The organism is Actinoplanes sp. NPDC089786, from assembly GCF_040684855.1.
In the GTDB taxonomy this organism is placed as follows: domain Bacteria; phylum Actinomycetota; class Actinomycetes; order Mycobacteriales; family Micromonosporaceae; genus Actinoplanes.
Window position 1 is genome coordinate 2,209,394 of record NZ_JBFBGU010000001.1, and the last position, 54,702, is coordinate 2,264,095.

The following is a 54,702-nucleotide window of genomic DNA, read 5'->3' on the forward strand; positions in this document are numbered from 1 at the left end:
TCGTAAGGCTTGAGTGCCGGTTGGGGGAAGTCGTTGAGATTGAAGGTGACGATGACCTCGGCGTTGGCTCGTACAGCGGCGGCGAGGACGTGCCGGTCCTTGGGATGGTTCGTCATGCCTTCGATCAGCGACTCATAGCCCGTGACAAGAGCGTCGGGGAATGATCGGCGCATCTGCCCGAGCCGCCGATCAACTCGGTCCGGTGAGATGCCGCGGTCGGTGAGATTGCGGCCCAGCTCGATGAAGACGTCGGCTGACCACAAAGGCCGGTACGCCGACGCTTCCGCGAGTCGAAGCAGCGTGTCGCACAGATAGGCGGGGTAGAGCACGCATGTGTCGAGGAACGGGGGAAAGGCCACCATCGCTGCCTGTCACCTGGCGAGGCGGGAGTCGATGGTGGCTTCGTACAAGCCGTCGTCCTCGGCGTCGGACGCCATCTGGTCGAGGGCGCTGCGGCGCTCGGCTCGGGTGCGCTCGGTGTAGTCGAGGATGTCCCGCAGCAGGACGCGGCGGTGCCGGCCGCGCATGGTGTGTGGAATTTCGCCGTCGGTGAGCAGCCGGACCAACGTGGGCCGCGAGATGTTGAGCAGGTCGGCGGCCTCCTGGGTGGTCAGCATCGTGTTGTGGGGGGCGATGGAAATGGCCATTCCCTGGGAGAGTGCGCTGACGACGTCACGCAACACGTCGTACAGCTCGGCCGGGATGTCGATCTGCGCTCCGTCCGGGCCCACCAGCCTTGCTCGCGCGGGAGCCTTGACATCAACCAGGCCTCGCGCGAAACGAACGAGGTCAGCGGGGTCCTCGGGTGGCAGGACCGTTCGTTCGCGCAGCTTGCTCGACATGAACCGAGCATACCGCTATTCGAAAAATCCGAAAGCGGGTCGGATCTGATGCTCGAAACGAACGGGGTGGTCAACCCGCTTGGGCTCGTTTCGCTTCGATGAGGGTTCGGGTGGAGTGGGCGGTGAAGGCGCCTTCGGCCTGGATGTGGGTGTGCAGGCGGCGCAAGGGGTCGAGGTAGCGGTCGACGGTGAAGTCGGGGACCCACCAGACGCACTTGCGCAGGATGTAGACGACGGCGCCGATGTCGTGGAAGTGCATGCGGAGGCGGGCGGTTCGGAGAGAGATGATCTCCAGGCCGGCGGCCTGCGCGGCGGCCGTCTCGGCGGACGGGGATCGGCGGTCGCCGTCGCGGGGGAGGGGGCCCAGGAACCACTCGCTCAGCTCGATCGCCGATTGCGGGCCGACGTGCTGGGCCAGGTAGGTGCCGGAGCCGGTCAGCACGCGGGCGATCTCGGGCCAGTCCGGGCGGACCGGGTGGCGGCTGGTCACCAGGTCGAAGGATGCGTCGGGGAACGGCAGGGGCTCGCCGGGGGAAGCCGGCACCACCTCGGCGCCGCGGGGGGTCAGGAGGTGGCGGGCGCGGGCGATGTTCGGGGGCCAGCCCTCGGTGACGGTCATGCGCGGCGGGAACACCGGGGCCTCGGCCACCACTTCGCCGCCGCCGGTGTCGATGTCCAGGGCCGATGTCGCCTCGGCCAGGCGGGCCGCCAGCAGGTGGGAGTAGCGCCACGGCGGGCGTTCCTCGGTGGCGCGGCCGGTCAGCCAGTCGAAGTTCCAGCCCGAGACGTCGGCCGCGGCGGCCTCGGCGATCAGGGTTTCGAAGGTCATATCAGGGTCAGCGCCTCGGTCAGGTTGTGCTCGGCGATGGACGCCATGAAGTCGCGGTCGGGGAACGGGCCGTCCAGCAGGCGCAGCGGGCCCGCCGTCAGGGACAGGCGCTGGGTCAGCAGGTAGAGGGCCAGCCGGGCCTCGTCCAGGCCCTCGGCGGCGACCAGGGCGTAGTCGTCGTGCAGGCGGATCTCGAGGAAGACGTGTTCCCACTCGACGTCGAAGTACATCAGGTCCTCGATGTCGATCAGCGCCGGTCGGCCGGCCGCGTCGACCATGACATGGTCCAGGCCCAGTTCGCCGTGTACGACGGAGAACTCGGCCCGGGGACGCACGGCGCCGTGCAGCTCGTGCAGGCGCGCGGCGAGGCGTGGCTCCGCGTCGGCGATGCGCTGGTCACGGGCCGCGGCCTCGGACAGGCAGCGCAGGGCGAAGCCGAGAGCCGCCGCCTCGCAGGTGGCGGCCCGGGAGCGGCCGCCCGCGTCGACCAGCGCGATCTTGCCGAAGGCGGGCGCCCGGTGGCGGCGCATGCGGGCCAGGTCGCCGGCCAGGCGGGCGATGATCGGCTCGGCGGTGGCCCGGTCGCGCTCCAGGAGCTCCTGCAGGTTGTCGCCGGGGAAGTCCTCCACGATCGCCAGGTGATCGTCCTCGACCAGGTGCAGCGCGGGGACCCGCAGCCCGAGCGCGGCCAGCCGGGCGTGGGCGGCCAGGAACAGGCGCAGGCCGGTGGCGGGGGAGAACGGGTCGAGGTCGTCGTTGTCGTGGGCCGTGGCCGGCCAGTAGTTCTCGGCGTCGGTCCAGACGTAGGCGATGGCCGTGGTCGCGTCGTCCAGCCTCAGGCGGTAGACGCCCTTGTGGCTGCCGCCGGCCAGGCGGTCGAGGCCGGTGAGCCGGCGGCCGGGGCCGAAGGCGGCGCGCACCGGCCCGGTCAGATCGGGCGTGGGGATCACGAGGCCGGACCCTACGTGGACCGGGCCGCCGCGAGGTAGCGATTTGTCGCCAGCGACTGCGCGACGCGGGTCAGCGGACCACCCGCCCGGGCCAGCCGCGTGGCGGGCCGGCTGAACGCCCGTATCTCGAACCGGGTGCGGGTGACCAGGAACAACTCTTCGCCGGACTCGGGATGCCCGGGCAGCGTGCCGTACGCGAAGCCCCGCCGGCCGGGCTCGTCGACCACGTACACGACACGGCACGGAATCGTCAGGAACGCGAGACGCATGACCACCGTGAGGCCAGGCGTAGGAGGCGGCGCCGAAATGGTTAAAAAAGCGCGGCGATGGATGGACCAGCTCATCAGGGCGCCGGCCACGCGCTCGAAGTCGGAGATCGGCACGGACCGGGTCAGGTGATGGAACCCCGCGGGCAGGTCGGCGTCACGGGTGGCGCCGACCTGTGGGTAGGTGAAGTGACCCATGCCCCGACGTTAAGCCCGGAACGGGCGCAACGGCCGCAACCCACCGCCTGGGTCGCCGAGTGGGAACGGGGCCGTGGTGTGCCCGTACCGGAAAAAAGGCCGGACCCGAAAGACTCGGGCCCGGCCACAACAAAACCCTTAGCGGAGAACGACCAATCCATCGACGACAATGCCGGGGCGAGTCCCGCTGCTGACGATGCGGACCGTGTGGCGGCCGCTCGCGCCCCAGTTCTTGGCCCAGATCGCCACCCGGTTGACCGTCTGGCGGCTGCTCAGGTCGAGCGTGCCGGTGTTGACGCCGTCCACGTAGATGGTGGCGCGGCCGCTCGCCGGTGTTCTGGTCACGGCCAGTGCGGCCGAGCGGCCGGTGAACGTCCACGCGATGCTGGAACCCCTGGTCGTGCTCTGGGAGGCGGTGCCGCTCAGGTACAGCGGGTTACGCACCGTGGCCCAGCGGCCGGAGTGGGCGGCCGTCGCGTCGTTGACCATCGACGGGGTGCGGACGATCTTGCCGACCGTGGTGTTGCCGGGACGGTCGACCGCCTTGATCGCCCAGGCGCGGGCGGCGTTCGGGACCGCGACCGTGTCGAAGGTGCGCCGGCCGACCCCGAAGAACACCGGCCGCGGGCTGGTCAGGGCCAGCGTCCGCAGGCCGCTCGGGTCGCCGACGCCCCAGCCCAGGCGCACCGGAACCGAGCCGTTCAGGCTGCCGGGCCGCAGGATCAGTGATGGACCGGACACGAACGTCGGCGGCGTCGCGTCGACCACCACCGTGCGGGTCAGGCGGGTCGTGCGGCCGGACAGGTGGATCGCCAGGACGGTCACCGTGTGCCGGCCGGGGCGCATCCGCAGCAGCGCGATGCGGCCGGCGCTCGAGGCCGAGGTGACGTGCCGGCCGTCCACGTACACGTCGAACCGGCTCATCATCATCGTGGGCGTGGCCAGGCCCCAGTACACCCGGATCGCGCCGCGCGCGTAGTAGACCGAGCCGCCGGCGACCGCCCCGTACACCGCGCGCATCCGCAGCCCGGCCGGCGCCGCGCCGGCCACCCGGCGGATCGCGGGCAACTGCCGGTAGAGCGACCCGCCGGGACAGGTCGTCTCGTTGGTGTCGCGGTGGCCGGAGATCCGGTTGAGTACCACCTTCGTGCCGCGCGGGAAGAGGTCGCTGCCGCTGGAGATCAGCGCCGACCGGCCGATCGGCGGCACCCGGTACATTCCCAGCTTGTACGCGGCGACCTGGGCGACCACGTTGCGGACCGTGGCCGGGGCGCCGACGCCGTCGTAGTTGCCGATCACGGCGATGGCGCTGCTGTACGAGTTGAAGCCGAGCGTGTGCGCGCCCAGCACCGGCCGCGTCACGCCGCCCCTGCGGCCCTCGAAGAGCGTCCCGCACTTGTCGACCAGGAAGTTGTAGCCGATGTCGTTCCAGTGGTTGCTCTTCACGTGGTACGCCTCGATGCCGCGGACGATCCGGGCCGAGTCGGCGCAGCGGTAGTTGTTGGCCGTCGCGGTGTGGTGCACGAAGAACGCCCGCACCGACGGCGTGTACTCGGGCGCGTTCTTCACGATCGACTCGTCGGCGCCCCAGCCGGCCCGGCTCACGTAGCGCGGGATCGGTCGCGGCGGGAGGGCGGCTTTTCGCGCGACGTCGGTCTCGATGTGGCGGGTGTCCGGGTTGATCAGGTCGAGGCGCAGACCCCGCGGGAGTACGCCGTCCGTGGTGTGCGCCTCGACGGCGTCGGAGGTGTCCACCCACACCGGGTCGGTGCGGCCGCGGCCGAAGCTGTCGGCGCTGCCCGGCTCGGCGGGGGAGCGGCCGTCGCTCTCCAGCGGCTGCCAGGCCGACCACCGGCCGGTCGCCGCCGAGCGGGTGCGGACGGTGATGGTCGTGGCCAGGGCGGCCGCCGGGTCGTCCCAGGTGGCGCCGACCAGGGCGAACGGGCGGGTCTCCGGCGCGGCGGCGGCCCGGTTGGCCACGCCGATCGGCAGGGTCTGGAGCACCGGCGCTTCCGCGGCCAGCGCCGGGTTTGGAACGGACAAAACGGTCATCAGTACGACGGCAGCGGTCACTTTCGGAACGAGAGTCACACCTGTCCCCTCCGCAAGATAGGTACCAAGTTCCCCGAACAGGATGAAACGTCCGGGCGGCGGGCGGGGTGGCTTTCGGCAAAGGGGCCTACGGCTGCACGATCAGCACTACCTTCCCCCGCCCGTGCCGGGACTCGACCGCGGCGTGGGCGGCGGCCACCTCGGACAGCGGATAGGCCCGGACCGGCATGAGCAGGGCGCCGTCGGCGGCCAGCCGGGCGACCTCGGCGAGGCGGGCCGGGTCGCGCGGCGCCCGCACCACCCGGCCGCCGGCCGAGTCGTCGACGATGGTGCCGATCCGGTCGACGCCGAGCTTGATCGAGGCGGTGACCGCCTCCGGGCCGGCCGCGTCCAGTGCCACGGTCGGCACGAGACCGGTCGCGACCACGTTCTCGACCAGACCGGCGCCGTACGCGACCGGCACGGCGCCCAGCTGCCGTAGGTAGTCGTGGTTCGCCGGGCTCGCCGTGCCGATGACCTTCGCACCCAGGCGCCGGGCCAGCTGCACCGCGACCGTGCCCACACTGCCGGCCGCCGCGTGCACCAGCAGCACATCGTCCGGCCGGAGGTCGAGTTCCCGCAGCGCCCCCGTGGCGGTCTGTCCCGCCGCGACGATCGCCGCCGCGGCTGGGAAGGACAGGCCCGGTGGCTTGCGCACGACGTTCGCGGCCGGGGCGATCAGGGCGGACGCCTGCCCGGCCAGCATGGTCGAGCCGAGCACCTCGTCGCCCACCTCGAAGCCGGCGCCCGGACCGACCCGGTCGACCACGCCGGCGTACTCCTGGCCGATCCCCGACGGGAAGGTCACGTCGAGCCACGGCATCCCGCCCGCGCGCACGGCCACGTCGAACGGCTGGACGCCGGCCGCCCGCACCCGTACGCGCACCTCGCCCGGGCCGGGTTCCGGATCGGGCCGCTCGACGACGTGGAGGACATCGGGCGGCCCGAAGCGGTCGAACACGGCGGCTCTCATGCCGCGAGCGTGCAACTTGAAGTTCGGTTGAGGTCAACCTAGGGTTCTGGCGTGACCCCGATCCTGGCCGCCTTCGCCCAGTGGGTCACCCCTGATCTGCCGCTGTACGGCAACGACCACGACCGCGGCGACTTCGCTCCCTGAGCGACACGGTCCCTCCGTGTCCCCCTGAACCCCAGATCCGGGAGCGATCACCCATGCCCGATACCGGGATCCGTGCCGTCCTGCGTGCCCCGCAGGTGGCCCTCGTCCTCTCCGCCAGCCAGATCGGCCGGTTGCCACTGGGCTCGGCGCCGCTGGCCCTGCTCATCTTCGCCCGGCAGGCGCAGAGCCTCGCGCTGGCCGGGATCACCGTCGCCGTCTTCACCGCCGGGATGGCCGTGGGCGCTCCGGTGCTCGCCCGCACGGTCGACCGCTGGCGGCAGACGCCCGTCCTCTGGGGATCCGCGGTGCTGTCCGGCCTCGGCTACCTGCTGGTCGCGTCCGGCGGCCGGAACCTGGTGCTCACCCTGGCCGGCGCGGCCGTCGCCGGTCTCGGCACGCCGCCGCTCGAAGCCTGCCTGCGCGCGCTGTGGCCGGTGCTGGTGCGGCCGGCCGCGGTGCCGGCGGCGTACACCCTGGACATCGCCGTCCAGGAGATCATCTTCGTGGTCGGCCCGCTGATCACCGTGGCGGCGGTCGCCGTGGCCGGCCCCGCGGCCGGGCTGATCACCGCGGCCGTGCTCCAGCTGGCCGGCGTGGCCGTGTTCACGCTGGCCCCCGCCGTACGCGGCTGGCACGGCCAACCGGCCCACCGCCACTGGGCCGGCCCGCTGCGCGTCCACCGCTTCGCGATCATGGTGGCCGGCGTGGTCTGCGCCGGCGCCGCCGTCGGCAGCCTGCCCGTGACGCTGACCGGCTACGCCGAGGCGGCCGGCGACCGTTCCCTGACCGGTTGGCTGCTCGCGGCCCAGGCGGCCGGCGCGCTGACCGGCGGCCTGCTCTACACCCGAGCCACCCCCGGCGACGCCCGCCGCTTGCCGTTGCTGGCCACGGCGCTGGCCGTCGGCTACCTCCCGCTGCTGACGGTCCCCGGCGTAGGCGTGATGGCCGTCCTGGTCACGATCAGCGGCCTGGCCCTGCCACCCCTGCTGACCGCGGTCTTCCTCACCGCCGACCGCCTGGCTCCCCCCGGCACCGCCGTCGAGGCGTTCGCCTGGATCATGACCGCGTTCACCGTCGGCAGCGCACTCGGCGCCGCCCTGACCGGCACCCTGGTCGAGACCCAACTCTGGTACGGCTTCGCCTTCGCCCCCATGGCCGGCCTGCTCGGCGCCGCGTTCATGACCCGGGTGGCCCGATGACCATCCCACCAGTCCCTGAACCCCGCCCAGGTCGTAGGCGACAGCATCGACGACGCCCAAGCGACCCAAAGGGCCCGCGGAGCAGGTGCCAGACACCGTTGCCATTGGGAGGATCCGGCGGAAACGCCAGCCCCCGCAACCGCCGGCACCGACCCAGGGGCTCGATGTGCGGCGGGGTGGCAGGTAGGACGGATCTTCAAACCCGCCGCCCGGCACGGCGTGAACGGATCGGCCACGGGCCAGACGCGCGGCAGGCGGCCGACGTCTGCCACCAACTCGGCCTGGGCACCGAACCCAAAGACACCGAAGGCGTCCGAGCCAAGCTGAAACGACTGGTCAAACGCAGTGTCCTGTCCGAACCCGAGGCCGGCCTGTTCACCCTGGCCGGCGCCGGCCGAACCGACCAAACAGCCCGCGACCAGCAGCCCTAACTCCTCACCAAACACGAAACACACCTAAAGCGCGCCTATCGCCCTCTCACGTTGTGCCATTCACTGGCGCGGGCGGGACGGATACGGGAAACTGCCCCGATGCCTGCTGAGTACACCCAAAGTGACCAGTTCCGTGGTGCCCGCATCCACCTATGCGACCTCTCCGGCCTCGAGATTCGCGATTGCGACGTCACCGGCCTGAAGATCGTGGACTGCTATGGGGGCAACGTCTCCCTCGGTGGCGGCTTCGAGCGTGTCGTTGTCAACGACGTCGACGTGACCGCCTACGTCGAGGCCGAGCTCGACCGGCTGCATCCCAACCGGGTGCTGGCCCGTGAGGCCACGTCCGCCGCCGAATACCGGGCCGCTTGGGATGCCATCGAGAAGCAATGGGAGGAGACGCTCGACCGCGCCAGGCGCCTACCCGAGGCGAAGCTGCACGAGCAGGTCGACGGCGAGTGGTCGTTCGTCGAGACGCAGCGGCATCTGCTGATGGCCAGCGATGCCTGGATCGGCAACGCCGTGCTCGAGGAGGACGCGCCGTACCACCCGTTGGGCCTTCCTGGCGGCGGGATGCCGGCCGAAGCAGCGGCGAAGCTCGGGCTCACCCTCGATGCCACCCCGACGCTCGACGAGGTACTCGCGCCGCGGCTGGCCCGCATGGCCACGATGCGCCGGCTCGTCGACGAGCTCACCGAGGCCGAGCTCGATCGGGTGTGTGGTCGCAAGCCGGCGGACCCATATCCGGACCGGGAGTACGTCGTGCGCCGCTGCCTCACGGTGGTGTGCAAGGAAGAGGCCGAGCATCACCGGTATGCGGTCCGCGACCTCACCGTGCTCGAGGCCGATGCCCGAACCGGGTGAAGGCGCGTCCCGGCAATGGCCGGCGATCTCGCGATCCTGCGCTTGACCAGCCCATCTTGCTGTCGGAGCCCCTCATCGCACCACACTGCCCAGCCAGGGCGCGGTGCCGACCGGCGAGGTAGTCACGACCGGCTACGGAAAGACCAGCAATGCGGGCTTCCCCCACGAACGACGCGAGGTCTTCCTCGCTGTCACGCCGCGGTGGACCTGCGAAGGCATCTACCAGGTCGTGAAGCCGATCACGCCCGGAACGAACTGCACCCGCAAATCCGGCCAGACGGCCGGAGCATGCGGCACTGGGTGATGTCGTCATCGGAATCGTCTCCTGAAATATCTCTGGCCAGTGCGGCAACCCGACCTATCCCACCGTGAATCAGCACCGAACCTGGATAAGCGGCAACGTGGGGAGGTAGCCGGCGGTTCATCCACCTGCCTTCAGCCGGAACGCGAGGCGGCGAGGTGCCTGCACGCGGTAGCTGTCCGTCACCAGTTCGGCAACCTCGACCCAGTCCGTCTCGTCGTCCAGCACCATTCCCACGACATTCACACCCCAGTCGGCCCGGAAGAACGGAGGGCCGGCATGCGCCAGCGCGGCCAACTCCCCGGGCGGCGCCCGGAAGGTCATCAGGATGGCCGGATCGTCCATATCGATGTACGCCGACCGCCTCCCGTCGGTGGTGTAGACGTGCAGGAACGTCCGCCGGCGAATCCGCCACCGCAGGCCGATCCACGCCGGCTCCTCGTACGCCTCGGGCAGCTCCCCGCAGATCACCCGGAGCCGGCCCACAACGGCGGGTGGAACGTCCACGATGTCGCTCATCTGTACCTCCCGCGCCCATCCTGCCCGCCGGTTAGGACATCAGCACATCAGAGCAAAAGGGCCGAGGGCATCTACAGCCGGACCGTGAATTTGGTTGGTCAGATGGCGGCCGTCAGCTCGATCAACGACGGCATGTTCAACCAGGGCCGTGATAGTGGTGGGCGGCTGACGCGTATGGCGGCGATGTAGACCCTCGATTGCTGGGGGTCGGGGGGCGTTCGTGGTGGCGAGCGTCGCGTCGGCCGATCCCGGCGAGGGTGCGTTCCACGAGCCGGCGGCGGGAATCTTCGACGGCATCGGCCCGCGCGACGCCATCCGCGAAGCCGGACAGGCCGCTACGACGCCTTCGTGCTTCGGCGCGGGTGGTTGGACAATGCGTTGGCGTTGGCGTTGGCGTTGGCGTTGGCGTTGGCGTTGGCGTTGGCGTTGGCGTTCGGGTTCGGGTTCGGGTTCGGTCAGTGGAGTTGGCCGTCGTCTCGGAGCTGGTCGAAGATCAGTTTGTCCACAGGGGAGACTCGGTTGCGGTCGGCGTAGGTCAGCCAAGCCAGCTCGGCGATCTCGGCGGCCGGGGTGAGGGTGCCGGAGTAGGTGGCGGTGTAACAGGTCATGCGGACCCGGATGCCCTGGGGGTGGGCGTGGGCCTGGGCCTCGAAGATGCCGGCGGGGGCGGCCGTGGAAGGGTCGATGGCTACGGTCAGTTCCTCGCGGATCTCGCGCACCAGGGTGTCCAGATCGGACTCGCCGGGCTCGCGTTTGCCGCCGGGGAGGTAGAAGGCGTCCCGGTGGTGGCTGCGGGTGCTGAGGATTGCGCCGTCGCGCAGGTGGATCCAGGCGATTTTGTCGATGTCGGGCATGTCGGCCGTTCCTGTCGGTGAGCAGAGCCGGACAGGTTATCGCGTTGCCGCCGGCCGGATTGCTGCGACGGTCAAGGGCTGCCAACAAACGCGGTGCGCAAACGAGGCGGTTGGGGAAGGCCGCGGATCCGGTGGTCGTCGAGGTCGCGGCAAGGAGGGGGTCGCGTCGCCCGGCCGGATGAACACAGGGGTAGGGGCTCCGTGGAGAAACAACGCGGGCGAGAGGTGATCTTGTCGGGGGAAGGGCGGCGCGGCTTAGAGTCGGTGGTCATGGGTGTGGGGGTGGAAGTTGTCGAGGAAGCGGGCGACGAAGTTGTCGCTGCGCTGGCTCGGCTTATGCCTCAATTGTCGCCCCTGGTGGATCTGATCGGTGTGGAAGCTGTGGGGGTGCTGGTCGCCTGGCCCGGTAGCCGGGTGCTGGTGGGGCGGCTTGACGGGGAGATTGTCGGGACTCTCACGCTTGTGGTGTTTCCTACGCCTACGGGGGTACGGGCACGGGTTGAGGATGTTGTGGTGGATGTTGGGTGCCGCGGGCGGGGAGTCGGGTCGGCCCTGCTGCTCGAGGCGGTTCGGTTGGCCAGCATTGATGGGGCCTACACGATTGATCTCTCGTCCCGGCCGTCGCGGGTGGCCGCCAATCGGCTGTGTGAAGAGTTCGGGTTCGAACTGGGGGACGATCGGGCCTATCGGCTGAATCTGCCTCGGCGGGGGCGGCGGCGCTCGGGAGAGTGACGGACCGGTCACGCCCGGCGGTCGCGGCACGGCCTGGACGGGCCGGTCAGGCCGCGGAGCGGGAACGGTGCCGTGCTCGTGCGTACCCGGAAAAAGGGTGACCGATACCGTTAGCCCGTGTCTCCGATCCCGTGGTGGGCGCTGCCCCTCGTTGCCGTCGTGTTCGCGCTGGCGGGCGCCGGTGTGGCGCTGCTCGTACAGGCCCGCACCGACTATGCCCGCAGCCGGTACCGCCGGACGAAGCGGTGGTACACCGAACGCAAGTCCGCGTACGTCGACCTGATGGCCGTGTTCGAGCGGGTCGTGTACCGGCTCCGCACCGAGGACAAGACCCCGGACGCGATGGCCTACCTGGGCGAGGTCGGTCCACCGCTCGCGCAGGTGCGGCTGCTGGCCTCGGGGCCGGTACGCAGCGCCGCGCTCGCCGTGCACCTTCAGCTGGAACAGCTGCACGCGACCAACGGGCCGGCGCCGCCGGGGGTGGAACCGCAGAAACACGTCCGAGAGCTGCTCGCCCAGGTGCCGCTGGTCATGCAGGAGTTGGAGGCGGCGATCCGCGAGGAGCTGGAGATCCGGACCGAACCCCCGCAGCGGAACGTGGTCCGGCAGGATCGGAGCTGACACCGACCCTGAGGAGGGCGACATGTCGGAGATGGACAGCACCACCGCCGCGCTCGTACGCAGCGGGGTGGTCGCGGTGCTGCGGGCGGCGTCCGCGGACGGCTTCGCGGCGGTGGCCGACGTGCTCGTCGGCAACGGGATCACCGCGATCGAGGTGACGCTCACCTCGCGCGGGGCGCTGGACGCGCTGGCGGTGCTGCGGCGCGAGCTGCCGCCGTCCGCGGTGATCGGGGCCGGCACCGTGCTCACCCCGGACCAGGCCAAGGCGTCGGTCGACGCGGGCGCGGCGTTCCTGGTGTCGCCGGTCGTCGACCCGGCCATGCAGCAGGACTTCGGCGTGCCGTTCTACCCGGGCGGGCTCACCCCGAGCGAGATCCACCGCGCCGCGCAGGCCGGCGCCGGGCTGGTCAAGTTGTTCCCGGCGTCGGCGGTCGGCCCGGGCTACCTCAAGGATCTGCACGGCCCGCTGCCCGGCACCCGGATCATGCCGACCGGCGGCATCGGCCTCGACGACATCACCGCCTGGCTGAGCAGCGGCGCCTCCGCCGTGGGTCTGGGCGGGCCGCTGCTCGGTGACGCGTTCACCGGCGGCGACCTGGGTCAGCTCGCGGTGCGGGCGCGGCGCGCGGCCGAGGCGGTCGCGGTGGCCAGGTTCGCCGAATGAGCGGGCTCTTCACCTTCGGTGAGACCATGGGCCTGGTCGCCGCGGACGGGATCGGTCTTCTCGAGTACGCCCGGAGCTTCTCGTTCGCCATCGGCGGCGCCGAGAGCAACGTGGCCATCGGGGTGGCCCGGCTCGGCGGCCGGGCCACGTGGCTGGGGCGGGTCGGCCGGGACGCCACCGGCGACCTGATCGCGAACCGGCTGCGGCACGAGGGCGTGACCACTCACGCCATCCGGGACGACGCGTTCACCGGCCTGATGGTGCGCTACCGGCGGACCGGCGCGCTGACCCACGTCGACTACCACCGCGCCGGGAGCGCCGGGTCGCGGCTGTCACCGGCCGACCTGCCCGCGTCCTTCAGCGACATCGACATTCTGCACGTCACGGGCATCACGCCGGCCTTGAGCGCGGGCGCCCGCGCCGCCGTGTTCCAGGCCGTCGAGCAGGCCCGCGCCGACGGGGTGACCGTGTCGGTCGACGTCAACTACCGGGCCAAGCTGTGGTCGCGGTTCGACGCCGCGCCGGTGCTGCGTGATCTGGTGACGCGGGCCGACATCGCGTTCGCCGGCCCCGACGAGGCGGCGCTGTTCGTGGGCGACGGCGATCCGGTGGCCGGGCTGGCCGGGCTCGGTCCGGCCGAGGTGGTGGTCAAGGACGGCGCCCGCGGCTGCGCCGCCTTGATCGAGGGCCGGCGGTACGAGGTGCCGGCGCTCGCCGCGACGGTGGTCGACCCGGTCGGCGCCGGTGACGCGTTCGTGGCCGGCTACCTCGCCGACCGGATGGCCGGGGCGGCCGCCGGGCCACGCCTGCGGACGGCGATCGCGGTCGGCGCGTTCGCGGTCACCACCCCGGGCGATTGCGAGGGGCTGCCCTACCGGGACGACCTGGTGGCGGCGACCGACAACGTCACGCGGTGACCCCGCCCAGCCGCCTTCAGCCGCCCAGCCCGCCGCCGGCCCGGAGGTTCTGGCCGGTGATCCAGCGGCCGTCCGGCCCGGCCAGGAAGGCCACGACATCGGCGATGTCCTCGGGCTGCCCGACCCGGCCGAGCGGCGTGTGCGCTTCGATCATCGCCACCTGCTCGGGCGAGTTGGTGGTGCGGAGCAGGTCGGTCTCGGTGGCGCCCGGCGAGACCGCGTTGACGGTGATGCCGCGCGGGCCCAGCTCTCCCATGAGCGCCCGCCCGAACTGCTCGATCGCGCCCTTGGTGCCCATGTAGAGGGCGGCGCCGGGCGCGGGCATCCGGGTGTTCATCGTGGACAGTGTGATGATGCGGCCGCCGTCCCGCATGTGCCGCGCGGCGTGCTGCATGGAGAAGTAGACCGACCGGGCGTTGACCGCCATCACCCGGTCGTACTCCGCCGGGGTGACCTCGGCGACCGGCGCCGGCGAGAACCGCGCGGCCGCGTTGCACACCAGGATGTCGAGGTCGTCGACCCCGGCGAACAGCGTGTCCACGGCGTCGTCGGCGGCCAGATCGACCCGGACGGCCCGTGCGCCGGGCACCGCCTTCACCACCTCGGCCGCGTCGTCGGCCCGCGAGTGATAGCTGAACACGACGGTCGCGCCGTCCCGCCCCAGCCGTTCGACAATCGCCCGCCCGATCCCCCGCGAGCCGCCCGTCACCACCGCCGTCTTCCCGGTCAGATCCCCCATCGCCCAAACCTATCGCCCACCTTCGATATCCCGCTGCCCCTGTCCGATCAGCCCCGCAGAGTGACCGGATCGTTCCGGGAGGGGGCTCGAACGTGACTTCCGCTGGGGTAGGCGGGTGACCAGACTGTGCAGCATGACGAGTGCGTTGCTGGTGATTGACGTGCAGGAGAGCTTTCGACAGCGGAAGAACTGGGCGGAGGTGTCGAATCCGGGGGTGGCCGTGGAGGTGGGGCGGCTGGTGGATGCGGCCCGGGAGAAAGGGGACGTGGTGATCTGGGTGTTGCACTCCGAGCCGGGGAGCGACACGCCGTTCGATCCGGAGTCGGGGCATGTGCGGCTGGTCGACGGGCTGGCGCCCCGGGACGGTGAGCCGGTTCTGACCAAGACGTCGCGGAACGCGTTCACGACCACGAATCTGCAGCAGCGGCTCACCGAGCTCGGGGTTCGGAAGGTGGTCGTCTGCGGGATCCAGACCGAGCAGTGCTGTGAGACCACGGCGCGGCTGGCGGCCGATCTCGGGTACGAGGTGGACTTCGTGACCGAGGCCACGGCCACGTTCCCGATCCGGTGGGACGACCGGGTGCTCGGCACGGACGACATCATCGAGCGGACCGAGTTCGCGCTCGCGGGGCGGTTCGCCACCATCCGGACGGTGAAGGAGCTGACCGAGGCGTGACCCGGGTCGTCTTCCTGTTGACGCCCGGTCTGCATCTGCTGGATCTGGCCGGGCCGGCGCAGGTGTTCGGGGCGGCGGCCGATGTGGGACATGAGTACGAGTTGCGGTACGTCGCGGGGCGGGCTGACGTACGTACCCATCAGGGTTTGACGGTCGTGGCCGAGACCGAACCGCCCAGAGTGACCACCGGCGATCTCCTCGTCGTGCCGGGCTGGCGGTCACCGCTGCGGTCGGGGGAGTTCCCGGACCGCTACCAGCAGTCCTTGCGGCTGGAGCGGGCCGAGCATCTGATCGGCCACGGATCCACCGTGGAAGCTGCCGCGAGGGCCGTCGGATTTGGCGACGCGCGCATGTTGCGGAGGCTTCGCAACCGTTAGGACACCTGGCGTCCACCTGCTCGGAAGCTGCTCTCAACGTTGTTCCGGCTTCATACCGTGAGCTGGGAGGACATGAGGTGGCTATGCGCGGATCGATCGGGCCCTATGAGCTCAAAACCATGATCGGCCGGGGTGGCATGGGCGAGGTGTGGGAGGCCGTCGACGCCCGCAACAACCGCCGGGTCGCCCTCAAGATCCTCACCGACGAGGCGTTACGGCAGGACGAGTTGCGGGCGCGCTTCCTGCTGGAGATGGAGGTGGCGTCGGAGATCGAGAACCCGTACGTGGTGCCCGTCTACGACTTCGGCATCGGGCCTCCGCCGTACATCGCGATGCCCCTGATCCGGGGTGGGAATCTGGCCACCGAAATCGCGGCCGGGCGGATGACCCCGGAACGGGCCGTGGCGATCACCCAGCAGGTGGCGTTCGCGCTGTCCGCCGCGCATCGCATCAACCTGCGGCACCGAGACGTGAAGCCGTCGAACATCCTGCTCCACGACGGTGTGGACGACGGCGTCGACCACGTCTACCTGACCGACTGGGGCATCGCGCAGCGGGTCGACACCAGCGACCCGGCGATCACCCGCGTCGGGCAGATGGTCGGCACCCCGCCGTACATCGCACCGGAGCGCCTGCTGGGCACCCAGGCCGACCACCGCGCCGACATCTACTCGCTCGCGGTGGTGCTCTACCAGGCGCTGTCCGGGCGGCTGCCGTTCGGTGCGGAGGGGCAGCCGTTCCCGCTCAAGGCGCACCTGTTCGACCCGCCGGCGCCGCTGCCGCCGACGGTGCCGCGGGCGCTGCGGGACGTGGTGATGAAAGGGCTGGCCAAGGAGCCGGACGACCGGCAGCAGGACGCGGCGAGTTTCGGGCGGGCGGCGTACGCGGCGTTGAACGCCGAGCCCAAGACACCGGCGCGGGCCAGGAAGCCCATCATGGGAGATCAAGATGAACCTGCTCCGTTTCCTTCTCGACGCCGCGACCCTGGTCCCGCCGGACCTGCGGTTGCTCGAACGATGAAGCCGCTCCGGGCGGTCGTCGGCACGATCGGCGCCGCCCTGCTGCTGGTCGTCGCGTTCGTGGTCGTGCGCAACGTGGTGACCGGCGGCGACGACGCCGGGTGCGCCGGCGACCCGCGCGCGGTGCGTGGCATCGTCGGCTCGGAGAAGGAGGCGTACCTGCGGGACGCCCGGGTCGCCGAGATCTTCCGGTGCGCCGGGTACGACCTGCGGATCGACGCGCGGGGCTCGCGCGAGATGATCAGCAGCCTCCGGCCGGGCAACGACTACGACTTCGCGCTGCCGTCGAGCACGCCCACCGCCCGCACGATCATGACCACGCTGAAGATCGACAAGTCGTACCGGCCGTTCTCGTCGGTGATGGTGGTGGCCACGTTCACGGAGACCGTGGACGTGTTGCGGGCCAACGGGATCGCGCGGAGCGTCAACGGCACGGACACGGTCAGCGTGGCCAAGCTCGTCGAGCTCGGGCGCAAGGGCACCCGCTGGCGCGACCTGAAGGGCAACACCGGCTCGCCGAACGGCAACGTCGTGCTGATGCGCACCACCGACCCGGCCGACTCGAACTCGGCGATCATGTTCGTGTCGATCGTGTCGTCGGTGCTCAACGGGGACAAGCCGGTCGCCGACGACGGCGCGCTGGCCAAGGTCATGCCCGAGCTGTGCCGGCTGATCTCGTACCAGGGCCAGAAGCCCAGCACCAGCGAGGTGCTCTTCGACGAGTACCTCACCGACGGGCCCAACCGGACGCCGATGGCCCTGATCTACGAGTCCCAGTACTACGACGAGGCCTCGTCGTCGCAGGTCCCGGAGGACGGCCGGCACGTGCTGCTGTTCCCGAACCCCACCGTCTACGCCTGGCACACCCTGGTGCCGATCACCGAACCGGGCGACGCCGTCGGCCGGATGCTGCGGGACGACAAGGAACTCCAGGACATCGCGGTCCGCTACGGCTTCCGCCCGGAGGGGCGCTCGCTGCCGGACCGCCCGGCCCCGCCGGTCGTCGTCGAGCCGCCCGAATACCCCCTCCTCGAGAAGATGATCGACCGGCTCGGCCCCTTCGACCAGCAGAACGGGAAGTGCGCGCAATGATCCGTCGCGTCCTGGCCGGGGTGGCCACGGCCGCCCTCCTCACCGCCTGCACCTCGGCCCCGCCGGAGAAGAAGCCGCCCGCTCCGCCCGCGGAAAAAGTCACCCTGCGCGTGCTGGCCGGCAGCGAACTGGCCGATCTGAAGCCGATCCTCGACGCGGCCGCGAAGGCCACCGGCGTGATCGTGAAGATGGACTTCACCGGCAGCCTGGAGGGCGCCGAGACGGTCGCCACCGGCCGGGCCGACGGCAAGTACGACGCCGTCTGGTTCTCGGCCAACCGCTACCTCGAGACCATTCCCGAGGCGAAGAAGCGGCTCGGCGCCGCCACCCGGATCATGGGCTCACCGGTGGTGCTCGGTCTGCGCGCCTCCACGGCCGAGCGGCTGGGCTGGACCGGTAAGCCAGTGACCTGGAAGGATATCGCCGCGGCGGCCGAGGCCGGCCGGTTCACGTTCGCGATGACCGATCCGGCCGACTCCAACACCGGCTTCTCCGCCCTGGTCGCGGTGGCCGCGGCGCTGGACGGCAGCGGCCGGGCGCTGGACGCGGCCGCCATCAACAAGGTCGCCGCCCCGCTCACCGGCTTCTTCAAGGCCCAGAAGATGACGGCCGGCTCGTCCGGCTGGCTCACCGATGCGTACGTCAAGCGGATGTCCGGCCCCGAGCCGATCGACGGCCTGATCAACTACGAGGCGTCGCTGATCGCGCTCAACAACACGAACCGGCTGAACGAGCCGCTCACCCTGATCTACCCGTCCGACGGCGTGGTCAGCGCCGACTATCCGCTCACCGTGCTCGCCGGCGCGCCGGCCGGGATCCGCGACGCCCACCAGCGGCTGACCGACTATCTGCGGACCGAGCAGGTGCAGAAGCAGATCGGTACGGAGACCGCGCGCCGCCCCGCGGTGGCCGGTGTGCCCCGCCCGGCCGGCCTGCCCGAGTCGCCGGTCGAGCTGAACTTCCCGGAGACCCGGGCGTCGATCGACGCGCTGCTGAGCGCCTACCTCGACAAGCTGCGGCGGCCGTCCCGCACGGTCTACGTGCTCGACCTCTCCGGCTCGATGGGCAAGAACGGGCGGATCACCCAGCTCAAGGCGGCCCTGACCGGCCTGACCGGTGTCAACCGGACGCTCACCGGGTCGTACTGCCGGTTCCGCAGCCGGGAGGAGGTGGTCATCCTGCCGTTCAGCGACAAGCCGGGCCGGCCACAGACGTACACCATCGACGCGCGGAACCCGCAGCCGTCCCGCGATCGGCTGCGCGGTGAGATCGAGAAGCTTCAGGTACGCGGCAACACCGCCGTGTACGACTCGGTGATCGCCGCGTACGGAGCGCTGGGCGCGGCCGCCGACCAGGACCGCTTCACCAGCATCGTGGTGATGACCGACGGCGAGAGCAACCGGGGTCGTGATCTGGCCGCGTTCAAGAGGTTCATCGCCCCGAACGACGGCGCGGCGGCGGTGTTCCCGATCCTCTTCGGCGAGGCGCAGGAGGCGCAGATGCGCGAGCTCGGCACGCTGACCGGCGGCGAGACCTGGGACGCCCGCGGCGGCGACCTGACCAAGGCGTTCTGCCAGATCCGCGGCTACCAGTAGAGCGCGTCAGAGTTCGGGGTGGCCGAACAGCGCCGGCAGGCCGCCGGTGTGCATGAAGACGACGCGGCCGGTGCGGGTCAGGCCGTCGCCCCGGCCCATGGCGATCAGGCCGGCCAGGGCCCGGCCGGTGTAGGTCGGGTCGAGGAAGAGACCCTCGGTGCGGGCGGCCAGCTTGATCGCGTCGCGGACCGGTTCGGTGAACGCGGCGTACCCCCGGCCGATCTGACGCTGGTCGATGGTGAGCGAGGACGGCGGCACCGGGAGCAGGGCGCCGACCGTGGCGTGCGGGTCGGCCACGGCGCCGACGTCGACCCCGTACACCCGCTCGGGGCCGAGCTCGCGCACCAGGCCGGCCATCGTCCCGCCCGAGCCCACCGCGACCACCACCCGGTCGAACTCGGGAACCTGCCCGACCAGTTCCTTGGCACAGTCCACATAGGCCTGGACCGACGCCGCCGACGTGCCGCCGAACGGGATCAGGTGGGCGCCGTCGTGCCGGGCCGCCTCGGCCTGGGCCACCTGGGTGGGCGACTCGTCGCCGGCCCAGACCACCTCGGCGCCGGCCAGCGAGTCGAGGATCAGGTTGCCGGCCAGGGAAGCCGGCGGGTGCCCGGCGAGCACGAGGACGCAGCGCAGCCCGAGCCGCGCGGCGGCGGCCGCGGTCGACCGGCAGTGGTTGCTCTGCGGCGCGCCGGTGGTGATCAGCGTGTGGGCCCCGGCGGCGAACGCCTCGGCGCAGGTGTATTCCAGCTTGCGGACCTTGTTGCCACCGCCGCCCAGACCGACCAGATCGTCACGTTTCACCCACAGTTCGCGCAGGCCCAGCGCGGCGGCCAGCCGAGGGGCGCGTTCCACCGGTGTCGGCCAGGCGCCCAGGGCCAAGGGGGTGACCATGATCGAAGATTACCGGTTAGGCCCGCCGCCACGCGAGCCTCTGGACGAGCAGCGTCAGCACGCCCGCGGCCACGATCGCGGTGATGTTGATGAGCAGTTGCAGGGCCGAACCGGCCGCCTCGTCGGTGACGCCGTAGGCCAGGGCGACCGCCGCGTTGGCCGCGGCCGGGACCGTGGTCACCGAGATCAGCACCCCGACCAGGGTGCCCGCCTTGGCCGAGGTCAGCGAGAGCATGCCGGCCACCCCGGCCAGGAACCCGACCACCCAGCTCAGCGCGTCCGGCTGCCAGATGAAGCTGGTCAGCGGCCGCTCGTCGAGCAGCATCGCCTTGCTGACCAGGCCGGCCGCGTTGAGCAACCAGGTGGTCAGGACGGTCACCACGACACCCACCGCGAAGCCGGCGACCAGCGAGGTCACCGCGCGGCGGACCAGCCCCGGCCGTCGCCGCACCAGGCCGACGCAGAGCGCGGCCACCGGCCCGAACTCGGGGCCCACCACCATCGCCCCGACGATCAGGATCGGCTGGTCCAGCAGCACGCCGATGCCCGCGATCACGGTGGCCACGACCATGAAGGCCAGGTACGCGGCGGACAGTCGCGTCTCCTCGCCGGTGGTGTGCTCGATCTCGTCCCACACCACGGCGTCCACCCCGAAGCCGGGCGCCCGCCGCTCGGCCCGGTCGGCCGACGCGGACATCACCGCGTCGACGCGCTCCATCATGATCGAGCCGTCCTTCTCCAGGCCCAGCTCCCGGAGCTCGTCGAGCACCTCGCTGGCGCCCTCGCGGGCCACGTCGCAGGTGATCAGGTCGCCGGCCGGATCGCGGGCCACGCCGGGGAAGGCGACCACATGGGTGACCGCGGCGCTCGCGATCAGCACCCGCTCGACCCGTTCGGTCCGATCGGTCGGCGTGATGATCCGCAGGTGCAACATCGCGCTATTCCATCACGGTGGGGCGGGTATGAAGATCGCGTGCCGTTTCTCGCGCTGTTCGCCGCCGTCCTCCTGCTCGGCATCGCCGACTCGATGGTCAACTCGTACCTCGTCCTGTTCGGCGCCGACGTGGTGGGCCTGACGCCGTTCCAGATCGGCGTGTGGTCGTCGGTGTTCGCCGTCAGCGGGATCACCATCGGCTGGTGGCTGGGCCGGCTGTTCGACCGCCGGCCCGCGCGGGCGTACGCGATCGTCGTGATCCTCCTGGGTTCGGCCGGATATCTCGTGCTGCCCCGGGTCGCCGGCTTCCTGGTGCTGCTCCTGATGGCGGCCACGGTGCTCGGGGCGATGGGCGCGGCCTTCCCGCAGTTGTTCACGCTGGCCCGCGCCGTGCTCGGGGAGGGCGCCGCCGGGCAGCGCTCGGCCCCGCTGCTGCGCTCGGCCTGGTCCCTGGCCTGGGCGGTCGGGCCGTTGCTGGGCGCGCTCGTGCTGTCCAAGGGCGGCTACTCGTGGCTGATGTGGACCGCGGCCGGGTTGTTCCTCGCGTCCGCGCTGACCGTCCTCGTGGTGCCGCGGCCCGGGCCGGTCGTGGAGGTGAGCTCGTCCCCGGGCCAGACCCCGGTCCTGCTCACCGCGGGCGTCGTCCTGTTCTTCACCGCGGTCTTCGGCGGCGGTCTGGCCCTGCCGCTGTTCGTCACCCGCGCCCTGCACGAGCCGCCGGCGTCGGTCGGCGTGCTGTTCAGCGTCTGCGCCGCGGTCGAGGTCGCGGCCACCCTGGCGCTGGCCGCCCTGCCCGCCCGGGTGAACCAGCGGGCCCTGATGCTCGGCGGCTTCGCCTCCCTGGTCGGCTACAACGCCCTGACCGTGGTGTCGTCCGGCCTGGTCATGCTGGTGATCGGCCAGGCCTTACGCGGCGTGGCGATCGCGGTCGTGGCCGGGGCCGGCATCCGGTACTTCCAGGACCTGCTCGCCCCGGCGACCGGCCGGGCCACCACCCTGTTCGCCAACGCGGCCACGGCCGGGATCCTGGTCTCGGGCATCCTCACCGGGCTGGCGGTCGAGCAGGTCGGCTATCGCACGACGTTCCTGCTCGCCGGCGTGGCGGCCGCGGTGGGCGGGGCCGCCTTCGCCCTCGGGTCCCGGCGCCGCACGCTCTAGGTGTCGGCGTGGATCGGGCCGTCGGTGGCGGTCAGGCGGTGGCCCGATCCGCTCCAGCGCACCGCGACGATCTCGGCGGCCACGCTGACCGCGGTCTCCTCGGGGGTGCGGGCGCCCAGGTCGAGGCCGATCGGGGAGGAGAGGCGGGCCAGCTCGGGCGGCTCGACGCCGGCCTCGCGGAGGCGTTTGAGGCGGTCGTCGTGCGTACGCCGGGAACCCATCGCCCCCACGTAGCCGAGCGGCAGACGCAAGGCGACCTCGAGCACGGGTACGTCGAACTTCGGGTCGTGGGTGAGCACGCAGACCACCGTGCGCTCGTCGATGTGCCCGGCCTCGGCCTCGCCCGCCAGGTAGCGGTGGGGCCAGTCGACCACGACCTCGTCGGCGGTGGGGAAGCGGCGCTTGGTGGCGAACACCGGCCGGGCGTCGCAGACGGTCACCCGGTAGCCGAGGAACGAGCCGATCCCGGCCACCGCGGCGGCGTGGTCGGTCGCCCCGAAGACCAGCATCCGGGCCGGCGGGGCGAACGCGCTGACCAGCAGCGTGGTGCCGGCGCCGCGGCGCTGACCGTCGGGGCCGTAGTGGAGCAGGCCGGTCCGGCCGGCGGCCAGCAACCCGCGGCCGTCGTCGGTGGCGGCGTCGTCGAGGCGGTCGGGGCCGAACGTGCCGGTCCGCTCGTCGGGGGTGATCAGCAGGTGCTTGGCGATCGGGCCGGCCACCCCGGTGACCAGCGCGACCGGGCGGTCGGCGGCGACCGCGGCGGCCAGCTCGGGCAGCTCGGGGAAGGTGTGCCGGTCGACCTTCTCGACCAGCAGCTCGATGATGCCGCCGCAGGTCAGGCCGACCTCGAACGCGTCGTCGTCGGAGATGCCGAAACGGACGGTCCGCGCCTCGCCGCTCTCGGCGACCTCGCGGCACAGCTCGTACACCGCGCCCTCGACGCAGCCGCCGGAGACACTGCCCGACACCGTGCCGTCCGGACCGACCAGCATCGCGGCGCCGGGCTGGCGTGGCGCGCTCTTCCAGGTCGCGGTGACGGTGGCGAGACCGACCGCCTCGCCCGCGTGCCACCAGCGCAGCAGATCGTCCAGGACATCACGCATGGCCCACACCCTGAGGAACGTCGAGGTCGAAGTCGTCGGCGACATCGGAGACGTCGACCACCCGCACGTCGCGGGAACGGAGATAGTCACGGGCGCCGCGGTCGCCCACGGCGGCGGCGGAGGCGCCGGCCCAATGGTCGCGGCCGAGCAGCACGGGGTGGCCGCGCCGATCGCCGTAACCGCCCATGACCAGGGCGTCCGGCGCCGCGAAGGCGGCCAGGCGGTCGACCGCCGCGCGCGTGACGCCGGGCATGTCGACCAGCGTCACCACGGCGGCGCCGGCCTCGGGCACGGCGGCCAGCCCGGCCTGGAGCGACGAGCCCATGCCCGTCTCCCAGCGCGGGTTGTCGACATAGGTCAGCTCCGGAGCGACATTCCGGACGTCGGGGGCGGAGGCGCCGATCACGACGATCACGCGGGAGAGACCCGACAGCGCCACGGCGGCGTGGCGGACCAGCAGCTTGCCGTCGTACGCCACCAGCGCTTTGGGCATGCCGTAGCGCCGGCCGGCTCCGGCCGCCAGGACGACCCCGGCGATCTCCACACGATCGAGCCTATCCCCGATCGGTCAGCGGAACACCAACCCGCGGACCGCGGCCAGCGGCAGGGCGCTGCGCGGCCGGAACGGGACCCGCCACAGCCCGCCGTGCGCCGCGGCGTAGGCCTCGTCGGCCGGATGCGGTTTGCGCAGGCCGTGCACGAGCAGGATCGCCATCAGCTTGCTGGCCGTGGCCGGCTCGAAGATCTCCACGTCGAAGATGTGCGCGCCGGCGTAGGCCGCGGCGAGCAGCCGGTTGCTGGTCACCGATCGGGTCCGGGTGGACGGCGCCACCCCGAACGACACCGGCGTGCCCTCCGACCGGGCCAGCGCCGAGCGCCACCGCAGGATGCGCTTGGCCAGCGCGTAGTTCGGGCCCTGGATCGGGAGGAGGCCGTCGCAGATCGGCGGGGAGCCGGCCGGATAGTTGGGGCTCAGGCCGCGGCCGGCCAGGAGGACGTTGCCGATCCGGGCGCGCGCCGACCGCCGCTGCCACCGGGCCCGGCTCTCGGCCATCGCGTCGGCCGGCACCGCGAAGGAGTCGGTCGGGGTGGCCAGGCCGGCCAGGGTGATGTCGTCGCGCCGCTGCCGCAGGTGTTCGCCCAGGGCGTCGACGGCCACGGCCAGTCGTGGGTACACCGCGCCGGGGGGAGATCCACGCCGATGACCGTGCCGCCCCAGCCCAGCCAGGCCGGCAGCGGACCCATCTCGGCGCCCGCGCCCAGCACGACCAGGGTCCGGCCGGCGAGGTCGAGCCAGTCCGGGTTGGCGACCACCTCACGCACGGCGGCGGCGCAGGACGGCTCGATGATCCCGGCGGACACCCAGGCGTCGAGCCGCCGGTCCAGCGCCTCGCCCCGCAGCAGCTGACCGCGGTAGGGGAGGGTCACCTCGCGCTCGGGGGTGCCGCTGCCGGTGATCGTCTCGGGCGTCAGCTCTGGGCCGGCCAGGTCGGGCGTCTCGATCCGGCGGTGGACCGACGCCAGCCCGGCCGCGGCCACCTCGGGCGAGGCCAGCGCGGTCAGCCTGATGAAGTGCTTGACGTACCCCTTGCGCCAATCGGTCTCGCGCTCGGCGGCCGCGGCGGCGGCCGGGTCGGCCGCACGCAGGGCATCGGCGACCACCGCCCGGCCGAAAGCCAGACTGCTGCGCCTGCCGTCGGCGTCGACCGGGTAATCGATGGGCATGCGCTCAGTATCGCCTCCTACCCAGGTCTGAGCCCGGCTCCTCCCGGCGGTCGCGAGTCGGGCCGCTGGGCGGGCGATTCCAGCGACGTTCGTCGACAGAGTCAGGGCATGGAAATCAAGACCTGGCACCGCCCCCTGATGGTCCTGGTGGCGGCCATGGCGCTGCTCACCGTCGGCACGGCGGTCGCGATCCTCGTCGACGACCGGGTGCTGCTCGGCGCGCCGGCCTGGATGAAGCCGTTCAAGTTCTCCGTCTCGATCCTGCTCTACTCGCTCACCCTGGCCTGGGTGCTCTCGCTGCTGCCGCGGCGCAGCCGGGTCGTCGAGTGGTCGGCGTTCGTCATCGTGCTGGCGCTGGTCGCCGAGATGGTGGTCATCGCCGGTCAGACCGTCCGGGGTACGACGAGCCACTACAACGAGTCGACACCGCTCAACGCGACACTCTGGGACATCATGAGCATCGCGATCATGGTGCTGTTCCTGGCCCACATCGTGATCTCGATCGCGGTGCTGCGGGCCCGCATCCCGAACCGGGTGGCCCGCACCGGGGTCGCGCTCGGCCTCGGCATCTCGGTGATCGGCCTGCTCGCGGCCACCCCGATGGTGGCCGCCCGGGACGTCGGGGCGCACACCGTCGGCGCTCTCGACGGCGGACCGGGCCTGCCCGTGGTCGGCTGGAGCACGGTCGCTGGCGACCTGCGGATCGGCCACTTCATCGGGCTGCACGGCCTGCAGGCGCTGCCGCTGCTGGCCTGGGCCCTGACCCGCTTCGCGGCGCGGATGTCCGACCGCACCAAGGTCCGGCTGCTGCTCGTGGCCGGCGCCGGCTACGCCGGGGTCACCGTCCTGACGACCTGGCAGGCGCTGCGTGGCCAGTCGCTGATCCACCCGGACGCGCTGACCCTGGCCGCGTTCGGCATCCTGGCCGGTGTGGTGCTCGGCGGCGCTGGACTGATCGTCCGCAACGACCGTCGGGAAGAGTTGGAGTTGGCGGCATGACCGAGCGAAGCGAGCGACAAGATCGCGTTCTTGTTCCTTCTCGGTTGGGCGGCACAGCATGACGGGGTTTCTGTTCTCGATCACGTTTCTGGTGGCGGCGCCGTTCTGGGCCCTGATGATCCTGCTGCCGCACTGGTCCTGGACCAGGCGCATCGCCGGCTCGCCGTGGATCGTGCTGCCGCCGCTGCTGATCTACGGCGCGCTGGTGGCCGGCGCGTTCACCGAGGTGCTCCCGGCGGTCGCTCAGCCCACCCTCGGCGGGGTACGCGATCTGCTCGGCACCGCGGACGGCGCGGCGGCGGGGTGGGCGCACTTCATCGCCTTCGACCTGTTCGTCGGGCGGTGGGCGTACCTGGATTCTCGCGAGCGTGAGATCCCCGCCCTGCTGATGGCCCCGATTTTGCTCCTGACCATCCTGCTCGGCCCGCTCGGCCTGCTGGTGTACCTGCTGGTCCGCACCCGGTTCGCCGTCAAGACAGCACCCGTAGGCTGACCGGCGTGAGCTGGATGAGCAGGTTGTTCGACGCGCGGGACACCCTCGTGCGCCTGATCCTGCTCGACCTCAGCGGGCTCAGCTACCTGATCTTCGGCGGTGGTCACGGCGGCACGCCGGTCGCGGGCACCACCCAGTGGGTGCTGGCCGGGGCGGCGTTCGCCGGAACCCTGCTGCTGCACCGGCGCCCGCTGGTCAGCCTGGTGGTGCAGGCGGCCCTGCTGGCCGCGGCGTTCGCCCTGGTCGACGACGCGACGATCAACATCGTCGGGGCGAGCTGGATGCTCTTCGAGGTCACCATGTGGGCCGGCCGGCTGCGTACGGTCGGCTGGTGTGTCGCGCTGGTCGCCGCGGTCCACGTCAGCGACACCATCACCGACCCGATCGGCCAGCTGCGGTCCAACCTCTTCGGCCTGACCGCGGTGATCGGCCTGCCGCTGCTGGCCGGCATGGTCGTGCGGACCACCCGCGAGCTGGGCCGGCAGGCCGCCGAACGGGTGGTCGAGGAGCAGCGCCGGCACGAGTCGGAGAGCCGGGCCGCGCGGGCCGACGAGCGCAACGCCATCGCCCGCGAGCTGCACGACGTGGTGGCCCATCACGTGGCGTCGATGGTGCTGCGCGTCGGCGTGGCCCGGCACGTGCTGCCCGGCCTCGACCCCAAGGCGGCCGAGGTCTTCGACGACGTGCACCGCAGCGGGACCACGGCCCTGGCCGATCTGCGCCGGCTGGTCGGGGTGTTGCGCGACCCCGATGGCGTACGCGGGGACGCCGCGCTGACCGCCATCGACCCGTCCGCCCTGCCCGCCGCGCTCGACGGCGCCGTGGAGACCGCGCGCCGAGGCGGCCTCGTGGTCGACGCCGAGGTCTCCGGCCCGCTCGCCGCGCTCGACGCGGTGCGCGGGCTGGCCGTGCTCAGACTGACCCAGGAGGCGTTGACCAACGTGGCCAAGCACGCGGGGACGACCGCGCACGCCCGCCTGATCGTGGCGGTGACCGCCGACCGGGTCGAGTGGGAGGTGTCCGACGACGGCGGCCCCGGCGTGACCGAGCCGGCGCCGCCGGGCGGCGGGCACGGGATCATCGGGATGCGGGAGCGGGTCGAGGTGCTCGGCGGCGAGCTCGAGGCCGGACCGTACGGCAACGGGTGGCGGGTGCGGACCGCGCTGCCGGGCGCCGCGTGATCCGGGTCCTGCTGGTCGACGATCAGCAGATGATCCGGGCCGGGTTGCGGATGCTCTGCGAGGCCCAGCCCGACCTCGAGGTGGTCGGTGAGGCCGGCGACGGACGGGAAGCGGTCACGCTGGCCGCCCGGCTCACCCCCGACGTGGTGGTGATGGACCTGCGGATGCCGGGGGTGGACGGGATCACCGCGACCGGGCGGATCCTGGCCGGGCGGCCGGCCACCCGGGTGCTGGTGCTGACCACGTTCTCCGACGACGACCACCTCTATCCGGCGCTGACCGCGGGCGCGACCGGCTTCCTGCTCAAGGACGCGCCGCCGGCCGAGCTGCTGGACGGCATCCGGCGGGCGGCGGCGGGGGACAGCCCGTTCAGCAACGAGGTGTTGCAGCGGCTGGTGCAGCGGGCGGTGGCCGCGCGTTCCGGCACGCCCGGCCCGGTCACCGGGCTCACCGACCGGGAGCAGGACGTGCTCGACCTGATCGGGGAGGGACTGTCCAACACGGAGATCGCCGACCGGCTGCACATCGGCGTGACGACCGTGAAGACGCATGTCACGTCGCTGATGGCCAAGACCGCGGCGCCCAACCGGGTGCGCCTGGCGCTGCTGGCGAGGGGTCTGTAGGCGCAGCGAAAGGCCGGGAACCCGTGGCGGCGGATCCCCGGCCTTGTCCGTAAACGGTAACGCCCTGGAGACCGCGTAGCCCAGCCATGGCCACCACCCGAGTCGCCGGCCCGTCGCCGGATGGCGTCAAACTAGGAGCTTTCTGTTACGTATTCATGACCGTCGGTTACGCAACTGCTTCGCACCCCTCACACTCCCGATTCGCACCCGGGGGTGCCGACTGTGAACACGTGACTCGTACCCCCTGGGCCGTGCTGGCCCTTCTCCCCGGTCTCCTGGTCGCCCCCGTCCCCGCGTCGGCGGCTTCGACAACCCACGAGGGCGTCGTGATCGGCGCCGATTCGCCCGGCGCGGTCCCCGGCCGCTACATCGTGACGCCGGCCGTCTCGGCCGACTCGCTCGGCGCCCCGGCGAGCTACACCGCGTCGATGACGGCCACCGAGGCGCGCCGGCTCGCGGCGTCGCCGGACGTGCGTACCGTCGAACAGGACCGCGTCGTCCGCGCCTTCGCCACCCAGGCCAACCCCACCTGGGGTCTCGACCGCATCGACCAGCGGAGGCGGACGCCCGCCTCGAAGACCTACACCGCCTCGGCCGACGGCGCCGGCGTGTACGCCTACGTGATCGACACCGGCGTGAACATCACGCACAGCCAGTTCCGCGGCCGCGCCACCTACGGCTACGACTTCATCGGCAACGACGCGGTCGCCGCCGACTGCGCCGGCCACGGCACGCATGTCGCCGGCATCATCGGCGGCTCCACCTACGGCGTGGCCAAGAAGGTCCGGATCGTCTCCGTCCGCGTCCTCAACTGCCAGGGCATCGGCTACCTGTCGCAGATCATCGCCGGCGTCAACTGGGTCACCGCGCACGCCCGCAAGCCCGCCGTCGCCAACATGAGCCTCGGCGCGGACGGTGTCTCGCCGTCGCTGAACTCGGCCGTCGCCCGCTCCATCGCCAGCGGCATCACGTACGCGGTGGCGGCCGGCAACGACAACCGCAACGCGGCCGGTTACAGCCCCGCGTCCGTACCCACCGCCCTCACCGTCGGCGCCACCACCAGCGGCGACCGTCGCGCGTCGTTCTCCAACTGGGGCTCGCGCGTCGACCTGTTCGCGCCGGGCGACACCATCCGATCGGCCTGGGTCGGCGGCAACTCGGCCTCGGCCGTCCTGAGCGGCACCTCGATGGCGGCTCCGTTCGTGGCCGGCGCCGCGGCCCTCGTCCTGGACGCGCACCCCGCCTACAAGCCCGCCTCGGTCACCTCGGTGCTGCTCCACAACGTCACCACCCGCGCGATCGCCGACGTCAAGGGCTCGCCCAACCGCCTCCTGTTCGTGCCCCGCCCGCCGGCGCCTGCGGCGATCAAGACCGTCAACCTTCCCGCGGGTACGGTCGGAAAGGCCTACGCCGGCCGCATCGAGCTGACGGCGGCGCGCACCGGCAGCTGGAAGATCAGCGCCGGCTCGCTCCCCTCCGGGATGCGCCTGTCGTCGATCGGCCGCATCGTGGGCACCCCGCGGGCCGCCGGGACGTACCGGGTGAGGTTCGCGTTCACCGACTACGTGCCGCAGACCAGCGTGCGGACGTTGGTCCTCACGGTTCACTGAAGTTTCGCCGGGGCCGGCCGATGGCCCCAGGTCGTACGGGCCGGCCCCCGGCTCTGGAGAGAAGGAACCCGTCCACCATGACGTCCATCACCAGCATCAGTGCCGCCTCGGCGGCCGCGGCGTACCGGGTCGAGCCGGCGCCACCCGCCCGCCGCGACCTCGCGCCCCCGACTCCCGACCCGGGCACGCGTAGCGGTGTGCCTGATCCCGATCGGCTCGACCGGGTGAGCTCGCTGCTCGACCTGCCTGTCGCGGAGGTGGCCGCGCAGTCGCCGGCCGAACTGGTCACCATGTTGCAGAATCGGGGGCTCGACGTGGGGGAGCTCCGCAATGTGATGTCCAGCGGAGATCTGCTGGACGTACGCGTCTGATCCTGTTCCTTCTTCTGGAGGGGAAGCCGGCTCTCGGCTTCCCCTCCTTTCTGTTTGTCGCCCCCGGGTTGACAGTAACCCCCGGGGTGACACATGCTGTCCCTCGTGAGCAGTCAACCCCGGGGTGACATCGGCTGGGACGTGGTCCTGGCCCATCGGTCGCCCGACATCCGAGAACAGGTTCGGGAACGCTTCGAGTCGTCCGGCGTCACGGCCGCCCAGGTGTGGGCCGTGCTGGCCGACGGGGGCGACAAGCTGTTCGCCGCCGTCGCCTCCGCTCCTGCTCTTGCTCCCGCTTCCGCTTCCGCTGCCGCTGCTTCCGCCGCTTCCGCTTCCGCCTCCGACGTCGCCTGGGCCGAGCCGTTTGGTGGGCCCCTCGCGGTCGCGTTGCTGGCGGCTGAGGTCGGCGCCGTGACCGCCCACCTGACCTCGCGCAGCTCGGCCATCCGCGCCGCCGCGGTGGGCGCGCTGCTGGACGAGTACAGCGCCGTGACCGTCGCCCGCCGCCTGGGCGTGTCCCGGCAGAAGGTCTACGACATCGCCCGCCCCGGCACCGGCACCTACATCCCGCGAACCCCTTGGAGCTCCTGATGAACGCCGCCGACGAGATCCGCGAGGACGTCACCCTGCCCGACCCCGCCGTCCAGCCGCTGGTGCATCCGCTCGACCTGCCCGAGGCCCGGCCCCTCTACCGCAACGCGCGGCTGTTCGCCGCCTTCACCGGCTTCCCCGTCGCCGCCCTGGTCGCGGCGATCATCGCCTACCTGACCCGCCACGTGATGCCGCCGCTGGTGGTGGTCCTGTCGCTGACCATCCTCGGCGCGCTGTCCGAACGCTGGTACACCGCACGCGCGTGGGACTACATCCCCCGCAAGCGGCAGGACCGCGACCGCCCGCCGCCGAAAGCCTGGGAGATCGGCTCGTCCGCGGTCCTGGCCCTGGTCCTGGGCGTCGCGCTGCTGCTGGTCGTCGTCCGCCTGGACGACCCCGACGTGACCCTCCCGATCCGGTCGTTCACCTTCGGCGGGTGCGCGGTCGTGGCCGTCTTCGTGGTCGTCGACGTCCTGGCCGGCCTGCTCCGGCGCTCGGCGCGGCGGCGGGCGCTGGCCGGCCTGGCCGGAATGCTCGTCGTGGTCGCGGCCACGATCCTGGCCTGGACCCGGTGGTTCACCGGCGACGCCGACACCGTGCAGGTCTTCTGGGGCGCCGCCACCTTGACCGGCGTAGCCGTCGTCGCGGGCGCGATCAAGCTGTGGGGCCGCCGCCGCGCCGCCTGACCCGTGCCCTTCCTGGCCTTCCCTCCTCGCCGCGCGTGGCCGTCATCGGCCGCGCGCGGCTTCACATCTGTTGCGCGGTGCCCGAAGTCACACTATTCCCATATGGTGGACATGCTTTGACGGGCGGTTGGGGGACTGGTGACGATGGGTTCATGCAGCGGCGTGAGCGACTCACCACGCGCATTGCCATCGACCTCCTGCGGTGCGCAAGCGCCCGGTGTCCGCGCTGCCTCTGACCCGCCCAGGGTCCTTTCGCGATCTCCGCGCCCGCGCACAGAAGCGCCGCAATCCCTATCCCGCATATGGGAAATATATCTAAAGCCACCGCCGCACAACGGCGGCCCGCGCGCTCCACCATCCGACCACCCCGGAGGACCAGATGTCCGCACCCGCCGTAGCCGACTTCACCACCACCGAAGCCCGCCCCGCGCGTCCCCACCGACGCCCTCGCCTGCGCGCGGTCCCCGACCCTTCCCATACCGCCTCCGAGCCCAATGCTCCCGAGCCCACCGCCTCCGCGTTGTCGTCCGGTGTTCCAGCTCGTGCCGTTCCTGTGCCCGTTCCCGGCGTTCCCGTTCCCGCAGTGACCTTCAGCGGCGTGGCGCAGCCGGCCGTGGCCACAGTCACCGGCCGCAACCTCCCCACCGCGGCGCCCACCGCCAGTTCGTCGATGACCGCCGCCGCAGACCCGGCAGCCGCGAACCCAGGCCCGTTGACGGTGACGATCAGCATCGACGGAGGCGAGGGCGAGAACCGCGAACGAGTCCTGACCGCCCTCCGCGAACTCCTGGCCGTGGCCGGCCCCGCCGCCGACGTAGCCCTCCGGGCCCCCACCGAGATCCCCACCGGCGAGCCCGGCGTGATCAGCCTCGACCCGGCCCCCCGAGCGGCCTTCCGCGACGGCAAACTCCTCGACCTGAGCCGCCTCGAGTACGACCTGCTCCTCTTCTTCGCCGAACACCCCCGCCAGGTCTTCACCCGAGCCCAGCTTCTGTCCCGGGTCTGGGGCCACGTCCACACCGGCGTCCGCACGGTCGACGTCCACATCAGCCGCCTGCGCACCAAACTCGACGACCCCGAACTGATCACCACCGTCTACGGCGTCGGCTACCGCCTGGCCGACTCCGCCCCCGTCCGCGTCGTCTGACCCCCCTCGGGTGTGCGCCCGCGGCGACCCCGCCGTGGCGCGCGTGCCTGCGTCCCTGCCGTGGCGCGTGCCCGCGGCCGTGCCGTGGCGAGCGTCCCTGCCGTGGCGTGCGTCCCGCGGTGGCGTGCTTCCCCGTTGGCCCCGCGGTGGCGTGCGTCCCCGCCGTGCGCACCCTGCGTTCGGCCGACGTCCACCCGCCGGCCCCACACCGCAGAAACAGCTGCTCGCGGTCAGGATCGTGTCGCCCGTCCCGCAGCCCTTGTCGTGGCACGCTCTGCGTTCGGCGGGTTTCGCCCGTTGGGTTCGCTCCGCGACAGCAGCTACTTGCGGTGGGGCTCGCACGGCCCGCGCCGCAGCTTTGCCGTGGCGCTCTGAGTTCTGCCACCGCCGGGGCTGCGCCGCGAAACAGCCGAGTTGGGCCGTCACAATTCAGCGACTTGTCTGATTTGTCGCGCGCCCACCACCGCCACCCCCACCCCTCTGGGTGGGCAGGAAATGTAGCGGGTGGGTGTGACATTTCGCGCTGGTTATCCACAGGTGGGGGCGTGTAACCGGCAAATCGACCGAACGGCACCGGATAAAGTGTGGCTCCGAGATGGCTTGTCTGGACCGGCATAGCCTTCATTGCCTATCGTGTGGATAGGAGTTCGGTCGAGGGGGCGCGGATGTCCGGACGACGGGTTGTGGCGGTTGTCGGTGGCGGGGCGGCGGGAGTGTTGGCTTCCGTGGCTCTGTTGCGCCGGACCGACGCCGATGTGGTGCTGATCGAGTCGGGCGAGCTGGGTGGCGGGGTCGCCTATGGTGCGTCGGCTCGGCCTTGGCAACTGCTCAACTCGCGTGCGGGTGCGATGAGCGCCTACCCGGATGACCCGGGGCATTTCGTGCGGTGGGCCGGGGTGGAAGCGTGTGACTTCATGCCGCGGCGGGCCTACGGGCACTACCTGCGCGAGGTGCTGGATTGGGCCGCGCTGGCCCACCCGGGGCGGTTTCGGTGGGTGCGGGGCCGGGTTTCCGATGTACGTACGGACCCGCTCGTCATCCTCGACGACGGCCGGGAGGTCCGGGCCGACGACGTGGTGCTGGCGCTCGGTAACCCGGTGAGCGGGCAGCCGCCCGGCCTTCCCTCGGCCCTCGGCGAGGATCCGTCCTTTGTGGCCGACCCGTGGCGCCCGGGCGCTCTCGACAACCTTCCGCACGACCGCCCGGTCCTGCTCATCGGCACCGGCCTCACCGCGGTCGACGTCACACTCACCCTCGCCGCCACCGAACCCGCGCGCACACCAGGAACCAGCGGCGCCGCCCGGACAAGCGCCACGCCACCCGCAGGCGCCACGGCTCACGCGGCCGGCGCGGCAAACATGAACGGCACGGCCCAGGCAGGCGGCACGGCCCAGGTGAGCAACGCGCAGGTGGGCAGCGCAGCCGATAAAAGCAGCGCAGCCGATCAAAGCAGCGCGGTGGGTGGAAGCAGCGCGGCGCCGGCGTGGGGCCAGAAGCCGGCACGCGACCCAGCCGCCCAGTCCTGGGAGGAAGTCCTCTGCGGCGAAGCCACGGTCGGCGACCTCGACGCCGGCCCGGGCGCATTCTGGGACGGCCCGGTCTGGGGCGGCCCGGACCGTGAGCAGGCGCGCGGCCTGAACACCACAGGCGCGAGCGACCGCGTGATCATCGCCTACAGCCGCCGAGGCATGCTCCCCCTGGGTCACGTCGAGCGTCCGGCCGACCTGGACTTCCCCGACCTCACCGGCAAGAGCACCCTGCGGGAGATCATCCGCGCCGTACGCGAATCGGCCTCGACCGCCACCGACTGGCGCGCCGTCGTCGATGGCTTGCGCCCACAGACCGATGCCGTCTGGGGCCGCCTGGCCGACCGGGACCGGGACGCCTTCCTGCGCCACCTGGCCCGCCTCTGGGAGTGTCACCGCCACCGGATGGCGCCTCCGGTCGCCGCGCGCATCGCGCACCTGCGGGAGACCGGGCGGCTGATCGTCCGGAAGGGCGCGCCGCCCGAGGGGCTGCCGAAGGCGGCGATCGTCAACTGTGCCGGCCCGGGGCGGCTGCCGGGCGCGGCCACGGGACTCACCGCGACGCTGCTGCGCAAGGGGCTGGCCCGGGTCGGCCCGTACGGGCTGGGGCTCGACGTCGACCACGACGGGCGGATCCACCGGAACATCTGGGTGCTCGGGCCGTTGCGGCGTGGGGTGCGCTGGGAGACGACGGCGGTGCCGGAGATCCGGTCGCAGGCCCGGGACCTGGCCGAGGAGATCGCCACGACGGGTCTGGAAAGGGCAGCCTAAGCCGGAGCATCCCGAATGAGTAATAAGACCGACGTATGACATCCATGAACGCCCAGCTCAATGCTTGTTTGACGGGTATCGACGAAACATTGTGTAAACCTTAACGAGCCTTGAGGAACGTATCGACGGCGTTCAATACTGCGTGAGCACCTCCGGCACACCGAACTCCCGGCGTGCCACCCACCCCCCTGGGAGGAAACGTGCTCAACCCGAAGCTTCGCCGACCGATCGTCGGCCTGGCCGTCGGCATTCTCGCCAGCGGCGTCTTCGCCTCACCGGCTGTGGCCGCCCCGCTGAGCGCCGACGCGGCGGTCGCCGCGACGACTCTTTCGCACACCCTCGAGGCTCAGCTCGGCGAGCGCAGCGCCGGCTCGTACGTCGGCACGGACGGCAAGCTGATCGTCAACGTGACCGACGCCGCCACCGCGAAGACCGTCTCCGCGGCCGGCGCCACCCCCCGCATGGTGGAGCGCGGTGGCGCGGTGCTGGCCGCCGCCAACGACTCGCTCAGCAAGGACCTGAAGATCGCCGGTACGTCGTTCGGCCTGGACCCGATCGCGAACCAGATCGTGGTCACGGCCGACAGCACGGTGAAGGGCGCCAAGCTGACCAAGGTCCGCGAGCTCGTCGCCGGTCTCGGTGACACCGCCCGGCTGGACATCGAGGCCGGCACGCTGAGCACGCTGATCTCCGGTGGCGACGCCATCTACTCGGGCGGCTCCCGCTGCTCGCTCGGCTTCAACGTGCAGTCGGGTTCCACGCAGTACTTCCTGACCGCCGGTCACTGCACCAACATCGGCACCACCTGGACCAACGGCTCGCAGACGATCGGCACCCGGGCCGGCACCAGCTTCCCGGGCAACGACTACGGGATCGTGCGCTACACCGGCTCGATCTCGCGGCCGGGCACGGTCGGCGGCGTGGAGATCAGCAGCGCCTCCACCCCGGCGGTCAACACGACGGTCACCCGCCGTGGCTCCACCACGGGTACCCGCAGCGGCCGGGTCACCGCGCTGAACACGACGGTGAACTACTCCCAGGGCAGCGTTTCCGGCCTGATCCGCACCACGGTCTGCGCCGAGCCCGGCGACAGCGGCGGCTCGCTCTACTCCGGTTCGACGGCCCACGGCCTGACCTCCGGCGGCAGCGGCAACTGCTCCTCCGGCGGCACGACCTACTTCCAGCCGGTCACCGAGCCGCTCTCGGTCTACGGCGTCTCGGTCTACTGACGAACCAGAACCGCAGGAAGGAGAGCCCCGCTCACCCGAGCGGGGCTTTTTCCTGAACCAGAGCCAGGTACGCGGCGGTCAGCGAACCGAGGACCGACGGGGTCCCCGAAAGCCGCGGCACCCCGAGATGCAGCTCCCGCAGCTCGTCCATGAACGCGTCCCACAGCGGCGGCCCGCCCTCTTCGAGCAGCTGGGCGCGGATGGCCAGCTCGGGCGACACCGGCAGATGACGCCGCCCCCACGCGCCCAGGTGGGCCATGACCGGCACCAGCTGGATGGCCGGCTCGGTCAGGCTCAGCCGTACCCGCTGCTTGTGGGACGGATCGGGCGCCGACGTGATCAGCCCGAGCTCGGTCAGCTTGCCGATCCGGTCGGCCAGGATGTTCGAGGCGATGCCCTCCTCGGACCGGGTGAGCAGGGCGCGGAAGTGTCGCCGGTCGCCGAACATGATGTCCCGGATGATCAGCAGCGACCACTTGTCGCCGAGCACCTCCAGCGAGAGGTTGATCGGGCATCCCGACCGATGCGCGTCGCCCACGAAACCCCCTACGGATGCGAGACCACTTGCAGTCTACAACCGGTTCGAAAGGGGGTGAAAGTCACGAGGTCCTGGATCGGAACGCGAACAGCCGCTGATCACGGGGGCGGTCGGCGTTTTTCGCGCTTCGCCGCCTGCCCAAAGTATGGGCCGATCGGTCCGAATCGGGCGTTAACGCCCATTGGCCGCCCGATCGTCGGCTTCCTTCTCCTCGCCGCGCCGCTTGAGCATCCGCAGACCGGGCAGTCCGGCGATGGCCAGGTGGAGGTCTTCGGTGACCCCGAGCAGCTTGTGCAGGTCGGGGCCGACCTGGTCGAGCTTGCCGAGCAGCGGCAGGATGTCGTCGACCAGGTGCCGGCGCAGCTCGGGGAAGGTGTCCACCATCCGGATCGCCGCCGAGATCTCCTCCGGCGACAGCTCGTTGACGAAGCGCTCGGCCAGCGGGGCGGCCTTCTGCAGGGTCGGCGCGTACGCGTGCAGCAGCGCCTCGGCCTCCCCGGTGGCAGTGGCCGCCCGGACCACGACGGCCGAGGCGGCGCCGGTGGTGGCGGCCGCGTCCTTGATCACCGCGGTGGCCGCGTCGGTGGCCGCGGCCGCGCCGCCCACCACCCTGGCCGCGCCCGTGGCCACGTTGTCGGCCTCGATGACCAGCTGATTCGCCCCGGCCGCGACGCTCTCCACCTCGGCCACGAGCCGGGCCGCGGCGCTGGCGATCGTGCGGATCTCCAGCATCGCCGCCTCCGCCTCGGCGACCGAGTGGCCGGCCCGGTCGACCAGCGTGTCGGCCTTGTCGGCGACGACCGCGATGCGGGCGGCGAGCAGTTCGGCCTGGCCGAGGACCGCGAGCACCCGGGCCGGCACGCTGACCAGCGTCGCGCCGATCTCGATCACCTGGCCGGCGGTGCTGCGGGCGAGGTCAACGGCGGCGCGGGCGAGATCCAGGATGGCCATGCTGTTCATTGTGCCCACGAGACGCTCGAGTTCACCGGCTGAGCGCCGATTCCGACGCGGTCGGGCACCGGAAGATCAACGTTGACAGCAGGTTAACGAGAATCATACGAGGGGTATACGGCCCTGGTCCTGGCCATCACGTACGGTTGTCGATGCACAACGAAGAGAAGGGACGTGCTAGGTGACGACGGGATTCTGGCAGCCACATCCGCTGCGGACCTTGGCCGGCCAGGCGGGCGAGGTCGAGCTGAAGATCGTGGTTCCCGATCACCGGAGCCGGTCGCTCGGCATCGACACCGCCCGCGGGCCGAACCGCCGCGTCTACTACCTGGACACCCCCGACCTGGCGCTCTACCAGCACGATCTGATCGTCCGGGTCCGCGACCGCCGGCTGGGGCGCGACGACGCCGTGGTCAAGCTGCGCCCGGTCGACCCCCGTCGGGTGCCCGGCTGGCTGCGTTCGGCCGACCGGTTCCAGATGGAGATCGACGCGCTGCCCGGGCACGCCGTCTGCTCCGGCGCGCTCAAACGCCGGCTGCGGCGCGGCGACGTGAGCCGCGCGCTCAAGGCGGGCCGGCCGCTGACCAGCCTGCTGTCCGCGCGCCAGCGCAAGCTGTTCGCCCGGTACGCCCCGTCCGGGGTCGGCCTCCGTGACCTGGTCGTCTACGGGCCGGTCGACGTGCGGAAGCTCAGCATCAAGCTGCGCGGCATCAAGGGCGGGCTGACCGCCGAGCGGTGGCGCTACCCCGACGGCTCCGACCTGTTGGAGCTGTCCACCCGGTGCCCGGTCGACGAGGCCGAGGCGCTCGCCTCCCGGGTGTCGAGGACGCTGCGGGCCTACGGCGTGGCTCCGGCCGAACTCCAGCGCACCAAGACCGAACTAGCCCTCCTGGCCTAGGCGTGTTGCCTATACGCGCTCAGAGCAGCTCTGAGCGCGTATAGGCAACGGCGGCCAGCGTCACTCAGCGTGAACGGCATGCCGCCCTGCGTCGAAAGTTGGGGCCAATCTTGATCGGATCCCGCCCACGGGTAACGATTCCGGCATCGGGCGCGGCAATATGCATGGGTGCTTCGGACGAAGAGCGTGATTCTGGCCGTTGCCGCCGTCGGAATTCTGGGGGGTGGCGCGCTGGTGGCTGTCGGCATGACCCGCGACAGCGGGGGCGAGGGCGGTGGCGTCCTGTCGTCCGGCGTCGTCGGCGGCCCCTCGAAACCGGCGGCCAGCCCCACGCCGACCGGCCCGAGCCCCGAGGAACTGCGCAAGATCGAGCGCGCCAAGCAGGTCAGGAGCCTGAACACGGCGTTGAAGAAGTACTCCGCCACGGTGCCCGAGTTCTCGGTGGCCGTGCTCGACCGGAAGACCGGCGAGACGTACGCCTTCCGCGGCTCGGAGGCCTACGAGACCGCGAGCGTCGTCAAGGTGCAGGTGCTGGCCTGCCTGCTGCTCGACGCCCAGGGCGACGAGCGTGAGCTGACCGCGAGCGAGAAGGAGCGGGCCGGGCGGATGATCCGGGCCAGCGACAACGCCGCCACCACCTCGCTGTTCACCCAGCTGGGCGGGGCGAAAGCGATCGGGAAGTGCAACAAGAAGCTGGGCCTCAAGTCGACCAAGGTCGTCACGGCCTGGGGCCTGACCAAGACCACCGTGAACGACCAGGTGAAGCTGCTCAATCAGCTGGTCAACGCCAAGGGGCCGCTCGACGAGGGCTCCCGGGCGTACGCGAAAGAACTGATGAGCTCGGTCAACTCCGACCAGAACTGGGGTGTGCCGGCCGCCGCCGCGAAGGGTGAGAACTTCACCGTGAAGAACGGCTGGCTGCAACGCTCGACCGAGAAGAACCGCTGGATCATCAACACGGTCGGACGGGTCAGCGGCGGCGCCAAGACCGACGTCTCGATCGCGGTCCTCTCGCACAACCACGTCGAGATGCCGGGCGGGATCGCCGTGGTCGAGAAGGTCGCCAAGATGACCCGGCAGTACCTCAAGTACTAACGCCCTCAAGTACTAACGCCCTCAAGTGCGGGCGACCTCAAGTGCTGGCGGTCGCCTTGCGGCGCTTCTGGACGAAGCTGATCGCCCAGTTCACGATCAGGATCAGCAGGACCGCCGCGACGACGCCCTGCCACGGCTCGGGGAAGATCGAGCCGCCGGCCAGGCCGACCCCGGCGTAGACGACCGACCAGAGCGCGCAGGCCGGCAGGTTGGCGATCACGAAGGTGCGCCACGGCAGGCCGGCGAAGGCGGCGGCGAGCAGCACCGGCACCCGGCCGCCCGGAATCAGCCGCGACACCAGCAGCACCTGGACCTGCTTCTCCTTGAGCCTCTCCTTGACCGTGGCCAGGTGCTCCTCGTCCCGCAGCCAGCGCAGCCGCCGGGCCAGCTTCTCGCCACCGGCGCGGCACATCGCGTACATCACCAGATCGCCGACGTAGGCGCCCGCCGCGCCGAACGCGACCACCAGGACCAGCACCAGCGGCTCGGTGTGGAAGGCCAGCGCGGCCGCGCCACTGACCGCCGCGCCGGTCGGCACCACGGGCACGATCGCGCCGAACGCGACCACCCCGAGCAACCAGAACAGTGAGCCCAACCAGGCGATCACGCGGCGTCCCCGGCCGGTGTGGCGGGGCGGAAGGTCAGCGTCTCACCCTGGCGCAGCACCCGGACCTGGGCGTCCGGCGCCTTCTCGGCGGCGAACCGGGCGAACGCGGGCCCCGGCTCGCCGAACATGTGCTGCCGGACCCGGCCCAGGCCGACCGGCCAGAACGAGCCGTAGTGCACCGGCACGGCATGGGTGGCGCGGACCCGGCGCAGGGCCTCGGCCGCCTGCTCGGGGTCGAGGTGCTCGTGCGCGTGCAGGGTCGGTCCCCACCCGCCGACCGGGATCAACGCCAGGTCCAGCGGCCCGAGCGCGGACATCTCGTCGAAGAGTCCGGTGTCCCCGGCGTACCACGTCTTGGAAGTGCCCTCGACGACGAAGCCGAGCGCGACCGACCGCAGGTTGGACCACGGCCCGCGGTCACCCGGATGGGCGGCTTTCACCGCCCGGATCGTCACGTTGCCGACCTTGGTCTCGTCGCCGGGCGAGAGCTCGACCACGCGCTCGGCGGCGGCCCGGCCCAGGCCCTTGGCGATGAAGCCGGCCGACCCGCGCGGCACCACCAGCGTCGGGTGGCCGGGAACCATCCGCAGCGAGGTGAGGTGGAAGTGGTCGGCGTGCAGGTGGGAGAGCAGCACCGCGTCGGGCGGCCCGGGCAGCCGCGGCGCGGGACCGGCCATGCGGCGCAGATGGGCCAGCCGGTTGGTGAGGACCGGATCGGTCAGCACGGTCGTGCCCGCATCGGCCAGCCACATCGTGCTGTGCCCCCACCAGGTGACGCTCGTCTCGCCCACCAGTTCACGGTACTCACCTCGACATGCGGTCGTGACCTGGCTCCGCCAGACTGGCGCCGTGACTGGACCCCGCTCCGCCGTCGTCGTGAACCCGTCCAAGGTCGACGACATGGATCAGCTGCGCCGCTTGATCACTTCAGGGCTGGCCGAGGCCGGGTGGCCCGAGCCCCGGTTCCTGGAGACCACGCCGGAAGACGCCGGCCGCGGTCAGGCCGAGCAGGCCGTCGCCGACGGCGCCGAGCTGGTCTTCGCCTGCGGCGGCGACGGCACGGTGATGGCGGTGGTCACCGCTCTGGCGGGTACGGACGTCGGGATGGCGGTGCTGCCCGCCGGCACCGGCAACCTGCTCGCCGCCAACCTCGGGCTGGCCGGCGACGCGGCGACCGGGGTGCAGGTGGCGATCGAGGGCGGCCGCAAGCGCATCGACGTCGGCCAGGTCGGCGACCAGTGTTTCGCGGTGATGGCCGGCATGGGCTTCGACGCCGAGATGCTCGACGCCACCTCCGAGACGGCCAAGAAGCGGCTCGGGTCCATCGCGTACGTCGGCGGTGGCCTGAAGAAGCTGCTGGCCAACCCGATGCGGGTGCGGGTGGTGATCGACGGCGGCCCGCCCATGCCACGTCACCCGCGGACGGTCATCGTCGGCAACGTCGGCCGGTTGCAGGGCGGCCTGCGGCTGCTCGAGGAGGCCACGCCGGACGACGGCAAGCTGGACGTGGCGATCCTCAGCCCCAACAACCTGTGGCACTGGCTGGCCATCGGCTGGGGGGTGCTGAGCCGGCGCAAGCGGATCCCCCGGATGGAGACCTACCGGGCCGAGCGGGTCGAGATCCGCAGCAACCGCCCCCAGCCGCGCCAGCTCGACGGCGACCTGATCGACCCGGGCAAGAGCATGCAGATCACCATCAAGCCGAAAGCGCTGCTGCTGTGCGTGCCGCGGCCGGCGTCCGACCCCGACCTGGCCTACGACGTCAGCGTGACCCGCGACGCGGCCGAGGGGGTGCGCGCCGCCGCCAAGGAGGCGGAGTGAGCTCCACCGAGCCGGTGCCCGAGACCCGGATGATGCCGGGTGACGAGCTCTCCGCCGACGACGCGCTGGAGGCGATCCGGCACTACGGCCGGTGGCCGCTGGTCCGGGACGCCTTCGTGCGGTTCCGATACGGCGACGGCTTCAGCCACTCCCGGGCGCTGGCGCTCCAGCTCTGCCTGGCCATCGTGCCGTTCCTCATCGCGCTGTCCGGCCTGGCCACCGACCTGGGCGCGGAGGAGGGCGGCACGATCGTCGCCGACACGGTTGTCGCGCTCACCCCCGGCGCCTCCGAGCCGCTGGTCCGCGACCTGCTCCGGGCCGGCGAGGAGGACGAGGACCAGGGCGAGTTCGCGCTGGTCGTCGGCCTGATCACCGGTCTCGTCGCGCTGACGCAGGCGATGGCGCAGATCGAGCGCGGTGCGAACCGGATCTACGGCGTCGAACGTGACCGGCCCGCCCGGCCGAAGTACATCCGCGCGGCGATCCTGGCCGTGGTCGCCGGTGTGCCCGCGCTGATCGGCTTCCTGCTGCTGGTGGCCGGGGGAGCGGCCGGCGACTCGCTGGCGCGGGAGCTGGGGTGGGGCTCCGCCCTGCGTACCGGGTGGGACTGGATCCGCTGGCCGCTCAGCCTGGTGCTGATCGTGGTGGCCGTGGGCGTCCTGTTCGAGCAGTCGCCGCGGCGCAAGCAACCGGCCCTGTCCTGGCTGCTGTTCGGCGCCGGGGTGGCCACCGTGCTGTGGTGGCTGGCCAGCCTCGGGCTCGGCGGGTACGTGCGGATCAGCGACGACTTCAACGCCACGTACGGCCCGCTGACCGCGATCATGGCCCTGCTGATCTGGGCGAACCTGACCGGCATCGCGTTCTTCCTCGGGCTGGCCTTCGCGGCCCAGCTGGAGGCGCAGCGGGTCGGCGTCACCCAGCCGGCGCCGCCCGACCGGTGGCAGCCGGGAGATTGATTTTCGTGGCGGCCGGGTAACTGGCGGCCGTGTCCGTGTCACGTCGTTTCGGTATCGGCGCCTTCGCCGGCTTCCTGCTGGTGGCCGCCGTCGGCTTCGGGTTCGGCCTGCTCCTGCTGCTGGTCCGGGGCCGGTGGGCGCCGCTGACCGGGTTCGATGTCGCGATCGCCGACGGTCTCAACGCCGTCGTCTCGCCGTACGTCGGCCTGCTGAGGTGGTTCTCCCAGCTGGGCGGCCGCCCCTTCATGTTCTGGCTGGTCGTGCTGGCCGTGCTGGTGCTGCTGATCCGGCGGCGCTGGCGCCTCGCGCTCTACCTGGTGGTCACCGGCGTGGGCGCGCTGCTGCTCGACCCGTCGCTGAAAGCCCTGGTCGGGCGGGTACGCCCGGTGGTCGAGACCCCGGTCGCCCACGCGCCCGGCAACAGCTTCCCGAGCGGGCACGCCCTGGGCTCGATGGTGGTGTACGGCGCGCTCGTCCTGGTCTTCCTGCCCGCCGTGCCGCCCCGGTGGCGCAAGGTCTTCGTTGGGTTCCTGGGCCTGATCGTGCTGCTGATCGGCTTCAGCCGGGTGGCTCTGGGCGTGCACTACACGACGGACGTGCTCGGCGGCTGGCTGCTCGGGGTGGCCTGGCTGGGCGTCACGGCGTACGCGTTCCGCCCCGACTTCATGGACCGTGGCCTCGAGCCGTCGTCCGCCGCCGACCTGCGTCCGGCCCCGGCCCACCACGGCTCCGCCCACCCGTGGCGCGCGGTCTTCCAGATCGTCACCGGCTGGGTGCTGACCTTCGGCCTGGTGTACGTCCTCGGCGTGCTGGTGCGCGGACAGCACGACGACGGGGTGAACCGCTGGCTGCAGAGCTTCCGCACCCCGTCCCTGGACGACCTGAGCTACTTCTGGAGCAAGGCGGGCGACACCCACGCGATCACCCTGGTGCTGCTGATCTCCTGCCCGCTCGCCCTGGCCCTGTGGCGTCAGTGGCGCCCGGTCGTGTTCCTGCTCGTGACCATGGCCGGTGAGATCACCCTCTTCCTGTGTACGGCCGCAGCCGTCGAACGCCCCCGGCCGCGGGTCGAGCAGATGGACGGCCAGATGCCGACGTCGTCCTTCCCGTCCGGCCACATCGCCGCGACCCTGTGCTTGTGGACCGCGATCGCCATCCTGGTCATCGGCCGGGGCCGGGGCTGGTACCGCTGGCTGGCCCTGGTCCCGGCGATCGTGATGCCGGCCGGGGTGGCCCTGTCCCGTGTGTACCGGGGCATGCACCACCCGACCGACGTCCTGGGCGCCCTGCTCCTGACCGCCCTCTGGCTGGGCGTCCTCTGCTGGGCCATCCGCCCGCTGCGCACCGCCGACCCGGTCGAGACGAACGCCGGCTCCGCCTCGGCGCCCGCGCCCGCCGCACGGGAGTCCCCGCCGCGCGAGAGGGTCTGACGGCCGATGCGGGTCATGACGTGGAACATCCTGGTCGGCGGGCAGGACCGGCTCGGCGCGATCCTCGACGTGGTGCGGCGGGAACGGCCCGATGTGCTGGCGTTGCAGGAGCTCAAGGGGTGGAGCGCGAAACGGGTCGGCGAGGTCGCCGGTGAGCTGGGGATGACCGCGCATCTGGCGCCGTCGGTGTTCGGGCAGCCGGTGGCGGTGCTGGCGCGGACGGCGCTGACCCGGACGCGGTCGATCACGTGGCGGCTGCACCACGCCGCGGCGGTGGCCACGGTCGGCGATCTGACCGTGGTCAGCACCCATCTGAACCCGTTCTCGCCGGAGCGCCGTCGCCGGGAGGCCACCTGGCTCGCGGCGTGCTTCTTCCGTACCCGCCGGAAGGTCTTGATCGCCGGCGACCTGAACTCGCTGGACCCGGGCACCGACCACGCCGAGGCGCTGGCGGTCATCGACCAGCGGTATCAGCGTCGTCACCTGACCCCGGCCGGGACCGCCGACACGCGGGCGATCCGGGCGCTGCTCGACGCCGGGTTCGTGGACGTCGGGCGGGGCATCGGGGCCACCGTGCCGACGGCCCGCTACCGGGAGAGGGAGTTCGGGGAGTTCCGGCTCGACTACCTGATGGCGAGCCCGCCGCTGGCCAGGCTGACCCGCTATGTGTCGGTGCGGCGGGACGAGGTCACCGATCGCGCCTCGGACCACTATCCGGTGGTCGCGTCCTTTTCAGACGAAACTGAACAGCCGGCGGGATGACAGCCGGTTCAGGCCGACCCGGAAGTGCGCGTCGTCCGGCCGGGTGAAGGCGAGTTCCTCGAAACCACAGTCCTCGAAGTGCGCGCGCAGGTCCTGGGCCGGGTCGCGGTCGTCGTCGGGGAAGTGCCCGCGGGTCCAGATCACCAGGCCGCCGTCGGCGAGCAGCATCGGCATCGCGGCGATCGTTCGGCGGGCGTCGGCCATCGTGACGTTGCCGAAGACGCCGCAGGCCATCAGGATGTGCGCCGGCGCCAGGTCGGCGTAGGTGGCCGGGTCGCCCGCGTCCGCGACCCGGACCCGCACGCCGGACAGGCCCAGCTCGGCGGCGGTGGCGCGGGCCGTCGAGGCCAGGCCGGGATCGAATTCGACGAGTACGGCCGACACGAGCGGATCGCCGGCCGAGGCGAGCACCGGCAGCACGTCCCGGCCCTCACCGGCGCACATCGCGACCAGGCGCAGCCGGCCGTCCGCCCGCGGCGCCTCGGCCAGGGCCCGCCGCAGGTCGCGCTGCACCACCCGCAACCGCCCGGCCAGGGATGACCCCGGGTCGTCGTAGTGCTGGTGCCACTCCTGCCAGTTCTGCTCACCTTGGCCATGAGCAGGAGTCTGCCCGCACCGGGCGGGCCTCAATCGGGCAGGCGGCGGTGGACGCCGGCCAGCAGATCACGCATCGCGCCGCGGAAGATCTCGGCCTGGAACGGGGCGAGGAAGTCGGTGTGCCCGAACGCCTCGAGCACCACCAGGCCGTGCAGGTGCCCCCAGACGCTGACGAAGAGCGCCCCGGCCGCCGGCGGGAGCGCGCCGATCGCCTCGGCCGGCAGCCGGTCGAAGCGTTCCCGCAGCCCCGCGCTCATCGGCGGCAGCTCCATCCGGCTCAACCGGTCGGCGCCGAGCCCCGCGAACAGCGCGTCGCAGACCACGACCGCGAGCCGCTGGGCGGCGCCGGTGGTGCGGCCGTCGTCCGGCGCCCGGTAGTTCCGCAGCGGCGTCCCGTAGATCAGCTGGAACCGGGCCGCGTTGGCGATGGCCCAGCCCCGGAAGCCGTCGGCGGCGGCGATGAAGGCCGGATCGCCGGGCCGCGCCGGGTGGTCGACCGCGGCCCGCACGGCGGCGGTCAGGTCGTCGTAGGCCTCGACGATCAGCGCCGTGACCAGCTCGTCGCGGTTCGGGAAGTAGTGGTAGAGCGCCTGTACGGTCATCCCGAGATCGCGGGCGACCGCCCGGAGGGCCAGACCGGCCGGACCGCGCTCGACGATCTGCTTGAGGGCGGCGTCGAGGATCTCGCGGGTGGCCGCGGCGCGGCGGCGATCTCTCAGCGACACGCGCCTCACCTTAACGGTGTCAGTTTAATCTGGCACTGCCAGAGGGCGGCTCTTCGTCGCTAGTTTCGGTTCGCTACTCACGTACCTTCAGGAGGACGACATGAACGAGCTCATCGACGGATGGCTCCAGCTGTGGAACGGCGACCTCGGCCGCGCCCAGCAGATCATCACGCCCGGCTTCCGCCTGCACGCGGCAATGATGGACGGTGGTGACGGGTCGGCCGTCAAGGGCCCCGACGGGCTCGCCGAGTGGATCGGCCAGACCCGGGCCGCCTTCACCGACCTCACGTTCGCCATCGAGGTCGGCCCGATCGTCCAGGACGACCACGTCGCGCTGCGCTGGACGGCTTCGGGCACCTACGGCGGGGGCTTCCCCGGCGCCGCGGCCGAGCCCGGCACCCAGGTCGCCTTCACCGGCACCGACCTGCTGCGGGTGGCGGACGGCCAGTTCGCCGAGTACTGGGTCAACTCCGACATCCACGTCCTGCTGGCCCAGCTCCGGGTGACCCCGCCCGCCTGACGATCAGAGGGTGTCGACCACCACGCGGTCGCGGCCGGAGCGCTTCGCGGCGTAGAGGTTGCGGTCGGCCTGGGAGAGCAACGCGCTCGGCGTGCTGCGGCCCTCGGCCGCGGCGGTCACCCCGATGCTGGTCGTCACCGGCAGCGTCCCGGTCACCGGGGCCCACGGGAAGGCCCGGATCCGCAGCCGCAGCGCCTCGCACCGCCGGGCCGCCTCGGCCAGGTCGACCCCCGGGAAGACCAGCAGGAACTCCTCGCCACCCATCCGCGCCGCCAGGACCGGCCCGGTGGCCACCTCGGCCAGCATCGCCGCCACCTCGACCAGCACCGCGTCGCCGGTGCTGTGCGACAGCGTGTCGTTGACCCGCTTGAAATGATCAAGATCGACGATCGCCACGGCCAGCGGGGTACGCCGGACGACGGCCTCGCCGATCAGGGCGGGCAGCCGCTCGCGTACAGCAGCGCCTGCTCCTCGCGCACCCGTGCCCGGATCGCGTGCAGCCCGCGCTCGTCGCACATCCGCAACGCCGCGTCCAGCGCCTCCTGGGTGGCCTCGTGGCGGCCCGCCGCCCGCCGCGCCTCGGCCAGCGTGAGCAGGCACTCGGCGAACGCGTCGCCCTCGTTGCCGAGCACCGCGGTCTGGCCCGCCTCGAGCACCGCGCGCAGCGTCGCCTCGACCGCGTCGTGCCGGCCGGACATCATCTCGACCCGGGCGATGGTGTCCAGCTCGTTGGCGCTGAACGGGGCGCCGCTCCGGGCCTGCACGTCGCGCATGTGCTCGATGTAGCCGCGCGCGGCCGGCTCGTCCCCGGTCTCGGTCGCGGTGTAGGCCAGGTTGTTGAGGATGTAGAGGGTCAGCTCGTGGTCGCCGACCGCGGTCGCCACCTGGAGCGCCTCCCGGAACCGGCGCTCGGCCTCGGCGCTGCTGCCGGTCTCGTCGAGCGCCGTGGCCAGCGACAGCAGATGCCGGGCCCGGATCACCGGCGCCACGTCGTCGGTGAGGTGCGCGACGCACTGCACGGCATGGGTCAGCGCGGTCGCCGAGTCGCCCACCTGGCGATAGAAGATGGCGATCTCGCGGTGGGTGCGGGCGATCAGGTACGGGGTGCCGTTGCGCTCGGCCCAGGCGAGCACCTGATGCGCGGCGCGGCCACCCTCCCCGGACCGCCCCTCGCGCAGCAGCGCCCCGGCGACCAGCAGCCGCGCCCGGTTGGCCAGCTCGTCGTCGCCGATCGCCACGGCCCGGCGCTCGGCCGCGGCGGCCGGCTCGGGCAGCGTGCGGAACTGCGACATCGGGCGGCTCTCCAGCTCCGCCACGAGGGCGGCGAGATCCGCGCGCCCGCCCGGATGAACGGCGGCGCTCGACGTCGGTGCCGCCTCCGTTGTCACCGAACCTGCTTTCCGTGATGGCTCCCTGTCCGCCCACGATGCCGGGCCACGGGTTCCACCACGGTGTGTTCGGGGTGCAGAACGGTTGCGGGACGCTTTGCTGTTCCCATGCCGGGTCGTGCTCGCCTCCAGCAATCACGCCGCCGGCCGCTACGAACGCTCGGACGCGTCTGGGCCGGCGCTTCAGCGGTCGGTGTTTCAGCGGTCGGCCCTTCAGAGGGCGGCCCTTCAGAGGGCGGCGCTTCAGAGGGCGGCGCTTCAGAGGGCGGCGCTTCAGAGGGCGGCGCTTCAGGGGGCGGCGCTTCAGCGGTCGGTGCAGATCGGGTCGGTGGCGGCCACCCGGTCGGAGGAGTAGACGACGGCCACCGAGAAGCAGTAGTCGAGGCGGTCGTTCAGGCCGTACGCGATGTAGTTGGAACTGCCCGGCGGCATCTGCTGGAAGACCTTGCGCTCCTGGCCGGCCCGGCCGCCGGAGATCAGCACGGGACCGTCGGCGCCCTTCGGGTAGACCCAGGAGATCACCACGGCGTCGCGGTTGTCGCGCAGCTTCAGCCCGGTGGGCGCGCCGTCGCTGCCGCCGGCGCCGGTCGGGCCGGACGGGCTGGGCGTGGGCCGGCCGGACGCGGTGACGGCGGGTGCGCTGGTCACGGTGGCCGGTGCGGCCGCGGGCGGCGCCTCGTCGCCGCGGGGAAGCGTCGCGGCGACCACGGCCGCGGCCACCCCCACCCCGGCCACCAGCACGGCGGCCAGGATGAAGGGCTGCCGGGAACCGCCCGACTCCGGCTTCTCCCGGCGTACGGGGAGCAGGTCGCCGGCGGGGGCGCTGCCGGTCGGGACGCGGCGTCCCTCCGGCGTGTACTCGGGGATGCGAGCGCCCGGCATCGGCAGCGGCGTGTCCGCGCGCGCGTGCCGGCCGCTCAGGTCGCCGGGCGCCTGATGCACGTCGCTGAGGTAGAGCGGTTGCTGGTAGAGCTTGCCCTTGGGGTCGGTGGGCCGGTTGTCCGGCTCGGGCTCCGCGGGCGCCGGCTCCGGCGGGGCGTCCGGGCGGTACGTGGTCTGGTCGGCGGCCGGATCCGGGCCGTCCGACCCGGTGACCCGGCCGCACACGTGCTTGCCGGTGGCGGGGGCGCCGGCCAGCCGGTCGACCTGCTGCACCAGCGGGTGGCCGGCCGGCAGGTAGCGCGCGCACAGCTCCTGCGCCATCGCCACGTGCTCGGCCGCCTCGGTGCGCCGGCCACACTCGCGTTCCATCACGGCCAGCCGGGCCAGCATCTTGATGCCGGCCGGGGCCGAGTCGCCGTACGCGTCCCGGTGTCGCGTCCAGGCGCTCTTGATCCGGTTGCGGGCCACCGTGCACTGTCCCGAGTGGTGCTCGGCGGTGGCCAGATCGGCCTCGGCCGCCAGCACCCGGGCCGAGTCGGGCGGGTCCACCGCCTCCAGCGCGGCCAGCAGGTCGCGGTAGACCTGGGCGGCCCGGCCGTGGTGACCGATCCGGGAGAGCACCGCGGCGTGGGTGGCGGCGGCCGCGACGGCCCGCTCGTCCCGGGCGCCGTGCAGGCGTTCCTCGGCGGCGTGGGCGAAACCGGCCCACAGCTTCGCGGCGTGCGGGTCGCCGAGCGCGATCAGCACCCGGGCCTGAAGGGCGGCGGCGGTGGCCAGGTCGGGGGAGGCGCGGCGCGGGTCGGTGTCGGACTGGTCGAGCGCGCCGCCCAGCACATCGCGGGCCGCTTCCAGCTCGCCCGCGGAGGTCAGGCTCTGAGCGCGGGCGGTCACTTCGGCGAGCGGCGGGGCCACGTGCCCATAGTGCTGGCATGGACACAGTAAGTACAAGTCTCGCTGGTCGATGTCGTCGGCGCCTTAAGGTTGCCTCTTGGTGCACACTCCTCGCCACCCGGCCGCCGGATGCCGCGGGCGGGGATACTGGAGCCCGGTCTGGCAGCGCGCAACCCAGGGGGTCGGCCGTGGCATGGTACAGCTCGCTGATCGAGTCCGAGCAGGTCAGCGCCGCTCCGGAGCAAGCCGGTGGGCAGCCGTCGCCGCCGGCGATCAGTGGCCGCGCCCAGGCGCTGTTCGCCCTCCAGGGCTCCGCCGGCAACCGGGCGGTCGCCCGCCTCATGGAGCCCGCGGGGCACCCGGAGAGCGAGGAAGCGACGGTGGCCGAGCCGGAGCCGCCGGGCGAGTTCAACGAACTGTCCCCCGAGGAGTCGGAGCCGATGTCGGCGCCGGCCGCCGAACCGGCGGGCACGGACACGGCCGCGCCACCCGTGTCGGCGCCGTCGGCCGCTCCGGCCGCGCCGTTCCACATCGGCGGGCCCACCGGTCTGTGGTGGCTCGACGGTTTCTCCCCGGCGGGCTACAAGACCAGCGCCACCCTGAGCACCAACACGCCGGCCGCCGGGACGTTCGCCTGGACCGTCGTCGGGCCGCTCGGCCTGAGCGACCCGGCCGTGGCCACCCCGACGGTCACGACCACCGGCGCCAGCACGGCGCGGCGCGACGCGAAGATCTCGGTGACGCGGACGGCCGGCGGCAAGACCCAGAAGGCGTCCTACAAGCTCACCGTCCTGGCCCCGGACGCCCTGGGGCACCTGCGGAACGTCGACGCCGCCGACGGCGCCTTCGGCTACGTCAGCCACGTCCACTACAAGATCCTCGACCAGTTCGGGACCACCCTGCCGAGCGCCGTTCCGATCAACGAGCACTTCACGGCCGCCCCGACGGCCGACGCGGCCGGCATGGACTGGCGCCGGGGCAACGAGGGCGCCGTGCTGGCCGGCCCGGCCGACTGGATGGACGTCATCCAGGGCGAGTCGTCCACCCACACCCCCACACCGGTCGGCCCGGCCCACGCCAACGCCGGCGACGCCGTCTACCACTGGCCCGGCGAGTGGCGGGTCGGCTCGCTCAGCATCGGCCTGGGCCGGCGGGTCAAGTCGGTGACCTGGCAGAAATACCGCGGCCGGGCCAGGCACACGTGATGAGCGACCCGCCGTACGCCTGGGGGCCGCCGGCCTCGTCCTGGCAACTGGGCCTGCGTGCCACCCGCCCCGGGCACCACGTCGAGCTCTACGCGGCCGTCCGGCGCACCGGAGAGGCGATCCTGCCCGCCGGCACCCTCACCTTGCAGACCCGGACCAGCGACGGCGCCATCACCGAGGACGGCAGCGGCCCGCGACCCACCACCGCGCTGCCGCTCGCCGAGACGGTGACCGAGATCGCCGGCTGGCGCCTGCCGCCCGACGACGGCGCGACCTACCGCGCGACATTCATCGTCCCGGACGGCGGCCCCGCCCTGGAGTCCGGCTGGGTGAGCGCCGCCGAGAGCCCCGGAACATCGTGACGAGGCGGCCCGGTTCGCGACGCGGCGGGCACGCTGCCTGAACCCGGCACCTCGTTTCCGGGAATGGTGGCTGGACGCGGCCGACGCTGAGGAGCTGCGGTCCGCACGATCCGGCGGAACCTGCCGCCGAGCCCCGAACTCGAGACCGGCGAGCCGATCGCGGCCGCGGGGGATCAGCCTCACGACATTGAGCCGGATGACCGAGAACCGGCCTGGCCACGGTAGAAAGGGGCATGACTGTCGGCGAGCTTAAGCGCGAGGTGCTGGTCCGGCACCTGGAGACCTGGGCGCCGGCGGCGCTGCACAAGCGGCGGGCGACCTATCTGCACGGTGGGGCGGACGCTGACGGCGGGGCGCTGGCCGAGGCGGCGCTGCGGGTCTTCGCGGAGCAGTCCGACCTGGTCCGCGGGCGTGAGCTGACGATGGTGGCGGTCGGTGCGGACACCGCGGAGGTCGAGCGGCGGCTCGCGGCGGTGGGCGTGGACAGCCCGGGCCTAACCGTGCACGTCGTCGCGGGTGGGACGGATGCGCGGCTGACAGCCGCGCTGAAGGCGGTGGGTGCTGCGCGCGTACCTCTGCTTGGATTTTTTGAAGCTCTTGATCCGCTTTCGCCGGAATCGGTCGCGGCGCTCGCGTCGGGCAAGCCGGCGGAGGCGATCTTCGCGCTGGCGCCGGGGGCGGTGACCGACGTGGACGCCTATCGGTCGGCGCTCGGGGAAGGCGGGTTTCCGCTGGTCGCGGCGGTGGAGCTGGCGACCGGGGACGAGCCGGGGGAGTTGTTGGTCTTCGCGACCACGCAGGGTAAGAGCCTGGAGGCCTTCAAGGAGACGCTGTGGGCGGTGGACGAGTTCGCCGGGGTGCGCTATCGCGACCCCGGCGACCCGGAACGGCATCTGATCGACATCTCGCTCACGCCGCACCCCGGGCCGCTACGCCGTGAGGTGCTCGCCCACCTGGCTTCCGTGGGTGCCGCCACGGTCACCGAGTTGCGGACGTTCGCGCTGACCGAGACCGTCTATCGCGCCGCCGACGCCACCCAGGTGGTGCAGAAGCTGGTGGCGGCGGGCGCGGTCACCCGCGACCCGCCGGCCGGGCGGCTCGGCGGCGACGTGGTGATCCGGCCGTCAGCGTGACTTGTCCTGCTTCCAGGACAGCGGGCCGGGCAGATCGACGCGGTGGGCCTTGGCACGTGAGTTCCACGACCAGCGGCCGATCTTGATGCTCCAGGACGAGAAGCCGTTCTGGGTGAAGTTCAGGATCAACGGGCCGAACTTCTTGCGTTGACGGAACAGGACAGCCATCGGAACGTCCTCCTTGGACTTCGCCTCGATGGATGTCTCTTTCCCGATGCTCCTGATCTACAAACTCACCGCGGCTGCCACGCGTCCGGGCGGGTGGTCAGCTTGCGCACGTGGGCCGGCATCCGGCCGCTCAGCAGCTCGGCCAGGCTGACCTCGTCGACCACCTCGCGGACCGCCGCGCGCACCGCCACCCAGAGGTTCGGCAGGTTCTCGGCGGCGCCGGAGTACTGCGTCTCCTCGGGGCGCATGCCACGGACCCCGGCCAGCGGACCGTCGACCGCGCGCAGGATCTGGCCGATCGTGACGTCGCGCGGCGGCTGCGACAGCGTGTAACCGCCCTCGGCGCCACGCTGCGCACGGACCACCCCGGCTCGGCGGAGATCGGCCAGCACCGCTTCGAGGAACTTCCGCGGCATCTCCTGGTCCTGGGCGATGGCCTGGGCGGACATGAGGGACGGATGAGCTTTCGCCAGGCTCAGAGCGGCCCGGACGGCGTAGTCGCCACGCGCGGAGATCTGCACCCACCCATCATGCCGCGCCGGTTCCACTGCTGGTAATGCCACCCCCAAAACCATGGGGATATAGGGATTACCGGTGGTTACCCGCCGGCGACACGCTGCTGTGGGACCTGATGGTTCGAGCCGTCCCGGACCGCCAGCCGGAAGTTGCCCGGGCTCTGCCCGACCTCCCGGTGGAAGAACCGGCCGAAGTTCGTCGGCTCGGGGAAGCCCAGCGACCGGCCGACCTCGGCGACCGAGTCCTCGGTGCACGCCAGCAGCCGGCGTGCCTCCAGCGCGACGCGGTCGTCGACGACCTGCTTGGCGGTGCGGCCGGTGATCGCCAGACTCGCCCGGGTGAGGGTACGCACGGAGCACCCGAGATCCTCCGCGTAGTCCTCGACCCGGCGGCTGCTCGCATGACCCTCCTCGAGCGCCCGGCGGAACCGGGCGAACGTGCGGGCCTCCGCGCTCGGCGGTGACTCACCGTCCGGCCTGGTCAGCAAGGCCATCCGGAGCAGCAGCGCGGCCAGCTCGTGGCGGACCAGCGAGGCCGCCACCGGGCCCGGGGTCAGCCGCTCGAGATCGTCCGCCAACCGGGTGAATCCGGCGCCGATCACGTCCGCCTCGTCGCCCGCCAGGTCGCGGCTGGCGGTCGGGCCGGCATCTTCGACGGTGAGGCCGGGCAGCTGCTCGCCGCTGAGCAGGTCGCGTTCCCAGGAGACCAGGCTCGCGTCCAGGCCGGGCTGGCCACCGAAGCGCAGGGCCTGGCCGGGCCGGATCCAGACGACCGTGCCCGGATGGCAGCGGCGGGTGTCGAAGTCGATCTCGATGGTGCCCTGACCGACGGTGGTCAGGACCAGAAGGTGATAGCTGAGACGCCGCGGGGTGGGCTGCCGGACCGCCAGGTCGGTCTCCGGCAGAGCGCAGGCGCCGACGCCCGCCCAAGCCGGGGCGGGTGGCGTTCCGGCGGGTCGCCGGGTGCGGTGGCCGATCGAGAACATCGAGGCGACCGTATCCGCTGGTGACAAGGGATGCACGTGCTACTCGAAGAGAGATCGTTTTGCTGAGCGGAAACGGTCGATAACCGTACGTCTGGGCGTTTTCTGTTTTTGACAGTAATGACCGTTATAAGCAAAAGGCCCGCATGGAGCGGCAGTCTCCACACGGGCCTCATGCAATTGCGATTTATCTCCCGGCGAGCAGCCGGTTCACCGCCGCGTCCACGTCGAGATGGTCGGATTCGCGCCCCCGGGGCACCACCACATAGGTGCGACGGAGGAACCGGACCAGAACGCTGCGTGGTACTTCGAACAACGCGTTACCGTCCGGGGATGACAGC

At 72.0% G+C, this 54,702-nt stretch carries 61 protein-coding genes (2 of these 61 only partly in view); 32 read left to right on the top strand and 29 right to left on the bottom strand.

From position 1 onward, the window contains the following. The 7 genes from AB0O15_RS10510 to AB0O15_RS10540 form a co-directional block, all read right to left on the bottom strand. A protein-coding gene (locus AB0O15_RS10510; RefSeq protein ID WP_364316732.1) for a PIN domain-containing protein crosses the window boundary here: on the bottom strand, positions 1-362 show its 5' portion. 205 nt of this gene lie to the left of the window's left edge; only the first 362 of its 567 coding nucleotides appear in the window; its start codon is at positions 360-362; the stop codon falls past the left edge of the window. 9 nt (positions 363-371) lie between these two features. Next, entirely contained in the window at positions 372-842 is a 471-nt protein-coding gene (locus AB0O15_RS10515) for a helix-turn-helix domain-containing protein (RefSeq protein WP_364316735.1), read from the bottom strand. A 70-nt stretch (positions 843-912) separates the two neighbouring features. Continuing rightward, positions 913-1,671: a class I SAM-dependent methyltransferase gene (locus AB0O15_RS10520; protein ID WP_364316737.1), complete on the bottom strand. Its 759-nt coding sequence runs from the start codon at positions 1,669-1,671 to the stop codon at positions 913-915. Then, entirely contained in the window at positions 1,668-2,621 is a 954-nt protein-coding gene (locus tag AB0O15_RS10525; RefSeq protein WP_364316740.1) for an aminoglycoside phosphotransferase family protein, read from the bottom strand. Before AB0O15_RS10525 ends, AB0O15_RS10520 begins: the two co-directional genes overlap by 4 nt. Positions 2,622-2,632: 11 nt before the next feature. Next, positions 2,633-3,085, bottom strand: a complete 453-nt coding sequence (locus AB0O15_RS10530; RefSeq protein ID WP_364316742.1) for a DUF1990 domain-containing protein — start codon at positions 3,083-3,085, stop codon at positions 2,633-2,635. A gap of 138 nt (positions 3,086-3,223) precedes the next feature. Further along, complete coding sequence (locus AB0O15_RS10535; protein ID WP_364316745.1) at positions 3,224-5,137, bottom strand: N-acetylmuramoyl-L-alanine amidase; 1,914 nt, start codon at positions 5,135-5,137, stop codon at positions 3,224-3,226. Between the two features lie 127 nt (positions 5,138-5,264). After that, on the bottom strand, positions 5,265-6,149 hold the full coding sequence (locus AB0O15_RS10540) for an NADP-dependent oxidoreductase (protein WP_364316748.1): 885 nt from the start codon (positions 6,147-6,149) through the stop codon (positions 5,265-5,267). A gap of 197 nt (positions 6,150-6,346) precedes the next feature. Here AB0O15_RS10540 and AB0O15_RS10545 point away from each other — a divergent pair, with 197 nt between their 5' ends. Together AB0O15_RS10545 and AB0O15_RS10550 are read left to right on the top strand one after the other, a co-directional pair. Further along, positions 6,347-7,492, top strand: coding sequence for an MFS transporter (locus AB0O15_RS10545; RefSeq protein WP_364316751.1), 1,146 nt, complete (start codon positions 6,347-6,349; stop codon positions 7,490-7,492). 530 nt (positions 7,493-8,022) lie between these two features. Next, complete coding sequence (locus AB0O15_RS10550) at positions 8,023-8,787, top strand: DinB family protein (protein WP_364316754.1); 765 nt, start codon at positions 8,023-8,025, stop codon at positions 8,785-8,787. Between the two features lie 421 nt (positions 8,788-9,208). Here AB0O15_RS10550 and AB0O15_RS10555 read toward each other — a convergent pair whose 3' ends face one another. Together AB0O15_RS10555 and AB0O15_RS10560 are read right to left on the bottom strand one after the other, a co-directional pair. Further along, complete coding sequence (locus AB0O15_RS10555; protein WP_364316757.1) at positions 9,209-9,607, bottom strand: MmcQ/YjbR family DNA-binding protein; 399 nt, start codon at positions 9,605-9,607, stop codon at positions 9,209-9,211. 455 nt (positions 9,608-10,062) lie between these two features. Next, positions 10,063-10,461, bottom strand: a complete 399-nt coding sequence (locus AB0O15_RS10560; RefSeq protein ID WP_364316760.1) for an NUDIX domain-containing protein — start codon at positions 10,459-10,461, stop codon at positions 10,063-10,065. 270 nt (positions 10,462-10,731) lie between these two features. Here AB0O15_RS10560 and AB0O15_RS10565 point away from each other — a divergent pair, with 270 nt between their 5' ends. From AB0O15_RS10565 to AB0O15_RS10580, 4 genes are all read left to right on the top strand, one after another. Beyond that, positions 10,732-11,193 carry a GNAT family N-acetyltransferase gene (locus AB0O15_RS10565; RefSeq protein WP_364316763.1) on the top strand — a complete coding sequence of 154 codons (462 nt, stop codon included), beginning with the start codon at positions 10,732-10,734 and terminating at the stop codon, positions 11,191-11,193. A 117-nt stretch (positions 11,194-11,310) separates the two neighbouring features. Beyond that, the gene (locus AB0O15_RS10570; RefSeq protein ID WP_364316766.1) at positions 11,311-11,814 is read left to right on the top strand and encodes a hypothetical protein; all 504 of its coding nucleotides are present in this window, start codon (positions 11,311-11,313) and stop codon (positions 11,812-11,814) included. 22 nt (positions 11,815-11,836) lie between these two features. Then, the gene (locus tag AB0O15_RS10575) at positions 11,837-12,478 is read left to right on the top strand and encodes a bifunctional 4-hydroxy-2-oxoglutarate aldolase/2-dehydro-3-deoxy-phosphogluconate aldolase (protein ID WP_364316769.1); all 642 of its coding nucleotides are present in this window, start codon (positions 11,837-11,839) and stop codon (positions 12,476-12,478) included. After that, complete coding sequence (locus tag AB0O15_RS10580; RefSeq protein ID WP_364316771.1) at positions 12,475-13,395, top strand: sugar kinase; 921 nt, start codon at positions 12,475-12,477, stop codon at positions 13,393-13,395. Before AB0O15_RS10575 ends, AB0O15_RS10580 begins: the two co-directional genes overlap by 4 nt. Before the next feature lie 16 nt (positions 13,396-13,411). On the opposite strand, the gene AB0O15_RS10585 is transcribed toward AB0O15_RS10580, so the two are convergent. Beyond that, on the bottom strand, positions 13,412-14,134 hold the full coding sequence (locus AB0O15_RS10585) for an SDR family oxidoreductase (RefSeq protein ID WP_364316773.1): 723 nt from the start codon (positions 14,132-14,134) through the stop codon (positions 13,412-13,414). Between the two features lie 133 nt (positions 14,135-14,267). On the opposite strand from AB0O15_RS10585, the gene AB0O15_RS10590 reads away from it, so the two are divergent. The 4 genes from AB0O15_RS10590 to AB0O15_RS10605 all read left to right on the top strand — a co-directional run bounded on the left by AB0O15_RS10590 (position 14,268) and on the right by AB0O15_RS10605 (position 18,893). Then, entirely contained in the window at positions 14,268-14,810 is a 543-nt protein-coding gene (locus AB0O15_RS10590; protein WP_364316776.1) for a cysteine hydrolase family protein, read from the top strand. Beyond that, the gene (locus AB0O15_RS10595) at positions 14,807-15,187 is read left to right on the top strand and encodes a hypothetical protein (RefSeq protein ID WP_364316779.1); all 381 of its coding nucleotides are present in this window, start codon (positions 14,807-14,809) and stop codon (positions 15,185-15,187) included. The genes AB0O15_RS10590 and AB0O15_RS10595 overlap by 4 nt, the downstream gene beginning before the upstream one ends. 83 nt (positions 15,188-15,270) lie before the next feature. Then, complete coding sequence (locus AB0O15_RS10600; RefSeq protein ID WP_364317165.1) at positions 15,271-17,298, top strand: serine/threonine-protein kinase; 2,028 nt, start codon at positions 15,271-15,273, stop codon at positions 17,296-17,298. Continuing rightward, entirely contained in the window at positions 17,295-18,893 is a 1,599-nt protein-coding gene (locus AB0O15_RS10605) for a VWA domain-containing protein (protein WP_364316782.1), read from the top strand. Before AB0O15_RS10600 ends, AB0O15_RS10605 begins: the two co-directional genes overlap by 4 nt. A gap of 6 nt (positions 18,894-18,899) precedes the next feature. Here AB0O15_RS10605 and AB0O15_RS10610 read toward each other — a convergent pair whose 3' ends face one another. Together AB0O15_RS10610 and AB0O15_RS10615 are read right to left on the bottom strand one after the other, a co-directional pair. Beyond that, the gene (locus AB0O15_RS10610) at positions 18,900-19,787 is read right to left on the bottom strand and encodes a pyridoxal-phosphate dependent enzyme (RefSeq protein WP_364316785.1); all 888 of its coding nucleotides are present in this window, start codon (positions 19,785-19,787) and stop codon (positions 18,900-18,902) included. A 16-nt stretch (positions 19,788-19,803) separates the two neighbouring features. Then, positions 19,804-20,721, bottom strand: coding sequence for a DUF389 domain-containing protein (locus AB0O15_RS10615; protein ID WP_364316788.1), 918 nt, complete (start codon positions 20,719-20,721; stop codon positions 19,804-19,806). Between AB0O15_RS10615 and AB0O15_RS10620 the strand changes: the two genes are divergently transcribed. Continuing rightward, positions 20,638-21,879 (top strand): MFS transporter, encoded by a 1,242-nt coding sequence (locus tag AB0O15_RS10620; protein WP_364316790.1) that lies wholly within the window; start codon positions 20,638-20,640, stop codon positions 21,877-21,879. The genes AB0O15_RS10615 and AB0O15_RS10620 overlap by 84 nt on opposite strands. Here the strand turns inward: AB0O15_RS10620 and AB0O15_RS10625 are convergent. From AB0O15_RS10625 to AB0O15_RS10640, 4 genes are read right to left on the bottom strand one after another with little or no spacing between them, the layout of a single operon-like run. After that, entirely contained in the window at positions 21,876-22,982 is a 1,107-nt protein-coding gene (locus tag AB0O15_RS10625) for an XdhC family protein (protein WP_364316793.1), read from the bottom strand. The genes AB0O15_RS10620 and AB0O15_RS10625 overlap by 4 nt on opposite strands. Next, positions 22,975-23,526, bottom strand: coding sequence for a nucleotidyltransferase family protein (locus AB0O15_RS10630; RefSeq protein ID WP_364316795.1), 552 nt, complete (start codon positions 23,524-23,526; stop codon positions 22,975-22,977). Before AB0O15_RS10630 ends, AB0O15_RS10625 begins: the two co-directional genes overlap by 8 nt. Before the next feature lie 24 nt (positions 23,527-23,550). Continuing rightward, positions 23,551-24,036, bottom strand: coding sequence for a hypothetical protein (locus tag AB0O15_RS10635; RefSeq protein ID WP_364316798.1), 486 nt, complete (start codon positions 24,034-24,036; stop codon positions 23,551-23,553). Then, positions 23,955-24,707 (bottom strand): hypothetical protein, encoded by a 753-nt coding sequence (locus AB0O15_RS10640; RefSeq protein ID WP_364316801.1) that lies wholly within the window; start codon positions 24,705-24,707, stop codon positions 23,955-23,957. Before AB0O15_RS10640 ends, AB0O15_RS10635 begins: the two co-directional genes overlap by 82 nt. Positions 24,708-24,815: 108 nt before the next feature. On the opposite strand from AB0O15_RS10640, the gene AB0O15_RS10645 reads away from it, so the two are divergent. The 11 genes from AB0O15_RS10645 to AB0O15_RS10695 all read left to right on the top strand — a co-directional run bounded on the left by AB0O15_RS10645 (position 24,816) and on the right by AB0O15_RS10695 (position 35,934). Further along, on the top strand, positions 24,816-25,706 hold the full coding sequence (locus tag AB0O15_RS10645; RefSeq protein WP_364316804.1) for a hypothetical protein: 891 nt from the start codon (positions 24,816-24,818) through the stop codon (positions 25,704-25,706). 58 nt (positions 25,707-25,764) lie between these two features. Beyond that, on the top strand, positions 25,765-26,199 hold the full coding sequence (locus AB0O15_RS10650; RefSeq protein WP_364316807.1) for an ABA4-like family protein: 435 nt from the start codon (positions 25,765-25,767) through the stop codon (positions 26,197-26,199). Positions 26,200-26,213: 14 nt separating this feature from the next. Continuing rightward, positions 26,214-27,380, top strand: coding sequence for a histidine kinase (locus AB0O15_RS10655; protein ID WP_364316809.1), 1,167 nt, complete (start codon positions 26,214-26,216; stop codon positions 27,378-27,380). Then, positions 27,377-28,003 (top strand): response regulator transcription factor, encoded by a 627-nt coding sequence (locus AB0O15_RS10660; protein WP_364316812.1) that lies wholly within the window; start codon positions 27,377-27,379, stop codon positions 28,001-28,003. Before AB0O15_RS10655 ends, AB0O15_RS10660 begins: the two co-directional genes overlap by 4 nt. Positions 28,004-28,233: 230 nt before the next feature. Next, entirely contained in the window at positions 28,234-29,613 is a 1,380-nt protein-coding gene (locus AB0O15_RS10665; protein ID WP_364316815.1) for a S8 family serine peptidase, read from the top strand. Between the two features lie 77 nt (positions 29,614-29,690). Then, positions 29,691-29,984: a hypothetical protein gene (locus AB0O15_RS10670; RefSeq protein WP_364316817.1), complete on the top strand. Its 294-nt coding sequence runs from the start codon at positions 29,691-29,693 to the stop codon at positions 29,982-29,984. Positions 29,985-30,089: 105 nt separating this feature from the next. After that, a complete protein-coding gene (locus AB0O15_RS10675) occupies positions 30,090-30,575 on the top strand; it encodes a hypothetical protein (RefSeq protein WP_364316820.1) in 486 nt (161 codons plus the stop codon). Further along, entirely contained in the window at positions 30,575-31,261 is a 687-nt protein-coding gene (locus AB0O15_RS10680; protein WP_364316823.1) for a hypothetical protein, read from the top strand. Before AB0O15_RS10675 ends, AB0O15_RS10680 begins: the two co-directional genes overlap by 1 nt. 583 nt (positions 31,262-31,844) lie before the next feature. Continuing rightward, a complete protein-coding gene (locus tag AB0O15_RS10685) occupies positions 31,845-32,408 on the top strand; it encodes a winged helix-turn-helix domain-containing protein (RefSeq protein WP_364316825.1) in 564 nt (187 codons plus the stop codon). A gap of 665 nt (positions 32,409-33,073) precedes the next feature. Further along, positions 33,074-34,705, top strand: coding sequence for an FAD/NAD(P)-binding protein (locus AB0O15_RS10690; RefSeq protein WP_364316827.1), 1,632 nt, complete (start codon positions 33,074-33,076; stop codon positions 34,703-34,705). A gap of 200 nt (positions 34,706-34,905) precedes the next feature. Beyond that, positions 34,906-35,934 (top strand): S1 family peptidase, encoded by a 1,029-nt coding sequence (locus AB0O15_RS10695; protein ID WP_364316830.1) that lies wholly within the window; start codon positions 34,906-34,908, stop codon positions 35,932-35,934. A gap of 31 nt (positions 35,935-35,965) precedes the next feature. Here AB0O15_RS10695 and AB0O15_RS10700 read toward each other — a convergent pair whose 3' ends face one another. Both AB0O15_RS10700 and AB0O15_RS10705 read right to left on the bottom strand, forming a co-directional pair. Further along, on the bottom strand, positions 35,966-36,472 hold the full coding sequence (locus AB0O15_RS10700; RefSeq protein ID WP_364316833.1) for a helix-turn-helix domain-containing protein: 507 nt from the start codon (positions 36,470-36,472) through the stop codon (positions 35,966-35,968). 171 nt (positions 36,473-36,643) lie between these two features. Further along, positions 36,644-37,423, bottom strand: a complete 780-nt coding sequence (locus AB0O15_RS10705) for a hypothetical protein (protein WP_364316836.1) — start codon at positions 37,421-37,423, stop codon at positions 36,644-36,646. A gap of 181 nt (positions 37,424-37,604) precedes the next feature. On the opposite strand from AB0O15_RS10705, the gene AB0O15_RS10710 reads away from it, so the two are divergent. Together AB0O15_RS10710 and AB0O15_RS10715 are read left to right on the top strand one after the other, a co-directional pair. Then, positions 37,605-38,321 (top strand): hypothetical protein, encoded by a 717-nt coding sequence (locus tag AB0O15_RS10710; RefSeq protein WP_364316839.1) that lies wholly within the window; start codon positions 37,605-37,607, stop codon positions 38,319-38,321. 168 nt (positions 38,322-38,489) lie between these two features. After that, positions 38,490-39,416: a serine hydrolase gene (locus AB0O15_RS10715; protein WP_364316842.1), complete on the top strand. Its 927-nt coding sequence runs from the start codon at positions 38,490-38,492 to the stop codon at positions 39,414-39,416. A gap of 37 nt (positions 39,417-39,453) precedes the next feature. Here the strand turns inward: AB0O15_RS10715 and AB0O15_RS10720 are convergent, their stop codons facing one another. Together AB0O15_RS10720 and AB0O15_RS10725 are read right to left on the bottom strand one after the other, a co-directional pair. After that, the gene (locus AB0O15_RS10720; RefSeq protein WP_364316845.1) at positions 39,454-40,023 is read right to left on the bottom strand and encodes a VTT domain-containing protein; all 570 of its coding nucleotides are present in this window, start codon (positions 40,021-40,023) and stop codon (positions 39,454-39,456) included. Beyond that, complete coding sequence (locus AB0O15_RS10725; RefSeq protein ID WP_364316847.1) at positions 40,020-40,814, bottom strand: MBL fold metallo-hydrolase; 795 nt, start codon at positions 40,812-40,814, stop codon at positions 40,020-40,022. Before AB0O15_RS10725 ends, AB0O15_RS10720 begins: the two co-directional genes overlap by 4 nt. Before the next feature lie 58 nt (positions 40,815-40,872). Between AB0O15_RS10725 and AB0O15_RS10730 the strand changes: the two genes are divergently transcribed. Genes AB0O15_RS10730 through AB0O15_RS10745 form a run of 4 tightly spaced genes read left to right on the top strand, consistent with a single transcriptional unit; the run spans position 40,873 to position 44,992 of the window. Next, positions 40,873-41,844 (top strand): diacylglycerol kinase family protein, encoded by a 972-nt coding sequence (locus tag AB0O15_RS10730; RefSeq protein ID WP_364316850.1) that lies wholly within the window; start codon positions 40,873-40,875, stop codon positions 41,842-41,844. Continuing rightward, complete coding sequence (locus AB0O15_RS10735) at positions 41,841-42,800, top strand: YihY/virulence factor BrkB family protein (RefSeq protein ID WP_364316853.1); 960 nt, start codon at positions 41,841-41,843, stop codon at positions 42,798-42,800. The genes AB0O15_RS10730 and AB0O15_RS10735 overlap by 4 nt, the downstream gene beginning before the upstream one ends. Positions 42,801-42,829: 29 nt before the next feature. Continuing rightward, a complete protein-coding gene (locus AB0O15_RS10740; RefSeq protein WP_364316854.1) occupies positions 42,830-44,230 on the top strand; it encodes a phosphatase PAP2 family protein in 1,401 nt (466 codons plus the stop codon). A gap of 6 nt (positions 44,231-44,236) precedes the next feature. Then, entirely contained in the window at positions 44,237-44,992 is a 756-nt protein-coding gene (locus AB0O15_RS10745) for an endonuclease/exonuclease/phosphatase family protein (protein ID WP_364316856.1), read from the top strand. Here the strand turns inward: AB0O15_RS10745 and AB0O15_RS10750 are convergent. Together AB0O15_RS10750 and AB0O15_RS10755 are read right to left on the bottom strand one after the other, a co-directional pair. Further along, positions 44,963-45,622, bottom strand: coding sequence for a class I SAM-dependent methyltransferase family protein (locus tag AB0O15_RS10750; protein WP_364316858.1), 660 nt, complete (start codon positions 45,620-45,622; stop codon positions 44,963-44,965). The genes AB0O15_RS10745 and AB0O15_RS10750 overlap by 30 nt on opposite strands. Next, positions 45,619-46,314 (bottom strand): TetR/AcrR family transcriptional regulator, encoded by a 696-nt coding sequence (locus tag AB0O15_RS10755; protein WP_364316861.1) that lies wholly within the window; start codon positions 46,312-46,314, stop codon positions 45,619-45,621. Before AB0O15_RS10755 ends, AB0O15_RS10750 begins: the two co-directional genes overlap by 4 nt. A 100-nt stretch (positions 46,315-46,414) precedes the next feature. Between AB0O15_RS10755 and AB0O15_RS10760 the strand changes: the two genes are divergently transcribed. Next, entirely contained in the window at positions 46,415-46,834 is a 420-nt protein-coding gene (locus AB0O15_RS10760; RefSeq protein WP_364316864.1) for an ester cyclase, read from the top strand. A 3-nt stretch (positions 46,835-46,837) separates the two neighbouring features. Here the strand turns inward: AB0O15_RS10760 and AB0O15_RS10765 are convergent, their stop codons facing one another. The 3 genes from AB0O15_RS10765 to AB0O15_RS10775 form a co-directional block, all read right to left on the bottom strand. Next, complete coding sequence (locus AB0O15_RS10765) at positions 46,838-47,230, bottom strand: GGDEF domain-containing protein (protein ID WP_364316867.1); 393 nt, start codon at positions 47,228-47,230, stop codon at positions 46,838-46,840. Positions 47,231-47,265: 35 nt separating this feature from the next. Further along, a complete protein-coding gene (locus AB0O15_RS10770; protein ID WP_364316869.1) occupies positions 47,266-48,222 on the bottom strand; it encodes a tetratricopeptide repeat protein in 957 nt (318 codons plus the stop codon). A 303-nt stretch (positions 48,223-48,525) separates the two neighbouring features. After that, positions 48,526-50,016, bottom strand: a complete 1,491-nt coding sequence (locus tag AB0O15_RS10775) for a fibronectin type III domain-containing protein (RefSeq protein WP_364316871.1) — start codon at positions 50,014-50,016, stop codon at positions 48,526-48,528. 167 nt (positions 50,017-50,183) lie between these two features. On the opposite strand from AB0O15_RS10775, the gene AB0O15_RS10780 reads away from it, so the two are divergent. The 3 genes from AB0O15_RS10780 to AB0O15_RS10790 all read left to right on the top strand — a co-directional run bounded on the left by AB0O15_RS10780 (position 50,184) and on the right by AB0O15_RS10790 (position 52,695). Next, the gene (locus AB0O15_RS10780) at positions 50,184-51,200 is read left to right on the top strand and encodes a hypothetical protein (RefSeq protein WP_364316873.1); all 1,017 of its coding nucleotides are present in this window, start codon (positions 50,184-50,186) and stop codon (positions 51,198-51,200) included. Beyond that, complete coding sequence (locus AB0O15_RS10785; RefSeq protein WP_364316875.1) at positions 51,200-51,562, top strand: hypothetical protein; 363 nt, start codon at positions 51,200-51,202, stop codon at positions 51,560-51,562. The genes AB0O15_RS10780 and AB0O15_RS10785 overlap by 1 nt, the downstream gene beginning before the upstream one ends. Before the next feature lie 233 nt (positions 51,563-51,795). Beyond that, entirely contained in the window at positions 51,796-52,695 is a 900-nt protein-coding gene (locus AB0O15_RS10790) for a hypothetical protein (RefSeq protein WP_364316878.1), read from the top strand. On the opposite strand, the gene AB0O15_RS10795 is transcribed toward AB0O15_RS10790, so the two are convergent. From AB0O15_RS10795 to AB0O15_RS10810, 4 genes are all read right to left on the bottom strand, one after another. Beyond that, complete coding sequence (locus AB0O15_RS10795) at positions 52,687-52,863, bottom strand: DUF4236 domain-containing protein (RefSeq protein ID WP_364316880.1); 177 nt, start codon at positions 52,861-52,863, stop codon at positions 52,687-52,689. The two genes, AB0O15_RS10790 and AB0O15_RS10795, sit on opposite strands and share 9 nt — an antisense overlap. Positions 52,864-52,928: 65 nt before the next feature. Beyond that, complete coding sequence (locus AB0O15_RS10800) at positions 52,929-53,384, bottom strand: Rrf2 family transcriptional regulator (protein WP_364316882.1); 456 nt, start codon at positions 53,382-53,384, stop codon at positions 52,929-52,931. Between the two features lie 77 nt (positions 53,385-53,461). Next, positions 53,462-54,364 (bottom strand): AraC family transcriptional regulator, encoded by a 903-nt coding sequence (locus AB0O15_RS10805; RefSeq protein ID WP_364316884.1) that lies wholly within the window; start codon positions 54,362-54,364, stop codon positions 53,462-53,464. 184 nt (positions 54,365-54,548) lie between these two features. Next, on the bottom strand, positions 54,549-54,702 hold the 3' end of the coding sequence (locus AB0O15_RS10810) for an SsgA family sporulation/cell division regulator (protein WP_014446635.1). The gene runs 278 nt beyond the window's last position; the window shows 154 of its 432 coding nt (coding positions 279-432); its start codon lies beyond the right edge, outside the window; it ends in the stop codon at positions 54,549-54,551.

Bases quoted from the DNA above. Each gene is read 5' to 3' on its own strand.
- AB0O15_RS10785 (WP_364316875.1), top strand. From the start codon at position 51,200: ATGAGCGACCCGCCGTACGCCTGGGGGCCGCCGGCCTCGTCCTGGCAA.
- AB0O15_RS10745 (WP_364316856.1), top strand. From the start codon at position 44,237: ATGCGGGTCATGACGTGGAACATCCTGGTCGGCGGGCAGGACCGGCTC.
- AB0O15_RS10590 (WP_364316776.1), top strand. From the start codon at position 14,268: ATGACGAGTGCGTTGCTGGTGATTGACGTGCAGGAGAGCTTTCGACAG.
- AB0O15_RS10790 (WP_364316878.1), top strand. From the start codon at position 51,796: ATGACTGTCGGCGAGCTTAAGCGCGAGGTGCTGGTCCGGCACCTGGAG.
- AB0O15_RS10600 (WP_364317165.1), top strand. From the start codon at position 15,271: ATGCGCGGATCGATCGGGCCCTATGAGCTCAAAACCATGATCGGCCGG.
- AB0O15_RS10680 (WP_364316823.1), top strand. From the start codon at position 30,575: ATGAACGCCGCCGACGAGATCCGCGAGGACGTCACCCTGCCCGACCCC.
- AB0O15_RS10615 (WP_364316788.1), bottom strand. From the start codon at position 20,721: ATGTTGCACCTGCGGATCATCACGCCGACCGATCGGACCGAACGGGTC.
- AB0O15_RS10650 (WP_364316807.1), top strand. From the start codon at position 25,765: ATGACGGGGTTTCTGTTCTCGATCACGTTTCTGGTGGCGGCGCCGTTC.
- AB0O15_RS10540 (WP_364316748.1), bottom strand. From the start codon at position 6,149: ATGAGAGCCGCCGTGTTCGACCGCTTCGGGCCGCCCGATGTCCTCCAC.
- AB0O15_RS10580 (WP_364316771.1), top strand. From the start codon at position 12,475: ATGAGCGGGCTCTTCACCTTCGGTGAGACCATGGGCCTGGTCGCCGCG.
- AB0O15_RS10645 (WP_364316804.1), top strand. From the start codon at position 24,816: ATGGAAATCAAGACCTGGCACCGCCCCCTGATGGTCCTGGTGGCGGCC.
- AB0O15_RS10565 (WP_364316763.1), top strand. From the start codon at position 10,732: ATGGGTGTGGGGGTGGAAGTTGTCGAGGAAGCGGGCGACGAAGTTGTC.
- AB0O15_RS10635 (WP_364316798.1), bottom strand. From the start codon at position 24,036: ATGGCCGAGAGCCGGGCCCGGTGGCAGCGGCGGTCGGCGCGCGCCCGG.
- AB0O15_RS10545 (WP_364316751.1), top strand. From the start codon at position 6,347: ATGCCCGATACCGGGATCCGTGCCGTCCTGCGTGCCCCGCAGGTGGCC.
- AB0O15_RS10585 (WP_364316773.1), bottom strand. From the start codon at position 14,134: ATGGGGGATCTGACCGGGAAGACGGCGGTGGTGACGGGCGGCTCGCGG.
- AB0O15_RS10520 (WP_364316737.1), bottom strand. From the start codon at position 1,671: ATGACCTTCGAAACCCTGATCGCCGAGGCCGCCGCGGCCGACGTCTCG.
- AB0O15_RS10705 (WP_364316836.1), bottom strand. From the start codon at position 37,423: ATGGCCATCCTGGATCTCGCCCGCGCCGCCGTTGACCTCGCCCGCAGC.
- AB0O15_RS10535 (WP_364316745.1), bottom strand. From the start codon at position 5,137: ATGACCGTTTTGTCCGTTCCAAACCCGGCGCTGGCCGCGGAAGCGCCG.
- AB0O15_RS10655 (WP_364316809.1), top strand. From the start codon at position 26,214: ATGAGCAGGTTGTTCGACGCGCGGGACACCCTCGTGCGCCTGATCCTG.
- AB0O15_RS10620 (WP_364316790.1), top strand. From the start codon at position 20,638: ATGGGTGACCGCGGCGCTCGCGATCAGCACCCGCTCGACCCGTTCGGT.
- AB0O15_RS10575 (WP_364316769.1), top strand. From the start codon at position 11,837: ATGTCGGAGATGGACAGCACCACCGCCGCGCTCGTACGCAGCGGGGTG.
- AB0O15_RS10795 (WP_364316880.1), bottom strand. From the start codon at position 52,863: ATGGCTGTCCTGTTCCGTCAACGCAAGAAGTTCGGCCCGTTGATCCTG.
- AB0O15_RS10760 (WP_364316864.1), top strand. From the start codon at position 46,415: ATGAACGAGCTCATCGACGGATGGCTCCAGCTGTGGAACGGCGACCTC.
- AB0O15_RS10625 (WP_364316793.1), bottom strand. From the start codon at position 22,982: ATGCGTGATGTCCTGGACGATCTGCTGCGCTGGTGGCACGCGGGCGAG.
- AB0O15_RS10670 (WP_364316817.1), top strand. From the start codon at position 29,691: ATGACGTCCATCACCAGCATCAGTGCCGCCTCGGCGGCCGCGGCGTAC.
- AB0O15_RS10550 (WP_364316754.1), top strand. From the start codon at position 8,023: ATGCCTGCTGAGTACACCCAAAGTGACCAGTTCCGTGGTGCCCGCATC.
- AB0O15_RS10640 (WP_364316801.1), bottom strand. From the start codon at position 24,707: ATGCCCATCGATTACCCGGTCGACGCCGACGGCAGGCGCAGCAGTCTG.
- AB0O15_RS10610 (WP_364316785.1), bottom strand. From the start codon at position 19,787: ATGGTCACCCCCTTGGCCCTGGGCGCCTGGCCGACACCGGTGGAACGC.
- AB0O15_RS10515 (WP_364316735.1), bottom strand. From the start codon at position 842: ATGTCGAGCAAGCTGCGCGAACGAACGGTCCTGCCACCCGAGGACCCC.
- AB0O15_RS10555 (WP_364316757.1), bottom strand. From the start codon at position 9,607: ATGAGCGACATCGTGGACGTTCCACCCGCCGTTGTGGGCCGGCTCCGG.
- AB0O15_RS10690 (WP_364316827.1), top strand. From the start codon at position 33,074: ATGTCCGGACGACGGGTTGTGGCGGTTGTCGGTGGCGGGGCGGCGGGA.
- AB0O15_RS10530 (WP_364316742.1), bottom strand. From the start codon at position 3,085: ATGGGTCACTTCACCTACCCACAGGTCGGCGCCACCCGTGACGCCGAC.
- AB0O15_RS10560 (WP_364316760.1), bottom strand. From the start codon at position 10,461: ATGCCCGACATCGACAAAATCGCCTGGATCCACCTGCGCGACGGCGCA.
- AB0O15_RS10605 (WP_364316782.1), top strand. From the start codon at position 17,295: ATGATCCGTCGCGTCCTGGCCGGGGTGGCCACGGCCGCCCTCCTCACC.
- AB0O15_RS10805 (WP_364316884.1), bottom strand. From the start codon at position 54,364: ATGTTCTCGATCGGCCACCGCACCCGGCGACCCGCCGGAACGCCACCC.